The 56,299-nt window shown below is 67.3% G+C and carries 55 protein-coding genes and 1 tRNA gene (1 of these 56 cut by a window edge); 31 read left to right on the forward strand and 25 right to left on the reverse strand.

Going from position 1 to position 56,299, the window contains the following annotated elements:
- From VFG33_RS16225 to VFG33_RS16235, 3 genes are all read left to right on the forward strand, one after another.
- The coding region (locus VFG33_RS16225; protein ID WP_325053699.1) for a discoidin domain-containing protein at positions 1–414 on the forward strand (414 nt) is incomplete at its 5' end.
- Between the two features lie 111 nt (positions 415–525).
- On the forward strand, positions 526–1,245 hold the full coding sequence (locus tag VFG33_RS16230; RefSeq protein WP_325053700.1) for an SDR family NAD(P)-dependent oxidoreductase: 720 nt from the start codon (positions 526–528) through the stop codon (positions 1,243–1,245).
- Entirely contained in the window at positions 1,242–2,309 is a 1,068-nt protein-coding gene (locus tag VFG33_RS16235; RefSeq protein WP_325053701.1) for an S-adenosylmethionine:tRNA ribosyltransferase-isomerase, read from the forward strand. The genes VFG33_RS16230 and VFG33_RS16235 overlap by 4 nt, the downstream gene beginning before the upstream one ends.
- Before the next feature lie 31 nt (positions 2,310–2,340).
- Here the strand turns inward: VFG33_RS16235 and VFG33_RS16240 are convergent, their stop codons facing one another.
- The 3 genes from VFG33_RS16240 to VFG33_RS16250 form a co-directional block, all read right to left on the reverse strand.
- Positions 2,341–2,601 (reverse strand): GlsB/YeaQ/YmgE family stress response membrane protein, encoded by a 261-nt coding sequence (locus tag VFG33_RS16240; RefSeq protein ID WP_325053702.1) that lies wholly within the window; start codon positions 2,599–2,601, stop codon positions 2,341–2,343.
- A gap of 325 nt (positions 2,602–2,926) precedes the next feature.
- Positions 2,927–3,847, reverse strand: coding sequence for an aldo/keto reductase (locus VFG33_RS16245; protein ID WP_325053703.1), 921 nt, complete (start codon positions 3,845–3,847; stop codon positions 2,927–2,929).
- The gene (locus VFG33_RS16250; RefSeq protein WP_325053704.1) at positions 3,847–4,434 is read right to left on the reverse strand and encodes a TetR/AcrR family transcriptional regulator; all 588 of its coding nucleotides are present in this window, start codon (positions 4,432–4,434) and stop codon (positions 3,847–3,849) included. The genes VFG33_RS16245 and VFG33_RS16250 overlap by 1 nt, the downstream gene beginning before the upstream one ends.
- 75 nt (positions 4,435–4,509) lie before the next feature.
- Between VFG33_RS16250 and VFG33_RS16255 the strand changes: the two genes are divergently transcribed.
- Positions 4,510–4,938, forward strand: coding sequence for a PPOX class F420-dependent oxidoreductase (locus VFG33_RS16255; protein WP_325053705.1), 429 nt, complete (start codon positions 4,510–4,512; stop codon positions 4,936–4,938).
- Here the strand turns inward: VFG33_RS16255 and VFG33_RS16260 are convergent.
- The 3 genes from VFG33_RS16260 to VFG33_RS16270 form a co-directional block, all read right to left on the reverse strand.
- Positions 4,935–5,717: a sugar phosphate isomerase/epimerase family protein gene (locus tag VFG33_RS16260; RefSeq protein WP_325053706.1), complete on the reverse strand. Its 783-nt coding sequence runs from the start codon at positions 5,715–5,717 to the stop codon at positions 4,935–4,937. The genes VFG33_RS16255 and VFG33_RS16260 overlap by 4 nt on opposite strands.
- Positions 5,718–5,729: 12 nt before the next feature.
- Positions 5,730–7,835, reverse strand: coding sequence for a DUF4328 domain-containing protein (locus tag VFG33_RS16265; RefSeq protein ID WP_325053707.1), 2,106 nt, complete (start codon positions 7,833–7,835; stop codon positions 5,730–5,732).
- 205 nt (positions 7,836–8,040) lie between these two features.
- A complete protein-coding gene (locus VFG33_RS16270; protein ID WP_325053708.1) occupies positions 8,041–8,949 on the reverse strand; it encodes a DUF4328 domain-containing protein in 909 nt (302 codons plus the stop codon).
- 227 nt (positions 8,950–9,176) lie between these two features.
- Between VFG33_RS16270 and VFG33_RS16275 the strand changes: the two genes are divergently transcribed.
- Positions 9,177–9,671: a methylated-DNA--[protein]-cysteine S-methyltransferase gene (locus VFG33_RS16275; protein ID WP_325053709.1), complete on the forward strand. Its 495-nt coding sequence runs from the start codon at positions 9,177–9,179 to the stop codon at positions 9,669–9,671.
- A gap of 218 nt (positions 9,672–9,889) precedes the next feature.
- Positions 9,890–10,303, forward strand: a complete 414-nt coding sequence (locus tag VFG33_RS16280; protein ID WP_325053710.1) for a hypothetical protein — start codon at positions 9,890–9,892, stop codon at positions 10,301–10,303.
- 74 nt (positions 10,304–10,377) lie between these two features.
- On the opposite strand, the gene VFG33_RS16285 is transcribed toward VFG33_RS16280, so the two are convergent.
- Entirely contained in the window at positions 10,378–11,184 is an 807-nt protein-coding gene (locus tag VFG33_RS16285) for a DUF5324 family protein (RefSeq protein ID WP_325053711.1), read from the reverse strand.
- 231 nt (positions 11,185–11,415) lie between these two features.
- Here VFG33_RS16285 and VFG33_RS16290 point away from each other — a divergent pair, with 231 nt between their 5' ends.
- Together VFG33_RS16290 and VFG33_RS16295 are read left to right on the forward strand one after the other, a co-directional pair.
- The gene (locus VFG33_RS16290; RefSeq protein ID WP_414672959.1) at positions 11,416–11,958 is read left to right on the forward strand and encodes a peptidylprolyl isomerase; all 543 of its coding nucleotides are present in this window, start codon (positions 11,416–11,418) and stop codon (positions 11,956–11,958) included.
- 103 nt (positions 11,959–12,061) lie between these two features.
- A complete protein-coding gene (locus VFG33_RS16295) occupies positions 12,062–12,802 on the forward strand; it encodes a rhomboid family intramembrane serine protease (protein WP_325053712.1) in 741 nt (246 codons plus the stop codon).
- 1 nt (position 12,803) lies between these two features.
- On the opposite strand, the gene VFG33_RS16300 is transcribed toward VFG33_RS16295, so the two are convergent.
- Entirely contained in the window at positions 12,804–13,400 is a 597-nt protein-coding gene (locus VFG33_RS16300) for a TetR/AcrR family transcriptional regulator (RefSeq protein WP_325053713.1), read from the reverse strand.
- Between the two features lie 108 nt (positions 13,401–13,508).
- Between VFG33_RS16300 and VFG33_RS16305 the strand changes: the two genes are divergently transcribed.
- A complete protein-coding gene (locus VFG33_RS16305) occupies positions 13,509–14,660 on the forward strand; it encodes an FAD-dependent oxidoreductase (RefSeq protein WP_325053714.1) in 1,152 nt (383 codons plus the stop codon).
- A 167-nt stretch (positions 14,661–14,827) separates the two neighbouring features.
- A complete protein-coding gene (locus VFG33_RS16310; protein WP_325053715.1) occupies positions 14,828–16,465 on the forward strand; it encodes a M14 family metallopeptidase in 1,638 nt (545 codons plus the stop codon).
- Here VFG33_RS16310 and VFG33_RS16315 read toward each other — a convergent pair.
- The gene (locus VFG33_RS16315) at positions 16,462–17,463 is read right to left on the reverse strand and encodes a LacI family DNA-binding transcriptional regulator (RefSeq protein WP_325053716.1); all 1,002 of its coding nucleotides are present in this window, start codon (positions 17,461–17,463) and stop codon (positions 16,462–16,464) included. The genes VFG33_RS16310 and VFG33_RS16315 overlap by 4 nt on opposite strands.
- Positions 17,464–17,632: 169 nt before the next feature.
- Here VFG33_RS16315 and arfA point away from each other — a divergent pair, with 169 nt between their 5' ends.
- The 6 genes from arfA to VFG33_RS16345 all read left to right on the forward strand — a co-directional run bounded on the left by arfA (position 17,633) and on the right by VFG33_RS16345 (position 25,509).
- Positions 17,633–19,141: an arabinosylfuranosidase ArfA gene (gene arfA / locus VFG33_RS16320; RefSeq protein ID WP_414672960.1), complete on the forward strand. Its 1,509-nt coding sequence runs from the start codon at positions 17,633–17,635 to the stop codon at positions 19,139–19,141.
- Positions 19,138–20,466 (forward strand): ABC transporter substrate-binding protein, encoded by a 1,329-nt coding sequence (locus VFG33_RS16325; protein WP_325053718.1) that lies wholly within the window; start codon positions 19,138–19,140, stop codon positions 20,464–20,466. The genes arfA and VFG33_RS16325 overlap by 4 nt, the downstream gene beginning before the upstream one ends.
- A gap of 2 nt (positions 20,467–20,468) precedes the next feature.
- Positions 20,469–21,437 carry a carbohydrate ABC transporter permease gene (locus VFG33_RS16330; RefSeq protein WP_325053719.1) on the forward strand — a complete coding sequence of 323 codons (969 nt, stop codon included), beginning with the start codon at positions 20,469–20,471 and terminating at the stop codon, positions 21,435–21,437.
- On the forward strand, positions 21,434–22,261 hold the full coding sequence (locus tag VFG33_RS16335; protein ID WP_325053720.1) for a carbohydrate ABC transporter permease: 828 nt from the start codon (positions 21,434–21,436) through the stop codon (positions 22,259–22,261). The genes VFG33_RS16330 and VFG33_RS16335 overlap by 4 nt, the downstream gene beginning before the upstream one ends.
- Before the next feature lie 27 nt (positions 22,262–22,288).
- Positions 22,289–24,520, forward strand: coding sequence for a family 43 glycosylhydrolase (locus VFG33_RS16340; protein WP_325053721.1), 2,232 nt, complete (start codon positions 22,289–22,291; stop codon positions 24,518–24,520).
- 86 nt (positions 24,521–24,606) lie between these two features.
- Positions 24,607–25,509: a glycoside hydrolase family 43 protein gene (locus tag VFG33_RS16345; RefSeq protein ID WP_325053722.1), complete on the forward strand. Its 903-nt coding sequence runs from the start codon at positions 24,607–24,609 to the stop codon at positions 25,507–25,509.
- A gap of 90 nt (positions 25,510–25,599) precedes the next feature.
- Here VFG33_RS16345 and pdxR read toward each other — a convergent pair whose 3' ends face one another.
- A complete protein-coding gene (pdxR, locus tag VFG33_RS16350) occupies positions 25,600–26,973 on the reverse strand; it encodes a MocR-like pyridoxine biosynthesis transcription factor PdxR (protein WP_325053723.1) in 1,374 nt (457 codons plus the stop codon).
- A gap of 80 nt (positions 26,974–27,053) precedes the next feature.
- Between pdxR and VFG33_RS16355 the strand changes: the two genes are divergently transcribed.
- The gene (locus tag VFG33_RS16355; protein ID WP_325053724.1) at positions 27,054–27,740 is read left to right on the forward strand and encodes a pyridoxamine 5'-phosphate oxidase family protein; all 687 of its coding nucleotides are present in this window, start codon (positions 27,054–27,056) and stop codon (positions 27,738–27,740) included.
- Between the two features lie 36 nt (positions 27,741–27,776).
- Here VFG33_RS16355 and VFG33_RS16360 read toward each other — a convergent pair whose 3' ends face one another.
- The 3 genes from VFG33_RS16360 to VFG33_RS16370 form a co-directional block, all read right to left on the reverse strand.
- Complete coding sequence (locus VFG33_RS16360; protein WP_325053725.1) at positions 27,777–28,568, reverse strand: ABC transporter permease; 792 nt, start codon at positions 28,566–28,568, stop codon at positions 27,777–27,779.
- On the reverse strand, positions 28,565–29,533 hold the full coding sequence (locus tag VFG33_RS16365; protein WP_325053726.1) for an efflux ABC transporter ATPase subunit, DrrA-related: 969 nt from the start codon (positions 29,531–29,533) through the stop codon (positions 28,565–28,567). The genes VFG33_RS16360 and VFG33_RS16365 overlap by 4 nt, the downstream gene beginning before the upstream one ends.
- Positions 29,534–29,686: 153 nt before the next feature.
- Positions 29,687–30,220, reverse strand: coding sequence for an EXLDI protein (locus VFG33_RS16370; protein WP_325053727.1), 534 nt, complete (start codon positions 30,218–30,220; stop codon positions 29,687–29,689).
- A gap of 95 nt (positions 30,221–30,315) precedes the next feature.
- On the opposite strand from VFG33_RS16370, the gene VFG33_RS16375 reads away from it, so the two are divergent.
- Entirely contained in the window at positions 30,316–30,666 is a 351-nt protein-coding gene (locus VFG33_RS16375) for a hypothetical protein (protein ID WP_325053728.1), read from the forward strand.
- Here VFG33_RS16375 and VFG33_RS16380 read toward each other — a convergent pair.
- Positions 30,663–31,271 (reverse strand): hypothetical protein, encoded by a 609-nt coding sequence (locus VFG33_RS16380; RefSeq protein WP_325053729.1) that lies wholly within the window; start codon positions 31,269–31,271, stop codon positions 30,663–30,665. The two genes, VFG33_RS16375 and VFG33_RS16380, sit on opposite strands and share 4 nt — an antisense overlap.
- Before the next feature lie 262 nt (positions 31,272–31,533).
- Positions 31,534–31,794 carry a cell division protein CrgA gene (locus VFG33_RS16385; protein WP_325053730.1) on the reverse strand — a complete coding sequence of 87 codons (261 nt, stop codon included), beginning with the start codon at positions 31,792–31,794 and terminating at the stop codon, positions 31,534–31,536.
- Positions 31,795–32,062: 268 nt separating this feature from the next.
- On the opposite strand from VFG33_RS16385, the gene VFG33_RS16390 reads away from it, so the two are divergent.
- On the forward strand, positions 32,063–32,689 hold the full coding sequence (locus VFG33_RS16390; protein WP_325053731.1) for a DUF881 domain-containing protein: 627 nt from the start codon (positions 32,063–32,065) through the stop codon (positions 32,687–32,689).
- A 28-nt stretch (positions 32,690–32,717) separates the two neighbouring features.
- Entirely contained in the window at positions 32,718–33,335 is a 618-nt protein-coding gene (locus VFG33_RS16395) for an aminodeoxychorismate/anthranilate synthase component II (protein WP_325053732.1), read from the forward strand.
- Between the two features lie 74 nt (positions 33,336–33,409).
- Here VFG33_RS16395 and pknB read toward each other — a convergent pair whose 3' ends face one another.
- From pknB to VFG33_RS16425, 6 genes are all read right to left on the reverse strand, one after another.
- Positions 33,410–35,275: a Stk1 family PASTA domain-containing Ser/Thr kinase gene (gene pknB / locus VFG33_RS16400; protein WP_325053733.1), complete on the reverse strand. Its 1,866-nt coding sequence runs from the start codon at positions 35,273–35,275 to the stop codon at positions 33,410–33,412.
- A 157-nt stretch (positions 35,276–35,432) separates the two neighbouring features.
- Positions 35,433–36,884: a peptidoglycan D,D-transpeptidase FtsI family protein gene (locus VFG33_RS16405; RefSeq protein WP_325053734.1), complete on the reverse strand. Its 1,452-nt coding sequence runs from the start codon at positions 36,882–36,884 to the stop codon at positions 35,433–35,435.
- Positions 36,881–38,281: an FtsW/RodA/SpoVE family cell cycle protein gene (locus VFG33_RS16410; RefSeq protein ID WP_325053735.1), complete on the reverse strand. Its 1,401-nt coding sequence runs from the start codon at positions 38,279–38,281 to the stop codon at positions 36,881–36,883. Before VFG33_RS16410 ends, VFG33_RS16405 begins: the two co-directional genes overlap by 4 nt.
- The gene (locus VFG33_RS16415; protein WP_325053736.1) at positions 38,278–39,651 is read right to left on the reverse strand and encodes a PP2C family protein-serine/threonine phosphatase; all 1,374 of its coding nucleotides are present in this window, start codon (positions 39,649–39,651) and stop codon (positions 38,278–38,280) included. The genes VFG33_RS16410 and VFG33_RS16415 overlap by 4 nt, the downstream gene beginning before the upstream one ends.
- Before the next feature lie 10 nt (positions 39,652–39,661).
- On the reverse strand, positions 39,662–40,147 hold the full coding sequence (locus VFG33_RS16420; protein WP_325053737.1) for an FHA domain-containing protein FhaB/FipA: 486 nt from the start codon (positions 40,145–40,147) through the stop codon (positions 39,662–39,664).
- 10 nt (positions 40,148–40,157) lie between these two features.
- Positions 40,158–40,973 (reverse strand): FHA domain-containing protein, encoded by an 816-nt coding sequence (locus VFG33_RS16425; RefSeq protein ID WP_325053738.1) that lies wholly within the window; start codon positions 40,971–40,973, stop codon positions 40,158–40,160.
- 235 nt (positions 40,974–41,208) lie between these two features.
- Here VFG33_RS16425 and VFG33_RS16430 point away from each other — a divergent pair.
- The 3 genes from VFG33_RS16430 (at position 41,209) to VFG33_RS16440 (ending at position 43,395) form a co-directional block, all read left to right on the forward strand.
- Positions 41,209–41,292, forward strand: a tRNA-Leu gene (locus VFG33_RS16430).
- Positions 41,293–41,504: 212 nt separating this feature from the next.
- Positions 41,505–42,500 (forward strand): Abi family protein, encoded by a 996-nt coding sequence (locus VFG33_RS16435; protein WP_325053739.1) that lies wholly within the window; start codon positions 41,505–41,507, stop codon positions 42,498–42,500.
- A gap of 70 nt (positions 42,501–42,570) precedes the next feature.
- A complete protein-coding gene (locus VFG33_RS16440) occupies positions 42,571–43,395 on the forward strand; it encodes a carbon-nitrogen hydrolase family protein (protein WP_325053740.1) in 825 nt (274 codons plus the stop codon).
- Between the two features lie 2 nt (positions 43,396–43,397).
- Here VFG33_RS16440 and VFG33_RS16445 read toward each other — a convergent pair whose 3' ends face one another.
- Both VFG33_RS16445 and VFG33_RS16450 read right to left on the reverse strand, forming a co-directional pair.
- Positions 43,398–44,012 (reverse strand): GNAT family N-acetyltransferase, encoded by a 615-nt coding sequence (locus VFG33_RS16445; RefSeq protein WP_325053741.1) that lies wholly within the window; start codon positions 44,010–44,012, stop codon positions 43,398–43,400.
- 87 nt (positions 44,013–44,099) lie between these two features.
- The gene (locus tag VFG33_RS16450) at positions 44,100–44,279 is read right to left on the reverse strand and encodes a hypothetical protein (RefSeq protein WP_325053742.1); all 180 of its coding nucleotides are present in this window, start codon (positions 44,277–44,279) and stop codon (positions 44,100–44,102) included.
- Positions 44,280–44,541: 262 nt separating this feature from the next.
- Between VFG33_RS16450 and VFG33_RS16455 the strand changes: the two genes are divergently transcribed.
- Positions 44,542–45,516 carry a helix-turn-helix domain-containing protein gene (locus VFG33_RS16455; protein ID WP_325053743.1) on the forward strand — a complete coding sequence of 325 codons (975 nt, stop codon included), beginning with the start codon at positions 44,542–44,544 and terminating at the stop codon, positions 45,514–45,516.
- A gap of 40 nt (positions 45,517–45,556) precedes the next feature.
- Here VFG33_RS16455 and VFG33_RS16460 read toward each other — a convergent pair whose 3' ends face one another.
- Positions 45,557–49,234, reverse strand: a complete 3,678-nt coding sequence (locus VFG33_RS16460) for a S8 family serine peptidase (RefSeq protein WP_325053744.1) — start codon at positions 49,232–49,234, stop codon at positions 45,557–45,559.
- A 202-nt stretch (positions 49,235–49,436) separates the two neighbouring features.
- Here VFG33_RS16460 and VFG33_RS16465 point away from each other — a divergent pair, with 202 nt between their 5' ends.
- The 4 genes from VFG33_RS16465 to VFG33_RS16480 all read left to right on the forward strand — a co-directional run bounded on the left by VFG33_RS16465 (position 49,437) and on the right by VFG33_RS16480 (position 53,576).
- On the forward strand, positions 49,437–50,222 hold the full coding sequence (locus VFG33_RS16465; protein WP_325053745.1) for a PrsW family glutamic-type intramembrane protease: 786 nt from the start codon (positions 49,437–49,439) through the stop codon (positions 50,220–50,222).
- A gap of 285 nt (positions 50,223–50,507) precedes the next feature.
- Entirely contained in the window at positions 50,508–51,770 is a 1,263-nt protein-coding gene (locus VFG33_RS16470) for an extracellular solute-binding protein (RefSeq protein WP_325053746.1), read from the forward strand.
- 4 nt (positions 51,771–51,774) lie between these two features.
- Entirely contained in the window at positions 51,775–52,746 is a 972-nt protein-coding gene (locus VFG33_RS16475; protein ID WP_325053747.1) for a carbohydrate ABC transporter permease, read from the forward strand.
- Complete coding sequence (locus VFG33_RS16480) at positions 52,743–53,576, forward strand: carbohydrate ABC transporter permease (protein WP_325053748.1); 834 nt, start codon at positions 52,743–52,745, stop codon at positions 53,574–53,576. The genes VFG33_RS16475 and VFG33_RS16480 overlap by 4 nt, the downstream gene beginning before the upstream one ends.
- Before the next feature lie 11 nt (positions 53,577–53,587).
- On the opposite strand, the gene VFG33_RS16485 is transcribed toward VFG33_RS16480, so the two are convergent.
- Positions 53,588–54,292 carry a GntR family transcriptional regulator gene (locus tag VFG33_RS16485; protein WP_325053749.1) on the reverse strand — a complete coding sequence of 235 codons (705 nt, stop codon included), beginning with the start codon at positions 54,290–54,292 and terminating at the stop codon, positions 53,588–53,590.
- Between the two features lie 165 nt (positions 54,293–54,457).
- Here VFG33_RS16485 and VFG33_RS16490 point away from each other — a divergent pair, with 165 nt between their 5' ends.
- From VFG33_RS16490 to VFG33_RS16500, 3 genes are all read left to right on the forward strand, one after another.
- Entirely contained in the window at positions 54,458–55,390 is a 933-nt protein-coding gene (locus VFG33_RS16490) for a glycoside hydrolase family 16 protein (protein ID WP_325053750.1), read from the forward strand.
- 387 nt (positions 55,391–55,777) lie between these two features.
- A complete protein-coding gene (locus tag VFG33_RS16495) occupies positions 55,778–56,278 on the forward strand; it encodes a SigE family RNA polymerase sigma factor (RefSeq protein ID WP_325053751.1) in 501 nt (166 codons plus the stop codon).
- Positions 56,275–56,299: the start of a hypothetical protein gene (locus VFG33_RS16500; protein ID WP_325053752.1), read on the forward strand. It continues 662 nt past the right edge of the window; the window shows 25 of its 687 coding nt (coding positions 1–25); the start codon lies at positions 56,275–56,277; its stop codon lies beyond the right edge, outside the window. The genes VFG33_RS16495 and VFG33_RS16500 overlap by 4 nt, the downstream gene beginning before the upstream one ends.

The following is a 56,299-nucleotide window of genomic DNA, read 5'->3' on the forward strand; positions in this document are numbered from 1 at the left end:
CTTGCGGCGGGCCGGTCGGTCACGGCGACCAGCTCTGTGCAGACCTACGTGGCCGGCAACACCGTGGACGGAAACGCCAACAGCTATTGGGAAAGCACGAACAACTCGTGGCCTCAGTCGCTCACGGTCGACCTCGGGAGCAACCAGAGCGTCAAGCGTCTGGTGCTGAAGCTTCCACCGAACTCTGCCTGGGGCGCCCGGACCCAGACCATCGCAGTACTGGGCAGCACCAACGGGTCGTCGTACAGCCAGCTGGCCGCGGCCGCGGGTCGCAGCTTCGATGCGGCATCGGGGAACACGGCCACGATCACGCTGCCGTCCGCTGTGAGCACGCGGTACGTCCGTCTGACCTTCACCGGCAACACCGGTTGGCCGGCGGGCCAGTTGTCGGAGTACGAGGTCTACAGCTCCTGATGCACTGACCGGAGCGGCCGGCCACTGCCCTGGCCGGCCGTTCCTCGCTCAGCAGAATCCCGCGACCGGGGGGTTGACCTCAAGCTCGCTTGAAGTATGAGAGTAGCGGGCATGACTCCTGACTCTCTGACCCGTCCTGTCGCCCTGATCACCGGTGCCTCCGCCGGACTCGGACTGGCGCTCGCGCATGGTCTGGCCGAGCGCGGCTGGGCACTGGTGATCAACGCTCGCGGCGCGGAAGCGCTGAAGAATGCGGCCGACGCACTCGCCGGCCAGACCGATGTCGTCCCGGTCGCGGGCGACATCACCGATCCCGAACACCGCGCCGACCTGGTCGACGCCGTCGGTGAACTCGGCCGGCTCGACCTGCTGGTGAACAACGCTAGCTACCTCGGCCCGAGCCCGCTGCAGCGACTAGGAGCGGCTGACCTGGAGGAGCTCCGTCGCGTCTACGAGGTGGATGTGATCGCTCCGATCGCGTTGACCCAGGCATTCCTCCCCGAACTGACAGCCGCTGCCGGAATTGTGCTCAACATCAGCTCGGACGCCGCGGTCGAGGCCTACGAAGGCTGGGGCGGCTACGGCTCGGCCAAGGCAGCGCTCGACCACGCGAGCGCAGTACTCGCGGCGGAACACCCCGAGCTGGCTGTATACGCCGTCGACCCCGGCGACCTGCGAACTGCGATGCACCAGGCGGCCTTCCCTGGCGAGGACATCTCGGACCGGCCGCAGCCCGCCGTCGTCGTACCGGCCTTCCTACGGTTGCTGGACAGCAGGCCTGCCAGTGGCCGGTACCGCGCGGCCGAGTTCGCCCAGGCGGTGGCTTCGTGAGAGTTCATCCACAGACCAGGTTCACCCTGCCCGACGAGCTGAACGCGGTCGAACCGCCGGAAGCTCGCGGGCTGGCCAGGGATCAGGTGAAGCTGTTGGTCGCGGAGGGGTCGGCCGTCACGCACACCCGGTTCGACCGGATCGGCGAACACCTCCGACCGGGCGATCTGCTCCTGGTGAACACCTCGGCCACCTTGCCGGCCGCGGTCGACGGCTCCTGGATCACGGGTTCCGGTGTAGCGCCAGGCGACTGGGGCGGTGGGGCGGGGAAGGTATTGGGCACAGTGCACTTCTCCACAGAGCTGGACGACGGCAACTGGGTGGTCGAGCTGCGGAGTAACGGTTCGCCCATGTTCGGTGGTGCTGTGGGCGATCAGGTGGAACTGCCAGAGGGCGTGCTGACCCTCGTTGCGCCGTACCAGCCCGGCCTGACCCGGCTGTGGATAGCGCAGCCGCCTACCCCGGATGTAGTCGGCTACCTACGCCGCAACGGGAGGCCAATCTCCTACAAGTACGTGGGTCAGCGTTGGCCGCTTGCGCTCTACCAGACGGTGTTCGCGAATCAGCCGGGGTCGGCTGAGATGCCTAGCGCAGGCAGGCCGTTCAGCTTCGAACTGGTGAGCCACCTTGCTGCCGCAGGCGTGCTGATCGCGCCGATCCTGCTGCACTGTGGCGTCTCCTCGTTGGAGACCCACGAACCACCTCTGCCCGAGCGATACGCAGTACAGGAGCACACTGCGCGGCTGGTGAACTGGGTGAAAGCCAATGGTGGAAGGGTCATCGCGGTCGGCACCACCGCAGTACGAGCCATCGAGACAGCTGCTCGGCCTGACGGATCCGTGGCTGCTTCGGCCGGTTGGACGGACCTAGTACTCGGCCCGGAGCGACCCGCCGCGGTAGTGGACGGCCTGATCACCGGCATGCATGCGCCCGACGCGTCACACCTTCTGCTGCTCGAGTCCGTTGTCGGGGGCAACGCTGTGCAACACGCGTACGACGCCGCCCTCGAACGCGGCTACCTCTGGCACGAGTTCGGCGACACCTGTCTGATGCTGCGGAGCTGAACGGGTCCCGGGGGACCCGTTCAGCTACTCGCTACTTGCTGATGCTGCGCTTGGCGGACAGCTGCTCGGCGGTGCCGACGAGCAGGACCGAGGCGATCACCGCGACGACGAAGCCGAGCACGTTGAGCTCGAAGATGCCGCCGGTGCCGAGCAGGTTCGCGACCAGGCCGCCGATGACCGAGCCGGCCAGACCGAGCAGCAGGGTGGCGATGATGCCGAGGTTCTGTTTACCCGGCTTGAAGAGTCGTGCCAGGGCTCCGATGATGAGTCCGGCGACGATGAATCCGATCATGAGGTCTCCACTTCCGAGGATGGCGGTGCGTCGGCCTCGTGGCGGTCGGAGGCCGTGACACCAGGATCCTCCACACCACCAACCGCCGCGAGGTCTGCCGGAGGTCCGACGGCCGCCGGACCGCTTTCGTTCCCCGGTCGCGCTCGTTTCTCCACCGCCCGCGGGCTCATCTGGCCCACCAACTTCTACTCATCACGACTGTCCTTACCTGCGAAGAGGTCCCCCGTCGGGACTTCATACGGTTAGACGAGTGAGTGGTGTCCGACGTCATGCGCCGTGCCCAGACCGAATCAGAATTGTGGCCTAGGCCGAATTGATTTCGATTTCAACGGCCGTCCACGAGATCGGGTGCGAACAGATCCGGCGGGATGAAATCACCGGGAAAGCCGAGCTGGAAAGCGGTGGCGGACTCCAGTCGCTGAACGGATTCCGCCGGCAGGACGAGGTCGATCGCCGCGAGATTGTCCGCGAGCTGCTCGGTCGAGCTCGCGCCGACGAGTGGGTGAATCGCTCGTGAATGCGCGCGGGTCCAGGCCAGCGCAACCTGGGCCGGCGTCCCCCCGAGCTCCTTGGCGACTTCCTGTACCGCGGCCAGTACCGGGTGATCATCAGAGTCAGGCCGAGCCAACTTCCCGTGGGCGAGTGGGGCCCACGCCGCCACCGTCATGCCGAATGCCTCGGCCATCGGCAGGAGTTCGCGCTCGATGTCGCGCTGGAGCAGGTTGTACGGCACTTGCAGTCCGGCGAACGGCGTCCAGTCGCGCCACTCGGCGAGGGTGTTCGCCCGCGACACGATCCACGCCGGCGCGTCGGAGATCCCGGCGTACAGGATCTTGCCGGCCCGTACTGCGTCGTCGAGGGCGCGCACGGTCTCCTCGATCGGGGTGTGCCGGTCCCAGCAGTGCACCCAGTAGACGTCGAGGTAGTCGGTCCCCAGCCGGCGGAGGCTGGACTCCAGGGCGAGCCTGAGGTTCTTCCGGTGGTTGCCGCCCGTGTTCAGGTCGGAACTGTCGCGGGGCAACGTGTACTTCGACGCGAGCACGAACCGGTCCCGGCGTCCCGCGAGCACCTCGCCGATGATGTCCTCGCTATCGCCGTACGCGTCGGCCGTGTCGATCATGTTGCCACCGGCTTCGGCGTACAGGTCGATGATCGGGCGGGCCTGCTCGACGGAACCGAACCGCATCGCGCCGAGGAACAACTCGGACACCCGCAACCCGGTCCGGCCGAACAACCGGTACCGCATCAGCGGCCGTATCCGTGCAGAAAGGCGCGCACGCCGCTGGTCACAGTCTCGGTCAGGTCTTCCACAGGTCCTCCTCGGTACGACGGGTTCGTGCCGCTGATGAGTAACGAGAAATGCAGCGCGGCCCGCAGTGGATCGTCCACCGTCAGCAGGCCATCGGTGGAGAACGCGGCCAGGCGATCCGCGAGCGCGCGGCGGACAGCGAGTGGTCCGGCCTGCTGCCACGCCTCGATCGCCTCCGCGGGGATGTGCCCGGCTTCGGCGTTGACCTGCCGGACCAGCGCCGAGTGCTCGGCGTAATCCGGCATCGGTGCGCGCCAGGCGATCCCGAACTCGATCAGGTCCGCTTCGAGGTCGGTGATCTTGCGCAGATGCCGGTCGACGATCTCGAGCTGGGCGGCGGCGACCCGGGTGGCGCTTTCCTGGATCACCGCGCCGAACAGGCCGGCCTTGTCCTGGAAGTGGTTGTAGATCGTGCGCGTGGAGACAGCGGCTTCGGCGGCGATCACGTCGATGCTCGCCCGGGCGTACCCGTCGCGCGCGAAGACCGTCAACGCGCCCCGCAGGATCGCACTCCGCTTGTCCACTCACCCTCCTTGCGGTACAACGGTCGTTGTACCAATTTACAACGACCGTTGTACCTTACTCGCTGAGGAGTCCCGATGTCCTTCACCGCCGAAGAGCTCGCCTACCTGGAATCGCAACCCCTGGGCCGGATCGCCACGGTCGGTCCCGACGGTCAGCCGGACGTCGTACCGGTCGGCTTCGAGTACGACGGAACGTACTTCTACATCGGTGGCGGCATCCATCCGGCGCGGACCCGCAAGGTGCTGAACGTGGGGGCCGGTCACCAGGAGATCGCGCTGGTGATCGACGACCTGGTCTCCATGGATCCGTGGTCCCCTCGGTTCCTGAGGGTCTACGGGACTGCTGAGGTGATCGACCGTTCTGGGCAGTTCGGTCCCGGCACCTATCTGCGGATCACGCCGACCATCAGTTGGAGCTGGCATCTGGCCGGCGAACCGACCGACCACGATGAGGAAGACTTTGCTCCCCATCGCACCATTCACTCCACCACCCAGGCCGCTTAGACGCCGATCCAGGTGCGGGTGGCGGGGAGGGCTTCGGCGAGGGGTGGGAGGTGGGGGTGCCACTTCAGTTCCCACTCGAGGGAGAGCCAGTAGTCGGTGCCTTGGATCGCCTGCAGGAGTTGGGCGATCGGGTAGTCGCCGGTGCCGATCGCGACCGGCTTGTAGTTCTGGGTGGAGTCGCTGTCCTTGATCTGGAGGAAATCGATCCAGGGTTTGAGGAGTTCGAGGGACTCGGCCGGGGTTTCGCCGTGGCTCCAGGTATGGGCGCTGTCCCAGATCACCTTGGCGTTGTGGTCGAGGATGTCCCGGTCCAGGAAACGGCAGAACGCGGCCATCCGGGCACCGGCGGAATGTGAGTCGTGGGTCTCCAGCAGGATGTGCACGTCCTTGGGGGCCCGGGTGATCCGGTCCATCGCCCGGAACTCCCCGGCTGTCGGCGAGTTCGCGGTACCGGCGTTGTCAGTACTGGAATCGTCTCGCATGAAGACGCGGACGCCGCGGGCTCCGAGGTCGGCGGCGAGGTCGAGGTGCTGGTCGAGTGGTTGCTCCTCGACACCGCAGAGCTGGACGTAGCTGTTGATCGCGAGGATCTCGAGACCGGCGTCGTCGATGCGGTTCTTCAGTTCACGTCGCTGCGTGGTGCTGAGGCCGATATGGGTGAACTCGTCATCCGCCGTGCGCAGTTCGAGGCCCGAGATGTCGTTGCTCCGGGCGAGCTCGAGCACAGCCTCGAGTGGGGCGCCGGAGCAGCCCAGGGTGGAGAAGGCGAGGTTGGTCAAAGCGTTGGCGGGTCAGACCCAGCGACGGCGCGGGTGGGTGCGCGGGGCAGTGGTGGTCGTCTCCGGCTCGGGCTCGGGCTGCGCGGGGGCCGGCGGCTCGGCGGGCTCGTACGAGTACGGCGACTGGTACTCGGTGACAGGCGGCGTAACCGGCTCGGTGTAGCTGCTGCTGTAGTCCGTCGGGGCGCTGTAGTCGCTGGTGTACGGCTCGGGCGTGTAGTTCGGGCTGTACGACGTCGCCTCGTAGCTCTCGCTGCTGTAGTCCGTCGGAGCGCTGTACGAGCTCGGCTGGTACGACGACGAGTCGTAGGAGGAGCTGTACGACTCGTAGGTCGGCTCCGGGGTGTAGGACGACCCGTACGAGTCAGCGCTGTACGTCGTCGGCTCCGACGAGTACGACGAGCTGTAGTCCGAGGTGTACGAGGTCTCGTAGTTCGGGGACGCCGCCGGGGCCTCGTACGCGGCGTACGTCGGCTCGGGTGCGTAGGTGGGCTCCGGCGCGTAGGTGGGCTCCGCGCTGTACTCCGGGGTGTGAGCCGGCTCCGGCCTGTAAGCGGGCTCCGGGGTGTACGAAGGCTCCGGGGTGTACGAAGGCTCCGGCCCGTACGACGGAACGGGCGGCAGCGGCTTCGACGGAGTCAGGTAGTCGGCCGGGTCGGACACCGGCGCCGACTCGTAGTAGCTCGAGGCCGACTCTGCCTCGGCCTGGATCGTCGACGGGCTGTCGACCGCAACCCGAGCGGCCCGGCGACCGGCGCGCGCAACGGGTGCGGGCTCCGGCTCGGGTGCGGGGATCGGCTCCGACGACGTCAGGTAGTCCGAGGAGGTGTCATATGAGGACGCCTCGGAGTAGGTCGAGGTCCAGGACGTACTGGGCTCCGGCTCGGCCGGCTGGTAGGACGACGGCTCGTAGGCGGCCGGCTGGTACGAGTACGGGTCCGGCTGGACCACCGACAGCGACGGCGGTGCGACGGTCTCGGCCTGCCAGCTCGGCAGCGGCGCGGACAGCAGGTCGTCGGCGGCCGGGGTGAACGGGCTCGACGGCGTCGACCAGGTCGGCGTCTCCAGGCCGGAGGCCGTCTGCTGGTACGACGGCGTGGCCTCCTCGACCGGGCCGGGCTCGTCCCGCCAGGTCTCGGCCGGGTTGAACTGTTGCGTCTCGGGTCCGCTGTCCTGCCAGGTCTCCACGACCTCGGCGAACGGGCTCCACTGCGGCGCCTCCTCGGTGCCACCGCCGGCCATCGCCGGCTGAAGCTCCAGCCGCCGGGCCGGAGCCGCGATCGGCTCGGCGATCGCGACCTGCTCGGAGGTATCCTCCTCGGCGTACGTGGGAACCCTGGTGACCTCGTAGGTCGGGACCGCGGTGAGCTTCGGCTCGCGCTGGTCCCACCACGGGATCCACTCGCGCTCGGTCTGCATCGCGTTGATCCGGCGGATCACCAGCGTCGCGCCGACCGCGGCGGCGGCGGTCAGGATCAGCGACGCGGTACCGGCCAGGGCGATCCCGCGCAGCGAGCCGACGGTCGCCTCCATCCACATCAGGAAGCGGCGGATCACCACGTCGAACACGAGTGCGCCGACCCAGGCGCACCACCACACCTTGATGAGGAGGGGCTTCCTGAGCCGGCGCAGGTCGTCGATGTAGACCGGCGTCTTCGGATCGCTGGCGAGCCAGACGTCGTCCACGATCTGCTTGGGATACCAGAGGTTCGGGCCTGGGCAGAACCAGCTGGCCAGCACCCAGCCGTGACTTCGGCGGTGGTCGGCCTGGCAGAACACCTCGGAGTTGACCCGGGACCGCCAGAGCCAGATCACGAAGACCACGGCGGCGGCGACGGAGATGATGACGTTCGGGATCGCGGTGACCTTGGCGATCGCGTCGGCGCGGTTCAGGTCCGCGTCGTCGACGTTGAGGCCGCCGCCGAGGTACTGGTTCACGACGCCGTACGTGTTCCAGTCCGACCAGGTCGAGATGAGATGCGTGAGCGTGGAGGCACCGAGCAGACCGATGGCGATCTTGCCGACGGTACCGACTTGCTGAAACTCCTCAGCCGCATGCGGCTGCCAAGTGTCGTTGTCTTCTACTGCAGACAGGACGGCTGGTTGCGGGTGGCTCACGTCTTGCGTCCCTCGCGTTGCTGGAACTCCGTCTGTTCGGCGTTTCGGTCGAATCCTGCCCCCGCGTGACCGAGCCACATTGATACCACGAAGTAAGTACCCGTGTGGAGTCAGTCCCAGCACGGAGGGTATCGACTTAACGCGTTCTTTTCTTACGCCCATCACCACTTGTAACGAGGCAGTCGACGGTCCGTGACGGTTTGGTTTACGGGGCAAGTGGTTTGTACGGCGGGTTCGAGTCGCCGGTGGCCCACCAGGGAACCCATTGCCGCTGGGCCTGGAGCTCGTTCACCCGCTGGATCAGGAGCACCGCGAGGACGGCCGCGGCCGTCGTACTGGCTGCCGAGATGCTGGACATCACCGCGTTCTGGCGGAGCTCGCCGATCTCCGGCGCACCGTCCAGGACGCTGCGCTGGGCGACGTTGTCGAGCACCAGGCCGACGGTCCAGGTGAGCCACCAGGCCCAGACCAGCCGAGTGCCGGGAATGCTCCGCAGGGTGGCGGTCTGCGGCGGCGTCCGGGGGTCGCTGGCCGCGACGATGTCGTCGACCACCCACTTCGGGTACCAGAGGTTCACCACCGGGCAGATCCAGCTGCCGAGCACCCAGCCGCGGGTGAACCGGTGCTCGCCGCGGCAGAACATCTCCGCGTTCCACCGGACCCGCCAGAGCCAGACGACGAACACCGCCGCGGCTGCGAACAGCGCGAGCGCCGCGACCATGCCGAGCGAACCCGAGATCAGATCGGCCTGGTCGAGCTTGTCAGGGTCGTTGTCGTAGAGCCGGAGCGTCCGGTACGAGTTCCAGTCCGACCAGGCGGTCGCCCAGCTCAGCACCGTGACCGCACCGATCAGGATGGATGCCGCCAGCCCCATCCCCCGCTCGGAGCTGAACCACCGATCCGTCGGCGGCTCAGGCGGCCGGCTCGGCATCCGGTGCGCGCCGCCGGGCGTCCGCTTCAGCCCGTTGCCTCCGGCATCTGCCGCGGATGGCCCTGGTACTTCGTTCACCGGCGGCCCGGTCACCCGCGAGGTCCGGTCGCTCGCCGGTGGATCGGCGGCGTGCGGCTCGTACGACGGGAACCGCAGCGGAGGGGGTTCGGCAGGACCGGTCACGGACACCCCCTCGTCGCCGGGCCCGGTGCCAGGGTTGAGCGACCGGACTGCACAAAGAGCCAGAGATAGCACAACACGGTGTGATCGGGCGAGAACATTGTGTTGCCACCGTTGCCGAGTGTCGACGACCGACGCCGGTGGTCAGGTCATATTCTGCCGCTTCCGTACCCCCGTGGCCGTGCCCGGGTGGCCCTGAAACTGTCGGTGCCGAGGGCGAGAATGAGCAGATGCGCTGGTCTGTGATCGATTCGCCCATCGGTGACCTGTCCCTGGCTGTGGACGACGACGGTCTTTGTTGCGTGCGGTTCGGGGCCGTCGACCTCGACCCACCGGTCGAGCCGGACGCGGTGCCGCCCGGCGGACTGCTGGCCGCGGCGCAGGAGCAGTTGAAGGCGTACTTCGCCGGTGAGCTGACCGAGTTCGACCTGCCGCTGTCGGTCCGCGGCGGGTCCGAGTTCGAGCGCGCGGTGTGGGGCCAGTTGCAGCGGATCCCGTACGGGGAGATGCAGACCTATGGCGACGTGGCGAAGGCGGTCGGCGACCCAGGGGCCGCCCGGGCGGTCGGGGTGGCGTGTAACCACAATCCGATCCCGGTGATCGTGCCCTGCCACCGGGTGGTCGGGGCCGGCGGCAAGATGGTCGGTTTCGGCGGCGGCATCCCCCGCAAACGCCATCTCCTCGAGTTGGAGGCGCGGGTCTCGTTCGAGACCCTCTGGGGCTGACGGCAAGCCCTTTCACGGGCCGAAAGGGCAGTACTTCGGGCTTGCCGACCCCGGTCGGCGGGCATGCGCCGGGCAGGCGCTAATGTCGCCGTGAGCAATCGCATTGACACACTTCAAACGCTCGTTCCACCACGGTCGCTCTGGTGATCCCCCCGCGCCGGCCAAGCGGCCAGCAGTTCCGCCTGTCACCGCCCGCCCCCTGCCCGGAGACGAAACAGATGACCCAGTCCTCGTCCGGTTCGCCCAATCCCGACCTGAGTGAACTGATGGACAAGAGCGCGGAGGAATGGTCCGCGCCGGAGATCCAGAGTGCGGCCCGATCGGCGATGCGACTGCACGCCCCCGACCGTGAGCCGCTGACCTGGATCAAGCGGTTCGGTGTGCTCCCCTGGCTGCACCGCAACGATGCCGTCTGCCGGCACTGTGGCGGGACCTATCCCTGCATCACCCACCGGTACGCGACCCAGTTGCTGTCGGCGGGCCGCGTCACCATCACCCGCCCCGACCGCACCTCGGCCGACGACGACAACGCTGACGCCAAGGACCTGGGGCCGGACGAGAACCTCTGGGCCGACGAGAACAGCGACCTGGACCCAAGGTCCGACCCGCCCCCCAGCGAACTGACCCGCTGACCTACCCCGGTATGACGAAGGCCGCGGACCCTGGCAGGGTTCGCGGCCTTCGCCGTTGCGGTGTTCGGGTTGGTTCAGGAATCGGTCGGCTTGGTGCTGTTCGGGCCGGCCGGCTTGCGGGTACTGGTGGCCGCCTTCTTCGCGGTCCCGTTGGACGACGTCTTCGCCGTCTTCGCGTCGACAGCCTCGTCCTCCGGCTTGGCGTCGGTCTTGCCGTTCACCGACGTCGTGTCCTTGGCCTCGGTGGTCGCCGAACCCGCGGCCGCGGTGCCGGCCGGCTTGTCGGCGGCCGGGCGCGACGTAGTACCGGAGGGTGCGGAACTGTAGTCGCGGCCGCTGGTCGGGGTCGACTGCCACGCGGGCTCCGGTGGGGTGAGCAGCTTCCGCACGGCGGCGGCGGCGAGTGCGCCGAAGCCGAGGAACAGCACCACCTTGCGCAGCTTGTGGCTCTTCTTCGGGGCGTCGACCTCACCCTTGAGCGCGGCCTTGGTGGCCTTGCCCCGGCGCGAGGTCTCCTCGACCACCGGCTCTGCGGCGGCCGCGAGGGTCGCCAGGGCGGCGGTCACCTTCGGCAGCACGTCGTCGTTGAACCGCTCGCGCGCCTTCTCAGCGGCGTGCTCGGTGGCCGGGCCGACCTTGCTCAGGGCGTCGTCGATCACCGGACCGGCCTTCACCGCAGCCGCGTGGGCCATGGTCGCACCGCGCTCGACGGCCTTCTCTGCATACGGCGACACCTTCTCCCGTGCGGTGCCCATGGCCGGTGCGAGGTGGTCCCGGACCTGACCGGCGACCGGCCCGACCTTCTGCGATGCCGATTCGGCGTACGGCCGGACCCGATCCTTCGCGGTCTCGACCCGGCCCTTGGACTTCCTTAAAACCACGGTTCCTCCTCGGTGGCGCCCGCGACCCGCGGGCTTCCATTGGCCCATCGGCGGTATGGACGAGCTGGTACGGCTCTGGACAAATCCGGCTTCGTCTGCATCGTACGACGTACCCAGCCGATAAACGGCGCGGGCCGAGCAGGACCGCCTCCCCGGCGCCTCGATTGGGCCGTCTTGGTCCCCCGTGACAGGATCGAAGCCGTAAGCCGTAACCGATGAGGAGTGAACCCCGTGGCCGAAGAACTGTTCGCAACACTGCAGACGACGAAGGGCGACGTCGTCATCAGGCTTTTCCCCGACCACGCGCCGAAGACGGTGACCAACTTCGTCGGCCTGGCCGAGGGAACGAAGGAGTGGACCGACCCGAAGACGGGCGAGCCCAGCACCGCGCGCTTCTACGACGGCCTCGGCTTCCACCGGGTGATCGACGGCTTCATGATCCAGGGCGGCTGCCCGCTCGGAACCGGCACCGGCTCGCCGGGCTACAGCTTCGACGACGAGATCCACCCGGAGCTCCAGTTCGACCGCCCGTACCTGCTGGCGATGGCGAACGCGGGCATCCAGTTCGGCAAGGGCACCAACGGGTCGCAGTTCTTCGTCACCGTGGTCCCGACGCCGCACCTGAACCGCAAGCACACCATCTTCGGTGAGGTCGCCGACGACGAGTCGAAGAAGGTCGTGGACGCGATCGCGACCGCGAAGACCGCGTCGGGCGACCGGCCGATCGACCCGATCGTGATCAACGCCGTCAAGATCGAGCGCAAGAGCAGCTGATCCACCGTGGGGGCCGGCCGTACCGCACCTGCGGCCGGCCGGCCTTCACGACTCCACTGACAGTTCCCCCATCCTGAAACCCCTGACTGTGAAGGACCACGGCGTGACCGAGACCGTCTGCTACCGGCATCCGGACCGGCCCGCGGGCGTCCGTTGCCAACGGTGCGACCGGCCGATCTGCCCGTCCTGCATGAACGACGCGGCCGTCGGCTTCCAGTGCCCGTCCTGTTTCGCGGACGGGGCGAGGTCGGTGCCGCGCACCCGGACCTCGCTGGGCGGCATCGCCCGGGGCACCGCCCCGATCGTCACCTGGACCATGCTCGGTCTGAACATCCTGGTGTTCATCGCCGTGCGTACCGGCAGCAGCCGGGTCGTGAACGAACTGGTCCTGGTCCCGGCCCTGGTGGACACCGAGCCGTGGCGACTGCTCACGTCGGCCTTCACCCACGTCCAGATCTTCCACATCTTCTCGAACCTCTTCATGCTCTTCCAGGTCGGCCCGCCGTTGGAGCAGATGCTCGGCAGGCTGCGGTTCGCCTTGCTCTACCTGCTGTCCGCCCTCGGTGGCGGTGTCGCGGTCTGGTTGCTGGGCAACCAGTTCGGGGCCACCCTCGGCGCTTCCGGCGCGGTCCTGGGCCTGGTCGGCGCGCTGCTGGTGATCAGCAAGGCGCGAGGCCTGGATGTCACCTGGATCCTCGCCTACGTGGCGATCACCGCGGTGATCTCGTTCATCGTCCCGAACATCTCCTGGGAAGGCCACCTCGGCGGCTTCATCATCGGCGCGGCCGTCGCCTGGATCTTCCTCCAGGACTCCAAACGCCGCCGAGGCAGAGCCCGGACCTGACCTACGACCCAGGTGGCGCTGTCGGGCTGGGCGACGTCAGGTAGTGCTGCAGGGTGGGGCCTAGCCAGCTGACCACGGCGGCGTGGGGCATGTCCGCCACAGGTGCGAGAGCGAGCACATACCGGCAGAGGGCCAGGCCGAGGGTCTGGGTGGCGATCAGGCCGGCGCGGACGGCAGTGTCCGGGGAGTTGCCGGTGATCTTGGCGATCGCCGGGCCGAGTTGGCTCAGGAAGAGCTGACGCATCCGGTCGGCCGCCGCTTCGTTGGTGACGCTGGCCCGGAGTAAGGCCATCAGGGTGTCGTCGCCCTCCCAGCGGTTCAGGAAATGCTCGATCATCGCCGCGCCGATCCGGTCCCGCGGCAGGTCCGCCAGGTCGGGTAGCCGCAGGTCGAACTCGGCTGCCGCGGCGAACAACTTCTCCTTGTTGCCGAAGTACCGCATCACCATCGCCGGATCGATCGAGGCGTCCGCTGCGATCGCCCGGATCGTCGCCCGCTCGTACCCGTCGGCGGCGAACCGCTCCCGCGCTGCCGCGAGGATGCCGGCCCGGGTCGCATCAGACCGCCGGACCCCGCCCTCGGGCGCTGTTCCTGTCATGCCGCCAACAGTAGGTCAACAAGCGTTGACATGGGAAATGCGGCTCGCTACAGTCATGTCAACAAACGTTGGCCAACAGATGTTGACCAGCCGGACGAGGAGCTGACGATGACTGGGATTCCGGAGCGGACCGACGTACTGGTGGTAGGTGCTGGGCCGGTGGGGCTGGCGGTTGCCGTGTCGCTGGCTGGGCACGGGCACGACGTGACCGTGGTGGACAAGCAGGCCGCCGGGGCGAACACCTCGCGGGCCGCGGTGGTGCATGCGCGGACCCTGGAGTTGCTCGAGCGGATCGGCGTGGCCGACCGTCTCGCGGCGCTGGGGATCCAGGCTGAGCAGTTCACCATCCGCGACGGCGACCGCGAGCTGATCCCGGTCCGCTTCGACCGGTTGCCGACCAAGTACCCGTACACCCTGATGGTCCCGCAGAACGTCACCGAGCAGGTCCTGCTCGACCGCCTCGAGGAACTCGGCGGCAGCGTCCACCGCCCGTACGTCGCGACCGCGGTGACCCAGAGCGCGACTGGTGCCGAGGTCACCCTCGACAGCGGTGACGTGATCTCCGCCCGGTACGTCGTCGCGGCCGACGGCATGCACAGCACGATCCGCGACCTCGCGGGCCTCGGGTACTCAGGCGAGTCGCTGCAGTTGAACTTCTCCCTGGCCGACGTCCGGGTCGACCGCGGGCTGACCCAGGAAGAGGTGCAACTGTTCTTCTCGACGGCCGGCCTGCTCGTGGTCGCTCCGCTGCCGGATGGTTCGTACAGGCTGGTGGCCGAGGTCGACCAGGCGCCGGAGCAGCTCGATATCGCTTACGCGCAACGGCTTCTCGATGTCCGCGGGCCGCAGCGCACGACCGCTCGCGTGACCGAGGTGATCTGGGGATCCCGCTTCCGCATCCACGAGCGGGTGGCCGATCGGTACCGCAACGGAAAGGTGCTGCTGGCCGGCGATGCCGCCCACACCCACAGCCCCGCGGGTGGTCAGGGGATGAACCTGGGTCTTCGTGACGCGGTCGATCTCGGCGACGCGTTGTCGGTGGCGCTGAAGGAAGGTCGCGAGGACAAGCTCGACGAGTACGCCGTCGCCAGTCGCGCGGAGGCTCTGCAGGTCGTGGCGCTCGCCCACCGACTCACCAAGCTGGCAACCGTCCCCGCCGCCCTCCGGCCGGCCCGGAACGTCCTGATGCGCCTGGCCTCGTACCTGCCGGCCGTACGCCGCGGGCTCGCGGAACAACTCTCCGCCATCCATCCCCGCTGAGGAGCAAACTCTCCTCATCCACTGCCTGACCGCCTCGCTCGGATGTTTTATCGATCAGTTGAGACAACAGCTTCCTTGCGGCGAACCCGGCCCTTACCCTCCAGTTACAAAACGCACTCGCCTCACTACTGGAGGTTACTGTGTCCCATCCCGCCCGATGGAACCGCTTGATCCCCCTCGCGCTCGCGGCCGTACTGGCCGTCGGTGCCGGCAGCCAGGTCCAGGCCGCCGCGCCACCCGACCGCAAAGCGCAGGCCTACGAGTCGGCCGAACTGATCCAGCTGCTCCGGGTGAAGACACCGGCCAGTGTGGACAAGAAGCGCCTGCAGACCCTCGACCTCGACCTGGCCGAGTCGTCCGGCCGGGACTACGTCGACGTCGTTGCTTACGGCAACCAGGATCGCAGGCTGCTGCAGCTGGCCGGCTTCACCTGGTCCGTGCTGGAGGACGACCTGGTCGGCGCAGACCGCGAACGCGAGATAGCTGATGCCGCCTATGCGAAGGCAGCCGCCCAGAAGGCTGTGGCAGCCACGTTGCCCAGCGGACGCACGGCGTACCGGCAACTGGCCGACTACACGAATGACATGGCGGCGCTGGCGTCGCAGTACCCGACGAAGGTCAAGCAGTTCACGCTGCGGAACACCTCGCTGGAGAACCGCACGGTCCGCGGTATCGAGGTGAGCCGCGACGTGAATGCGAGCAGCGGGAAGCCCGTGTTCCTGATGATGGGGCTGCACCATGCGCGGGAATGGCCGTCGGGTGAGCTGACGATGGAGTTCGCCTACGACCTGCTGAAGAACGACGGGGTCGACCCGCGGATCACCAACATCCTGGACAAGTCGCGGGTGATCTTCGTCCCGGTGGTGAACCCCGACGGGTTCAACCTGAGCCGCACGCTGGGCTACGAGATGAAGCGGAAGAACTGCCGGATCACCAACGGCCAGCTTCCGACCGCCGGTCAGTGCGCGCAGTCGGCGAACCGGTCCCGCGGCGTCGACCCGAACCGGAACTACTCCGGCTTCTGGGGTGGTCCGGGCGCGTCCAGCAGCCTGACGTCCGAGACCTACCGCGGCCCGAGCGCGTTCAGCGAGCCGGAGACGAAGAACATCCAGGCACTCGTTTCGGCCCACCAGGTGACCACGCTGATCACCAACCACACCTATTCGAACCTCGTACTGCGTGAGCCGGGGTACGCCGGCGCCGGGAACACCCCGGACGAGGCGATCTACAAGGCTCTCGGTGATCAGATGGCCGCGCAGAACGGGTACTCCAGCCAGTTCGGCTACCAGCTCTACGACACCACAGGGACCACCGAGGACTGGTCGTACTACGCGACCGGCGGGCTCGGGTTCACCTTCGAACACGGCACCAGCAGCTTCCATCCGGCCTTCTCGACCGTGGTGAACTACTACTTCGGCTCAGGAAGCACGGCAGGCAAGGGCAACCGCGAGGCCTACCTGATCGCCGCGGAGAGCACGATCAACCCGGCCCGCCACTCGATCATCACCGGGTCCGGACCGGCAGGCGCCGTACTGCGCCTGAAGAAGTCGTTCAACACCAAGACCTGGAACGGCACCAACATCCCCGACGTGCTCGACACGACGATGGTGGTCCCGGCCGGCGGCAGCTACACGTACCACGCGAACCCGTCGACGCGACCGATCACCGTCCAGCAAGGCGGCACGGAGTCGTGGACGCTGACGTGTGAACGCCCAACCGGCCAGGTACTGGAGACCCGGCAAGTGACCGTGGCTCGCGGCGCCTCGGTCACCGCGAACCTGACCACTTGCGCGAGTGTGTTCTAGCCGCTGGTGGATTCTCTGATCTGCAAGGTGTAGGGAACGGTGAGGTCGCGGCGGTCGGCCTCACCGGTTCCCGCGATCCGCTCTAGCAAGACGCCGACTGCGTGCTCCGCCAGCCACTCCTTGTCGGGTGAGATCGTCGTCAAAGCCGGCGAGTGGAAGCGGCCGTCCTCGATGTCGTCGAAACCCACCACCGCAACGTCGCCCGGCACGGACAACCCGGCCTCGGCCAGGGTGCGGAGGGCGCCCAGGGCGAGTAGATCGTTGAAGCAGAAGACCGCATCCGGCGGCTCCGGGAGTTCGAGCAGTGAACGCATCGAAGCGGCACCGTCCTCGCGGTGATAACCCGTTCCGGCCAGCTCGAGAGCCGGATCGTGAGGCAGTCCGGCGGCTTTGAGAGCCTTGCGATATCCCTTGCGGCGAACGGTTCCCGTGCCCGCACCGCCACCGACGCCGATCGCCGCGATGCGCCGGCGGCCGATCGAGATCAGGTGGGTGGTCGCGTCGAACGAAGCCTGGACCGAATCCACGGCAACGTGGTCGAAGGTGCCGCCGGCGTGCCGTTCGCCCAGTAGCAAGAGCGGTTTCGCAGTGTCCGCCAACGCGATCTTGGCCGGCGTGGTGGTGATCGGGGAGAAGATGATCCCGTCGATCAGTTGCCCCCGCATCCCGTCGAGCACCAGTTTCTCGGCCGCGAGTTCACCTTCGGTCTGGTCGATCAGCACGGTGATCCCCCGCTTCTTCGCTGCCCGGGAGATCGCGGCACCCAGTTCGGCGAAGTACGGCGAAGCCATCTCGGGGATGGCCAGGGCGATGAAGTCGGAGCGGCCCTTGCGCAGGGAACGGGCGCTGAGGTTCGGCTTGTAGTCGAGCGCCGCGATCGCCGCCTCGACCTTGGACCGGGTCTGCGCGGTGATGTGCGGGTAGTCGTTGATGACGTTCGAGACCGTCTTCACCGAGACGCCGGCCCGAGCCGCCACGTCACTCAACCTTGTCGCCATCCAAGCTCCTTCCACCAAAGCTGTGCCGAGTGTGCCACGCCGTGGAACGGGTCACGGCCCGGTGACGAGAACCTCAGCAGCGGTGCCCAAGTCTTTACAGCGCATGTCAATCGTTGTAGAAATCCAGGTTAATCGATGTAAACCGTGCGGGAGGACTGATCCAGTGACAGTGGCACGCCTTGCCGTGGACCCGGCGTTCGTCGTCGGCCCGCTGGACCGGCGCTTGTTCGGCTCGTTCGTCGAGCACATGGGCCGCAGCGTCTACACCGGCATCTACGAACCGGATCACCCGGCCGCCGACGAGGACGGCTTCCGCACCGACGTCCTGGACCTGGTCCGCGAACTCGGCGTCACCGCGGTTCGCTATCCCGGCGGCAACTTCGTCTCCAACTACAACTGGGAGGACGGCGTCGGCCCCAAGGACCAGCGGCCGCGGCGGCTCGACCTGGCCTGGCGGGCGATCGAGTCGAACCAGGTCGGCACCGACGAGTTCGTCGACTGGGCCGGAAAAGCAGGGGTGGAGCCGATCTGGGCGGTCAACCTCGGTACCCGCGGCATCACCGAGGCCGTCGAACTGCTCCAGTACACGAACCTGCCGGCCGGCACCGAGTTGTCCGACCGCCGGGTGGCCAACGGTCACGAGAAACCGCACGACATCCGGATCTGGTGCCTGGGCAACGAACTGGACGGTCCCTGGCAGATCGGTCACAAGACCGCCGAGGAGTACGCCCGGCTGGCCGAGGAGACCGCCAACGCGATGCGGCGGGTCGATCCCGACCTGGAACTGGTCGTCTGCGGATCGAGCAACGCGTCCATGCCCACCTTCGGTGAGTGGGAGCGCGTGGTACTGGAGCGCACCTACGACCTGGTCGACCACATCTCCCTGCACGCGTACTACGAACCGGCCGGCGATGACCGGGCGAGCTTCCTGGCCGCCGCCGAGGGGATGGATCGCTTCATCGGCTCGGTGGTGGCGACCGCGGACCACGTGAAGGCGCTCAAGCGCAGCGACAAGGAGCTGACCCTGTCGTTCGACGAGTGGAACGTCTGGTACCAGGACCGCTTCCCCGGCGAGCTCGGGCTGAAGATCCGCGAGGCCACCGGCCTGATCGAGGACGTGTACGACGTCGACGACGCGGTCGTGGTGGGCAGCCTGCTGATCACCCTGCTCCGGCATGCCGACCGGGTGAAGATCGCTTGCCAGGCGCAACTGGTGAACGTGATCGCCCCGATCCTGACCGAGCCGGGCGGCCGCGCCTGGCGGCAGACGATCTTCCACCCCTTCGCGCTGACCGCGCGGCACGCGGGCAATCGCGTACTACGAACCGAGGTCGCCGGCCCGCAGGTGGACACCCAGGCCTTCGGTACCGTCTCTGCGCTCTGGACCACCGCGACCGCCAACGACGAGACCGGCGAGGTGGTCGTGTTCGCGGTGAACCGGAGCGAGACCGAGACGATCGGGCTGGAGGTTCCCCTGCACAGCTTCGGCGAGCTGGAACTGACGGAGCACCTGGCTCTGTACGACGACGACCGGGCCGCTGTGAACACCGCCGACGACCCCGATCGGGTGGTCCCGCGCGAACTGGATGGCACCACGGTCACCCATGGCATCTGCACGGCCACGTTGCCCCCTGCCTCGTGGCACATGATCAGGCTCTCCCCTGGAGGTACACGGTGAACACCATCAACCGGCGACTCGTGCTGGGTGGTATCGGAGCATTGGGCGCGGCAGGCATCCTGGCCGGTTGCGGCGAAGGGTCGTCCGGCAAGCCCGGCGCGGCCCCGGCCACCGGCGACGGCGGTGCGAAGGGCTACGACGGACCGAACGTCGAACTCGACTTCTGGAACGGCTTCACCGGCGGCGACGGCCCGTTCATGAAGCGGCTGGTCGACCAGTTCAACACCGAGCACCCGAACATCAAGGTCAAGATGACCGTGATGCAGTGGGCCGACTACTACACCAAGCTGCCGACCGCGGTCGGCAGTGGCCGTGGTCCCGCGGTCGCGATCATGCACGTGGACTCGCTCGCCACCAACGCGGCGCGCAACGTGATCGAGCCGCTGGACGACGTGGCGAAGGCACTCGAGCTCAAGCAGGAAGACTTCGCCGATGTCGTCTGGAAGGCCGGCGAGTACAACGGCAAGCGGTACGGCATCCCGCTGGACGTGCACCCGCTCGGGTTCTTCTACAACAAGAAGCTGATGACCCAGGCCGGTCTCGATCCGGCCAAGCCGCCAACCACCGCCGACGAGTACGCCGCGGCGCTGGACGCGTTGAAGGGTAAGGGAATCCAAGGCCACTGGGCCACGCCCTTCCAGTTCACCGGCGTGCTCAGTGTCCAGGCGCTGCTGTGGCAGTTCGGGGGCGAACTGTTCAACCCGGAGTCGTCGAAGGCGACCTGGCACGAGGAGCCTGGCGTCAAGGGGCTGAGTTGGTTCGTCGACCTGGTGAAGAACGGACACAGCCCGAAGAACGTCGCGCAGGACGCCGACAACATCGCGGTGATGAACGGCAAGAACGCCTTCGTCTGGAACGGCATCTGGAACATCAACACGTTCAAGGAGAAGAAGGGCCTGGAGTGGGGCGTGGCTCCGCTGCCGAACATCGGCGGGACCAAGGCCGCCTGGGCCGGGTCGCACCAGTTCTGCCTGCCGAAGCTGAAGACGCCGGACCAGAACAAGTCCACCGCCGCCCGGGTGTTCGTGAGCTACGTCAGCCAGAAGTCGCTCGAGTGGGCCAAGGGCGGCCAGGTGCCGGCCCGCAAGCAGGTCCGCGAGTCCGCCGAGTTCAAGGCGCTGCCGGAACAGGCCTCGCTGGCCACCCAGATCGACGACCTGCACTTCCCGCCACCCGTTCCCGGCATCGGTGACGCGCTGGCCGAGCTGAACAAGGCCGTCAACGAGGCCGTGCTGCTGAAGGCGGAGCCCGGCAAGGCGCTGGCGGACGCGTCGGCCCGGGCCGACAAGATTCTGGAGGCCAACCGCAAGAAGTACGGCGCATAAGGATGCCCACCGCTGCACCTCCTGCCACGCCGGTGGCCGATACCAGCGCAGGCGCCGTCCGCAAGCGCCGTACCCGCGCTTCGACGGGGGTGCGCGGGTACGGCCGGGCGACGCCGTACCTCTTCCTTGCTCCTTATCTACTGCTGTTTCTGCTGTTCGTGATCGGGCCGGCGATCTTCGGCTTCTGGATGAGCCTGCACGACTGGGATTTCCAGTTGCCGGGCAAGCCGTTCGTCGGACTGCAGAACTACAAGGACCTGTTCGACCCGCTGTCGGCGACCGCCGAGCCGTTCTGGCACGGCATGCGGGCGACCGGGATCTTCACGCTCGCGTCGGTGCCCTTCCTGGTCGGGTTGCCACTCGGTCTGGCCGTTCTGCTGAACCGTCACTTCCCGGGCCGGACCTTCTTCCGGGCCGTGTACTTCGCGCCCTTCGTGCTGGGCGTGGCGGTCGTCGGACTGATGTTCCGCTACATCCTGGACACCAGCTTCGGCATCCTGAACGCGTTCCTCGGGGTGTTCGGCATCGGCGAGATCGGCTGGACCACCGACCAGCCGTGGGCGTGGATCGCGCTGGTCGGGGTGACCGTGTGGTGGACCGCCGGCTTCAACTCGATCATCTACCTCGCCGGTCTGCAGGACATCCCGGCCGAGCAGTACGAGGCGGCCGAGTTGGACGGGGCGAACAAGTGGCAGCAGTTCCGCAACGTCACCCTGCCGGGCCTCCGGCCGGTGAGCGTGTTCATCGTGACCATCACCCTGCTGGCCAGCGCCAACATGTTCGGCCAGTCGACGCTGATCACCCAGGGCGGGCCGGGTGACGAGACCAGAACCGCGTTGATGGTGATGCTCGACACCGGCTTCAGCCAGTTCCGGATGGGCCAGGCGACCGCGATGAGCTACCTGCTGGCGCTGTGCCTGGCGGTCGTCTCGATCATCGCCTTCCTGCTGCTGAGGGAGCGCAAAGCATGAGGCGCCGGCCGTCCGTCGCGTTCTGGATCCTGGTGATCCTGCTGACCGTACTGGTGATCGCCCCGCTGCTGTGGATGGCGATCACCTCCTTCAAGTCGATCGGCGAGTCGCAGGCCTCGCCGCCGACCCTGGTACCGCAGGATCCGACCGGGCGCGCCTACGGGGAGATCCTCACCACGGGCGGTCAGAACCCGGTCCTGCGCTGGGCGCTGAACAGTTTCGCCGCGGCGGGCCTGCACGCGCTGGTGGTCGTGGTGGTGGCGTCGATGGCCGGCTACGCGCTGGCCCGGATGGAATTCGCGTTCAAGCGGACCATCTTCGGCGTCATCATGCTGACGCTGTTCGTGCCCGGCTTCGTCTTCCTGATGCCGAACTACCTGCTGATGGACAGGTTCGGCTGGCTCGACACCTTGTGGGCGCTGGTCGTTCCCGGCGCGGCGGGTGCCTTCGGCGTCTTCTTCATGCGGCAGTTCTTCCTGGCCATCCCGAAGGAACTCGAGGAGGTCGCGCAGATCGACGGCGCGAACGCCTGGATCATCTTCACCCGGATCATCCTGCCGAACGCCAAACCGGCACTCGCCACCCTGACCGTGCTCTCCTTCCTGTCGAACTGGAACGACTTCGTCTGGCCGCTCTACGTCCTGTTCAGCCCGGAGCGGCTCACCCTGCCGGCCGGTCTGAGTCTGCTGCAGGGCGCCTACACCACGGACTACCCGGTGATCATGGCCGGCGCGACCGTGGCCGCCGTCCCTGTCCTCATCCTTTACGTCTTCGTCCAGCGCTACGTGATCGAAGGTGTCGCTCGTAGCGGCATCAAAGGTTGATTCAGTTCTTCGAGAGGGGACCCGCCCGTGCCTCCTAGACAATTCCTCGCCGCAGCACTCGCTGTGGCCGCGGTGACAGCCGGTACTACGGCCGCCGTCGCTGCCCCGCCTGCTCCGGCAGCCACCACCACCAACGCCATCTCAGCATCCTTCGCCGACACTTTCGCCGACCCGTCCGTGATCCAGGGACGCGACGGCTACTGGTACGCCTACGCCACCTCCGATCCTTTGGTTGCCAATGGCCCCTTCGGCCTGATGCACATGGCCCGGACCAAGGACTTCGGCTCCTGGGAGTACCTCGGCACGGTCTTCAACGACGCCACCAAGCCCGCGTGGGCCGCACCGGGCTCGTTCTTCTGGGCACCGGACATCCGCTACTTCGACGGCCGCTACGTCATGTACTTCACCGTCACCGACACCCTCGCCAACCCCGGTGGGGATCCCGCGATCGGCGTCGCCACCGCCCCCACACCGACCGGCCCCTGGATCGCGACCGACGGCCCGGTGGTCGCACCGAAGCCAGACGGCAACGGCGGCTTCTTCGGCACCATCGACCCCGCCATGCTGACTGCGGCGGACGGCAAGCGCTACATGTACAGCGGCGGCTTCTACGGCGGCATCTCCGTCACCGAACTCTCCTCCGACGGTCTGCACGCAGTTGGTACTCCTACCCAGGTGACCGTCGGCGACCGCTACGAGGGCGCGTACGTCGTTTACCGCGACGGCTGGTACTACCTGATGGGCTCCTCGATGAACTGCTGTGCCGGGCCGACCACCGGGTACTCCGTCTTCGCGGGCCGGTCCAAGTCTCCCAAGGGCCCGTTCCTGGACGCCACCGGTGCGAGCCTGAACGAGTCGCGCGTCGGCGGCACCACCGTGATCACCCAGAACGGCAACAAGTGGATCGGTCCGGGCCACCACGCGTTCCTCACCGACGCGGCCGGCCAGGACCACATCGTCTACCACGCGATCGACCGCGGCACCCCGTGGTTGACCGACCCGTTCGGGATCAACCGCCGGCCGATGCTGATCGACCGGATCGACTGGATCGACGGCTGGCCCCGCACGCGGGCCGGGCTCGGGCCGTCGGAGACACCGCAGCCCGCGCCCACCACAGGATCGGCAGCGGGGATCAACTCGACGGACCCGGCCCCAGGCATCCACGGTGCGACCAGGCTGGCTGGTGACCAGCTTGGCGGTCCGAGTGCTGCTGTCCGCGGCGTCGCTGCGACCAAGCAGTCCGCACCCGGTGGCTCGCTCCGCGTGGACGCTGACGTGCGGCTCGGCAGTCAGTCCTTCACCACGGTGCTCGGCGGCGGATCGGTCGTCGCGACGGTCTCGGCGACGAAGGTCAGCCTTGTGGTCGGTGGCCGCGTTGCGACTGCGGTGCTGCCTGCGGACTTCGACCGCTCACAGTGGAACAGGCTCAGCGTCCAGGTGTCCGGGGATACCGTGACGGCCCGGGCGAACGATGTCGGGCTCGGTGACGTTTACGCCGAGGCGCGACTCGTAGTACCGGGGTTGAAGGTGCGGTCGGCTCCGGTGAGTTGGCTGGGCTCGGCGGAATTGGACAACTTGACCGTACGGGCCGTGGCAACACCGGTCCGCCGGTTGGCCGCAGTACCGGAGACAGGGAAGTTGCTGGCAGGCGACGAGTTCAACGGTGGTGGGCTCGAGCCCGGGTGGAACTGGGTACGGCCCGACGCCAAGGCAGTCGTTGCTGATGGCAAGTTGTCCTGGCCGCTGCAGAACACCGATCTGGTCGGCTCCGGCAACAACGCGGGGCTGCTCTTCCACGACACTCCTGCCGGGAACAGTTGGATCGCGGAGACGAAGTTGCACCTCGATCTGGGCGAGGGCGACATCCGCAACTACCAGCAGGCCGGGATGATCGCGTACCTGAACGACGACGACTTCGCCCGCCTCGGTGACGTGGCGATCTGGCGGACGAGGCAGACCGAGTTCGGTCGTGAACTGGTGGCGCGTTCAGACGGCGCGACCAGCTACGGCGGTGCTGCGATCGGTCGTCAGGCGTCGACCTTGTGGATGCGGCTTGCCTACAACCGCAATGCTGCCGGAGAGCACGTCTATCGGGCAGGGACGAGCACCGACGGAGTGAAGTGGACCTGGGGTGCTTCCTGGGTACTGCCGGCCGGGGCGACGCCCCAGCTCGGGCTGTACGCGCACGGCGACCAGACCGGCTCCAACCCGCCCCCGGTCGCAACGTTCGACTACCTGCGGTTCTACACGAGCAAGTGAGGGGTCTACTGGGGGCGCTGCTGTTATTGCTGGCTCTGATCGGCTGTGGCGGTGGCGACCCCAGTAGTCCTAGCGAAGGGGCAGCGATGGGCTTCACGAATCCGGTGTACGACAACAACTTTGCCGATCCGCACGTGATCGCGGTAGATGACGGGTACTACGCCTTCGCCACGAACGGGCCGCTCGGCAACATCCAGACGCTGAAGTCCGCTGACCTGGTGACGTGGGACCAGGTGGGCGATGCGTTGCCGGAGCTCCCCGCCTGGAGTTCGCCGGGGAAGGTGTGGGCGCCCGAAGTCGCAGTACAGGCTGCTGATCGCTACGTCATGTACTACACGACCGCGGATGACGAGTCGCAGCGGCAATGCATCGGCGTCGCGGTGGCGTCGAGGCCGGAAGGTCCCTTTGTCGACAAGTCGAGCAAACCGTTGATCTGTCAGGCGGACGAGGGTGGTTCGATCGACGCGAGCCCGTTCACCGACTCGACCGGACAACGCTGGCTCTACTGGAAGAACGACGGCAACGCGATCGGCGTCGACACCTGGATCTACGTCTCCAAGCTCTCGCCCGACGGCCTCACGCTGATCGGCGAGACCATCCGCCTGATCAAGCAGACGCTGCCGTGGGAGGGCAATCTCGTCGAGGCGCCGTACATGGTCGAACGCGAAGGCAAGTTCCACCTCTTCTACTCCGCCAACGCCTACGACAAAGAGACCTACGCCGTAGGCCACGCCCTCTGCGCAACACCCACGGGCCCCTGCACCAAATCAGGAGACCCCATCCTGACAACCTCCCCCGACGCCGCCGGCCCTGGCCACAACATGGTCCTCCAGAAAGACAACCGCTACTGGTTCATCTACCACGCCTGGGACCCAGCCCTAGTCGGCTCCGACCCACCCGGCCGCACCATGTGGCTCTCCGAACTCACCTGGACCGCCGACACTCCCACCGTCCAACCACCCCTCAAAACCAACCCAGCCTCGCCTTAACCACCATCGCTGTCGGGAACGACAGGAGGTAGTCGGCGGTTGAGCCGGGCGCCACGCTCAGGACGGTGGCGGTCGGGGGCAGTGCGGGCACTACCTCCTGTTGTTCCCGACAGCCCTGCTCAGGACGTCGACGAGGATCGCGAGGGCCGCGTGCAGGTCGGGGTCGGTGGGGGTGGCGTAGCCGATGACTAGGCCGGGTGGGCCGGGGGTTGATCGGCGGTAGTCGGAGAGAGGGGCTACTTGGACGCCGGCGGCGCGGGCTTGGGCGGCGACGGCTCGGTCGTTGGTGGTGGGCGGTAGGAGCAGGGTGATGTGGAGGCCGGCGTCCTGGCCGATGATGCGGCCGTACGGTGCCAGGACGGAGCACGTGTAGTTGCGGCGGTCGGCGTACAGGCGGCGGCCGCGGCGGACGACCTGGTCCAGGTAGCCGTCGCGCAGCATCGCGAGCAGGGCGGCCTGCATCGGCCAGCCCGGCCAGTCCCCCGACTGCGCCCGGTACGCCGCCAGCCGGTCCACCACAGCTGGTGAGGCGACGAGCCAGCCCAGTCGTAGAGCGGGGCTGAGCATCTTCGACAGGGTGCCGAGGTGGACCACCTGGTCGAGATCCAGTTGGGCCAGCGCGGGCAACGGCGCCACATCGTACCGGAACTCGCTGTCGTAGTCGTCCTCGATCAGGGTCGCGCCGGTCCGCCGCGCCCACCGGATCAGTTCGTTGCGTCGGGCAACTGGTAGCCGGCCGCCGAGCGGGTACTGGTGCGACGGCGTGACGTAGACCGCCGACAGGTCGTCCTGCAGCGCCGACACCTTCAGGCCGTCCGCGTCCACAGGGATGTCGACGACCTCGAGTCCGTGATCGCGAACGGCCCGGACGGCATTGAGATAGCCCGGATCCTCGATCGCGATCCGGGCGCCCGGCTGCTGCGTCACGCTGAGCAGGAGCCGCAACCCGTGCGTGGTGCCGTTCGTGATCAGCAGGTTCTCAGGCTCGCAAGCGATCCCGCGCACCCGTCCGACATGTTCTGCCAGCTCCGCCCGCAGCGCCGGCAACCCAGCCGGATTGTCGTAGCCACGCGGCGGCGCCTGCGTCGACACCTCGCGCCACGCTCGCCGCCAGCCCGCATCCGGCTCGGTCGCGATGTAGGGGATCCCCGGCCGGAGTGTCAGCAACGCCTCCGACTCTTCAGGAACGGGCTTGCGTCGCTGACGCACCGACGGCTGCAGCGGTACTACGTCCGCCACGTAGGTGCCCGATCCGGTCCGTCCCGCGATCCACCCCTCGGCGTGCAATTGGTCGTACGCCGCCTGGGCCACCGACCGCGACACCGCCAACTCCAGGGCCAGATCCCGGGTGGACGGCAACCGGTGCCCGGCCTGGAGCCGACCGTCCCGCACAGCCGCCCGGAACTGCTCCGCCAACTGCAGATGCAGCGGCACACCGGCGTCGCGGGTGAGCGTCAGGGGCAACGAGCTATCCAAAGTGGACTACCTGATTCGAAGGGGAATGGACCGTGCCAGCATGCCATTGACGCCTCACGCTGGTTCACATGACCATCACCGTCACGCCGCTGCAACCGACTCCCCGGACCTCGCTGCGTCGCTCCAAGGACCGCGCCGCGACCGACCGCGACGCCCTGTACGACGTACTCCGTGAGGGCATGTTCTGCCATCTCGGGTTGATCCTCGAAGGAGACCCGGTCGTCCTGCCCACGGCGTACGGGGTGGACCTCGGGAAGGGGCCGGACGGGACGCTCTACCTGCACGGCTCGGTGGCCGCGCGGAGTGTGGTGGCGGCGCCGGAGCAGACGATCTGCGTGACCGTGACTCATACGGACGGCTTGGTGCTGGCCCGCTCGGCGTTCCATCACTCGGTGAACTACCGGTCGGCGGTGATCTTCGGAACGCCGCGGCTGGTCGAGGATCCGGACGAGAAGCTGCATGGACTGACCACGATCGTCGACCACTTGGTGCCGGGCCGCTCCGCGGGTAGCCGCCCGCCGAACCGCAAGGAGCTGGCCAAGACGTCAGTCCTGGCTATGCCGTTGACCGAGGCCTCGGTGAAGACCCGCGGCGGCGGCGCGAACGACGAAGAGCAGGACCTCGACCTGCCCTACTGGACAGGCGTGATCCCGCTCCGCGTCGTCGCCGGCGAACCCGTCACCAACGACGATTGCGATCTACTGGTTCCGGCCCACGTGCGGACCAGGGCCAACCTCCTGGGCGCACCGTCATGAGCCCGGCCCTTTCCACTTGGTGAACGCGTTGAGCTGTCACGCCGCCGTGCCCTTGTTGTAGCTCTTCTGGGCCCAGAAGTAGCCGACCAGGGCGATGGCCAGGCACCAGGCGATGGCGAGCCAGCCGTTGCTGCTGTCCATCGGCATGCCCAGCAGCAGGTGGCGCAGGGCGTCGATGATGATCGTGAACGGCTGGTACTCGGCGAACCAGCGGATGCCGCTCGGCATCGACTCCAGCGGGATGAAGGTGTTGCTCAGGAAGGGCAGCAGCAGGCTGATCGGCAGGACGATGTTGCTCGCCCCCTCCGCGGTCTTACTGGTCAGGCCCAGGGCGATCGCGAACCAGGTCAGGGCGACGGTTAGCGCGACCAGCAACCCGGCCGCCAGCAGCCAGTCCCCGAACGACGCGTTCGGGCGGAACCCGATCGCGATGGCGAATCCGACCACCAGGGTCAGGCTGATGATCGTCAGAATCACATTGGCCAGCACGTGCCCGGTCAGGACGGCCGGCCGGAAGATCGCCATCGTCCGGAATCTGGCGACGATGCCCTCGGTCATGTCCATCGCGGCGCTGACCGCGGGGGACATCGTCCCGGACGCGATCGACATCAGCAGAATGCCCGGGGTGAGGAAGTCGATGTAGTCGAAGCCCCTCCCGCCGCCGAGACCGGCCGAGAAGGTGTCGCCGAAGATGAGGCCGAACAGCAGCATCATGATGACCGGCATCCCGAGGGCGCCGAGGGACAGGCCGGGGTACCGCAGGGCGTGCCGCAGGTTGCGGCGCAGCATCGTGGCGGTGTCGGCCATTGGGTAGGTCGCGGTGCTCATTTGCTCATCACTTTCTGGTCGGTGGTGTCGTTGGCGGTCGGCTGACCGGTGACGGCGAAGAACACGTCGTCCAGGTCGGGGGTGTGGACGGTCAGTTCGTCCACCTCGAGGGAGGCGTCGTTGATCCGGGACAGCAGGGCCTGCAGCGAGTGCACGCTGCCGTCGTTCGGCACCTGGAGGACCAGGGCGTCGTCGTCGCGGGAGGCGGTCGGCAGCACCTGGGTGGCCAGCGTGTACTCCTCCGGCGCGTTGAACCGGAGCCGGATATGCCCACCCGGTGCCAGCCGCTTCAGCTGTGCAGGGGTGCCTTGGGCAACGAACTTGCCGTGATCCAGTACTGCGATCTGGTCCGCGAGCTCATCCGCTTCGTCCAGGTACTGCGCGGTCAGCAGGACCGTGACTCCACCGGCGACGAGTTCACGGATGAGCTGCCACATGCTGTGCCGGCTCCGCGGGTCGAGCCCGGTCGTCGGCTCGTCCAGGAAGATGATCCGCGGGCTCCCGACCAGCGTCATCGCGAGGTCGAGCCGGCGCTTCATGCCGCCGGAGTACGTCATCGCGAGCTTCTTGCCGGCCTCGACCAGGTCGAACTGCTCCAGCAGTTCGGCTGCCCGGCGGCGTCCTTCGCGCCGGCCGAGATGAGCCAGATCGGCCATCATGATCAGGTTCTCCTCGCCGGTCAGCAGACCGTCGACCGCGGAGAACTGGCCGGTGACGCCGATCGCGGCGCGGACCGCTTCGGGGTCGCTGTGCAGGTCGTGCCCGGCGACCCGGATCTCGCCGGCGTCGGCGGTGATCAGGGTGGACAGGATGTGCACGGCCGTGGTCTTGCCGGCACCGTTCGGGCCGAGCAAGGCGAAGATGGTGCCTTCGGCAACGTTCAGGTCGATGCCGTCGAGCACGACCTTGTCACCGTAGGCCTTGTGGAGTCCGGTCACGTCGATCGCCGGGGTCGCACTGTTCATGGGGTCCTCGCTTGTTTTTGGGCAGGGTGAACCTGACCCAGGTGGCTGATGTGGTGTGGAGGAGGAGGTTTCAGGCGTGCTGAACCATCCGGCCGGCTCTATGCGTCGAACCGCCGTTGGTGGGGAAAGTTCAGTTGGGGGGTAGGTGGACCGTCAGATGTCGAGGTCCTCGACGGTGGGCTGGTCAGCCGCTTCCTCGACCATCGCGTAGAGGTCGTCCGGGATCAGCGCGCGCAGTTCCTCGACGGTCTCGACGACGTGCAGGGTGGCCTCGCCCTGCGCCATGCTCCAGGTCTGGTTGCTGCTGAAGCTGCCGATCCAGCTCCGCCAGCCGGTGTAGTTCTGCTCCTCACCGTCGACGGTGGTGACACTGCTGTACTGCTGGCGCCGGTCGGCGTGCAGGACGAACTTCCCGGTCCGGCTGCGGTACACCTTGAAGGCCTCGTAGCCGTCCTTGTTGGATCGGCCACCCTCGGCGAGCAGGACGCCGGAGAACCGCTGTTGGCGGCCTGTTCCGCGCCCGACCCGGACGGTGATCTCTTCGAAGCCCTCGAGCCGGCCTTCCTCCATCTCCACGTACCGCCGCAGCGCAAGGGAGATGGCTTGGGACAAGTTGCCGGCGAGTTCCTGGGCCCGCTTGTAGAGGGGCTGGTCGTCGTCGGAAACGTAGATCGTCTTGTTCGGCATGTCTCTCTCCTCCTACGTAGAACTATACGTATGGCCTACGTACATGTCTACATATATTCCTGACGAGTCCCAGGCGGCCTGACAGGATCGGTCGGGTGACGACTCCTGAGGCCCGCTATGACCAGCTGACCGACCGTGCCGAAGCCGTGTACTCCGAGGGCCGGCAACGCGAGGCTCTTGCCCTTTTCGAGCCGGTGGATCCACGGGCCGTCGATCCTGACCGAGGACGACGATCTTGCGACTCTTCAGCCGTTGCCCGGATTTCGGCGGGTGGTCGCCCTGTCCCGCGAGCCCGCGGCAGGCGTCGTAGTACTGGCTCCGGCGCTGCGGGAACCGCCGGCCCGCAGTCGTCCGCGTTCGGGCTCACCGTCGAACGGCTGCCCGGACTGGGGCATGAGTTCCCCGCGGACTTCGCGGCGCGACTGGCCGTCGTCCTTCGGGGCTAGCGGGGTGAGTAGAGCCAGGGGTGCTTGAGGTCGAAGAAGGCCGGCATGCCGGTGGACAACGAGTTCATTTCGTCCATCTGCGCCTTGAGCTCCGGCGGCGGCTCCTTCTTCTCGCCCTCCCGGGCCGCCTCCTCGGAGGTGAAGAACATCTCCATCGTGTACTCGCCGTCGCCGTACATGGCGGCGACACTGCCGACGAGGTCAGGCCGGAAGTCGGCCCACTTGTCGGAGTCCTCGCTCATCAGTTCCCGAGCACGGTCAGGATCGGAGCCCCGGCCCTGCATGACCTGGACGAATCCGGCCGAGTCCGGGTTGCCGACGAGATCCGTGACCACATCGTTGCTGTCGTGGAAGGTGGCACCGTCGGGGAACAGCGACGACAGGTCGCTCCACCACTTGTCCTGCTCGGGCTGGGCGCTGTTGCGCTGGGCGTCCTGCTCGGACTCGAAGCGTGCCAGTGCGATGAACTGCCCGTCGTCGGTGACTCCTGCCGTCGTGCCGAGCCAGCCGTTCGCAGTGGGCGCGAGCTCCTCAGCCCACCGGTCGAGCGCGGCGTGTGCCTGCTCGGCGTCTGTCACCTGCCCCTGAATTACCTGTACGAACATCGTGAGACCCTCCCCTGTGTCCCCAGGCCGCTGAACGCTGCCGACGTTACGCCGGGCGATCAGACCCGTCGACGGCTCAGGTCCCGCGCGACCGAGGATTCCTCCCCAGCTGTGGATAAAGGGGTGATCAAACCTTGATGATCCACAGATTTGGCCGATTTCTCCCCAGAACGGTGCGAAACCTTGGGAAAACCTGGGGAAAACCTCGCCAAAAGCTGTGCACAGCTGGGGATACCAGTGTGGATAACTCAGGAGCTAGAACTTAGATCCACTGCGTGGAGACGACGAAACCGACCGCGATCAGGCCCATGCCGATCAGCAGGTTCCAGTTGTTCAGGTCGCGCATCACCGGGATGTCCTCGCCGGCCACATAGAAGACGACCAGCCAGACCAGTCCGAGCAGCCAGCAGCCCAGCATCAGCGGCGCCACCCAGACGCGGCTGGAGGTGCGCGGCTTCTTCGGAGTCTTCTGCGGCTTCTCCGCGGTCGACTTCTTCTTGTTCCGACTGCTCGACTCGGGCACGGCTGGGCTCCTTGTAGCGGACACTAAGGTGAGTGGTGTCGCCTCGGTTCGCGAGGCTGTCACCAGCCACACCACTGGGTCTGGCCTCGGTTAGCGTAGTGCAGACGAGAGTATGGGGTTCACGGTGAGCAGGCTCAGGCGTATCTCGCTCTGGCGCGTGGGTGCGCCAGTCGCGCTGCTGTGCGCTGGTCTGCTGTTCGCGACGAGCGCCACCAACGCCCGTGGCACCGATCTCCGTCCTAGTCGCAACACTACGCTCGCTGGCCTGGTGGAGGAACAGAGTCGCCGCAGCGCCACCCTGACCCGCCAGCACGCCGCGCTGAGCCAGGACATCGAGCAGTTGCAGACCCAGCAGGGCTCGATCGAGCCGAAGCTGTCCAAGCAACTCAAGGACCTGTCCGAAGCGGTCGGTACGACGCCTGTCACCGGCCCGGGTCTGACCGTGACGCTGAAGGATGCGCCGCCCGAGGTGGTCAAGGACAACCCGGATGTCGACGCCGACTGGCTGGTGATCCACCAGCAGGACATCCAGGCCGTGGTGAACGCGCTCTGGGCCGGTGGTGCCGATGCGATCTCGATCCAGAACCACCGGGTGATCTCGACCACGGGGATCAAGTGCGTGGGCAACTCCGTGGTCCTGCACGGGGTCCCGTACCTACCGCCGTACCGGATCACCGCGATCGGCGACCGGCAGAAGTTGCAACAGGCGCTGGACGACTCGAAGTACATCGAGAACCTGCAGGACTATGTGGTGAAGTTCCAGCTGGGCTACGAGGTGAAGTCCCAGTCGTCGATCGCGATGCCGGCGTACGAGGGGTCGCTGGACCTGCAGAGCGCGACGGTGCCGGGCTTCGAGGCCACCCCCTCCGCGACCCCGAGCAACAGCGGTCGCTAAGTGGTCGGCACCTGTCAGAATGGTGCGCATGCCACGGATCCTCGTCGTCGACAACTACGACTCCTTCGTCTACAACCTGGTGCAGTACCTGCAGCAGTTGCAGGCCGACACCACCGTGCTGCGCAACGACGAGGTCAGTCCGGACCAGGTCTCGGAGTACGACGGAGTGCTGCTGTCGCCCGGCCCAGGTACGCCGGAGGAGGCCGGGGCGTGTGTGGACATCGTCAAGGAGACGGGCGGCGAGGTCCCGATCTTCGGCGTCTGCCTTGGCCTGCAGGCGATCGGCGTCGCGTACGGCGGTGTCGTCGGCCGGGCCGACGAACTCCTGCACGGCAAGACCAGTGAGGTCTTCCACGAAGGCGTGGGCGTGCTCGCCGGACTGCCTTCGCCGTTCACCGCGACCCGCTACCACTCGCTCGCGATCGCCGAGGACAGCGTGCCGGACGTCCTGCAGGTGACAGCGCGGACCGAGGCGGGCGTGATCATGGCCGCGCGGCACCGCGATCTGCCGGTCGAGGGAGTGCAGTTCCACCCCGAGTCCGTGCTCACCGAGGGCGGCCACCGGATGCTCGCCAACTGGCTCGAGATCTGCGGCGACCCGGACGCGGTCGCCCGCTCGGCGGGGATGGCTCCCGTAGTCAGCTGATCTGGACGCGCCAACTGATCCAACGCAAAGGCCGCGGGACCCTTGGAGATCCCGCGGCCTTTGGTGCGTCCTGGCTACTCGCCGTTGCCCTCGCCTGGGCCGCCGTTACCTTCGCCCGGGCCGCCGCCACCGCCGGGCAGCGTGATGGTGGGCGACGACGGGGTGTCGGTCGGAGACGGGGTGTCGCTCGGTGATGGCGTCTCCTCGGGCTGGATCGCGATCGTGATGATCACCTTGGTGCCCCTGTCGACCTTGGAATTCGGCGCGACGCTCTGCTTGACCACGGTGCCCGGGACAGCCCCTGACGCAGCCTGTTCATAGCCGACGGCCAGGCCGAGGGCCTTCAGCGCGGCCGTTGCGTCATCCTGGTTCTGCTTGATCAGGTCCGGCACCGTGACCTTCACAATGCCGGTGGAGATCGTCAGGGTGAACTCGGTCCCCGGGCCGTAGCTCTTGCCCGGATCCGGGCTGACGCTGAGCACGGTTCCGGCCGGCTCCTCGCTGTCCTGCTCCTTGGCGTTGGAGGCGACCTCGAAGTTCCCCGGGGGTGCCCCCAGCAGGGACCTGGCCTCGGACTCCGTCTTCCCGATCACGTCCGGGACCGGGAAGGTGTTCGGCCCGGCGGATACCACCAGATTGACCGTGGAGTCCTTGTCCACCATCGTGTTCGCCGTCGGATTCGAGCTGACGACCAGCCCCTTCTCCACCGTGGCACTGGCCGCCTGGGTGGAGGCCACCTTCAGCCCCAGGGCCGTCAATTGACCGGTCGCCACGTCAAGCGTCTTGCCCGACACAGCCGGGACAGCCACCTGCGTCGGCGTGTTGGCGGTGTCGTCGCCGCCCAGGTTGGTGATGATCGCGTAGGCGCCGACCGCGAGAGCCACGATCGCGAGACCGAGCAGGAAGTACGCCAGCCCGCGATTCCGCCGGGCCCGCGCCGCCTGCGCCTCGTCGTCGCCGTCGTCCGGCGGCAGAAGGTCGTTCGGCTGGGTCTGCCCGTACTGCGGACCGCCGGCCATCGCAGGAGCGACCGCGGTCGCCGGGATCGCCCGGGTCTCCGCGACCGCGGCCATCGGTGCGGTCACCTGCTGTCCGGCGAGCACCCGGTGGATGTCCTGCCGCATCTCGTTGGCGCTCTGGTACCGGTGCTCGCGGTTCTTCGTCAGCGCCTTCAGGACGACGGCGTCGACCTCCGGCGGGATGTCCGGGTCGAAGGCCGACGGCGGGGCCGGCTCCTCCCGGACGTGCTGGTAGGCCACCGACACCGGCGACTCACCCACGAACGGTGGCCGCCCGACGAGCAGTTCGTACAGGAGGCACCCGGTCGAGTACAGGTCGGACCGCGCGTCGACGGTCTCGCCCCGGGCCTGCTCCGGCGACAGGTACTGCGCGGTGCCGATCACCGCGGCCGTCTGGGTCATCGTGGACGAGGTGTCCGCGACGGCCCGGGCGATGCCGAAGTCCATCACCTTGACCTGGCCCTGCGGGGTCAGCATCACGTTGCCGGGCTTGATGTCGCGGTGCACGATGCCGGCCCGGTGGCTGTAGTCGAGCGCCTCGAGCACGCCGGAGGTGATCTCCAGGGCGCGCTCGGGCATGATCTTGCGGCCCTCGCGGATCAGGTCGCGCAGCGTCTTGCCGGCCACGTACTCCATCACGATGTACGGGATGGTGATGCCGGAGCCGTTCGGGTCCGGTTCCTCACCGGTGTCGTAGACCGACACGATGGTCGGGTGGTTCAGCGATGCCGCGGACTGTGCCTCGCGCCGGAATCTGGCCTGGAAGGTGGAGTCGCTGGCCAGATCGACCCGGAGCCGCTTGATCGCGACAGTGCGTCCGAGCCGGTTGTCGACGCCCTTGCGGACGTCGGCCATGCCTCCCCGGCCCAGGGGTTCGCCTTCTTCGTAGCGCCCGCCGACGAGACGTGCCTGCGATGTCATTACTCTGCCTTCCAACCTGCGCGGATCGGACCTGTCCGGAACACACTCAATTTGCCCAAGGTAGCCGCAGCCACACGTGAGCCCCCGTTGGCTAGACGCACTGTCAGTGAATCATTCCGCGAAGTCATCGACCCCGGTGGTGGGGCGGGGAACGGATTCATTGGCCCAGCACCGCCTGAATCACCTTTTTGGCGATCGGGGCGGCCAGCGTGCCGCCGGCGATGTCGGTGCGCGGGACGTTCGCGTCCTCGATCATCACCGCGACGGCGATCTGCGGGTCGTTGGCCGGCGCGAACGCGGTGAACCAGGCGAACGGCGGCCGATCCGGCGAGGTCTGCGCCGTACCGGTCTTGCCGGCCACCTGGACGCCGTCGATCCGGCCCGGCTTACCGGTGCCGTTGTTGACCACGTCGATCATCATCTGGGTCAGCTGACTCGCGACCTCGGGCGTGACCGCCTGGTGCAGCGACTCCGGCTTGGTCTCGGACACCGTCTTCAGGTCCGCCGTCTTCACGTTCTGGACCAGGTACGGCTTCATCACGTCGCCGCCGTTGGCGATCCCGGCCGCCACCATCGCCATCTGCAGCGGGGTGGACTGGACGTCGAACTGACCGATCGCGGACTGCGCGACCTGCGGGGCGTTCGGGTCGGCCGGGAACTGGCTGGCGACCGCGCCCAGTTCCGGCAGCAGCTTCTCCCCGAAGCCGAATTTCTCCGCCTGCTCGCGGAGCGCGTCCGCGCCCAGGTCGAGACCGACCGAACCGAACGCGGTGTTGCAGGAGAGCCGCAGCGCGACCGTGAGTGTCGCGTTGTCGCTGCCGCCGCAGTTCTGGAGGTTCTCGTTCTTCAGCGGGGTGGTGGTCTGCGGCAGTTCCAGCTCGGCAGGAGAGCGGACCTTCGTTTCGGGGGTGTACCTACCGCTCGACAGTGCGGCGGCCGCCGTGACCAGCTTGAACGTCGAACCCGGCGGATACAGCTCCCGGATGGCCCGGTTGGACATCGGCTTGTTCGGGTCCTCGAGCAGCTTCTTCCAGGTCGTGCCGACCTTGTCCAGATCGTGGCTGGCCAGCTGGTTCGGGTCGTACGAGGGTGTCGAGACCATCGCTAGGACCTTGCCGGTCTTCGGCTCGATCGCGACGACCGCGCCCTTCTTGTTGCCCATTGCGCTGTATGCCGCGAGCTGGGCTTTCGCGTTCAGCGTCAGGGAGACGCTCGCACCCTGCTGGCGACGGTTGGTGATCACGTCGACCACCCGGCGGAACGCCAGCGAGGGGTCCGACCCGTTCAGCTCGGAGTTCTGGGTCAGCTCGAGGCCGGCCCGGCCGTACAGGTAGGAGTAGAAACCGGTGACGGGCGCGTACTGCGGGCCGACCCGGTAGGTCCGCTGGAATTCGAACTGGTCGTTCGACTCCTTGCTCTCCGCGATCGGCGTACTGCCGACCAGGATCGGGCCGCGGTCCACCGAGAACTGCGAGTCGCGGACCCGCCTGTTGTCGTTGCGGCCGTTGAGGTCGTCGGCCCGGAACGCCTGCAAGTAGGTCGAGTTCGCCATCAGCGCGAGCATCAGGACGATCGCGGCCACGGCCAGTCTTCGGATGGCTGAGTTCACTGCTTCTGCACCGCCAGGGCGATCGTGTCGTCGGAGACCGGCGCCGCAGGGGTCTGGGGCCGGCGGGCCTGGTCACTGATTCGGAGCAGCAGCGCGACGATGGCCCAGTTCGCCACCAGCGAGGTGCCGCCCAGCGCCATGAACGGTGTGGCCAGGCCGGTCAACGGGATCAGCCCGGTGACGCCGCCGACGATCACGAACACCTGCAGGGCGAACGACATCGCCAGACCGGTCGCGAGCAGCTTGCCGAAGATGTCCCGGCAGCCTAACGCGGTACGCAAACCGCGCTCGACGATCAGCGTGTAGACCAGGATGATCGCGATCATGCCGGTCAGCCCCAGCTCCTCGCCGAACGAGGAGATGATGAAGTCGCTCTGGGCATAGAACTGGAGCAGCTCCGGCCGGCCCTGGCCGAGTCCGCGGCCGAGCACCCCGCCCCATGCCTGCCCCATCAAGGCGTTCGATACCTGACCGCCGACCTCGTTGAACGGGTGCAGCCAATCCTCGACCCGCTTGTGCACGTGACCGAAGGTGGCGTACGCGAACCAGGCCCCGGCCGCGAACAGCAGTCCACCGATCAGGAGCCACCCGGCGCGTTCGGTCGCGACGTACAGGAGGAAGAGGAACAGGCCGAAGAACAACAGGGAGGAGCCGAGGTCCTTCTCGAAGACCAGCACCCCCAGGCTGACCGCCCAGGCGATCAGGATCGGGCCGAGGTCGCGGGCCCGGGGCAGGTCCAGGCCGAGGAACCGGTGCCCGGCCAGGGTCAGCACGTCCCGCTTCACCACCAGGTAGCCGGCGAAGAAGACCACCAGGCAGAGTTTCGCGAACTCGCCGGGCTGGAACGACATGCCGAGGAAGCGGACCCAGATCTGCGCGCCGTTGATGTTGACCCCGAGGCCGGGGACGAGCGGCAGGACGAGCAGCAGAAGACCGGCCAGGCCCGCTGTGTAGGTCAGCGCCTGGAGTCGCCGGTGGTCCCTGATCAGCAGGATGACGACCAGGAACAGGACGATGCCGACCGCGGTCCAGGTGATCTGCTGCGGAGCCGCCGGACCTCTCGGATCGCGGCCGGCCTCCTCAGCGGCCTTGGCGAGTCCGAGGTCGACCCGGTGGATCATGGCGACCCCGAGGCCGTTGAGGAGCACGGCGCAGGGCAGCAGCACCGGATCGGCGTACGGGGCCCGGTAGCGGAGGGCGAAGTGGGCGATCAGGGCGAGCAGGCCGATCCCGGCGGCGTAGTACCCGGTGCTGGCCGGGACCTTGTCCTGCACGGTGAGGCCGATGTTGACGTAGGCGGCGACGGAGACGCCGATAGCCACGATGAGGAGCCACAGCTCCACCCCGCGCCGGGTGCGCGGGATGATCTGGATGACGGAGGTGGACGCGATACTCATCGGACGCCGTCGCAGTCATCGGGGTTGTCCGATCCGTTCGACGGCGTCGATGCCGGTGTGGAGGGCGGAGTGCTCGCCGGCGGCTTGGCCGAGGTGGCCGGCGTACTGGGTCTCGGGGTGCTGGGCTTCGGCGGGGTGGGCTTGGGGGTCTGCTTGGCCGCGCACTCGTCGGCGGTCCGCTGCAGTTCGGTGATGATGCCCCGGGCCGCGGTCAGATCGTCCGCCTGGATGGTGCCTTCCACCTGCTCCCGGCTGTACGTCGGCAGCTTGTCCACCTGCAGTGACTGGACCTCGTAGATGTTGGACAGGTTGAGCCCGGGGATCTGCTCGTCCACACCCTTGAAGATGGCCACGTAGTCGCCGTCGGTGCCTATGTAGTACTGGTTCTGGGTCCAGCTGTAGGCGAACCAGCCACCACCCGCGATCAGTCCGAGCACGACGACCAGCACTGCGAGGCGCCGCAACCACAGGAACCGCTTCGGAGCCCGCGGCGCATACCGCAGTTCCTCCGGATCGAAGTCCCCCCCGCGGCCGTCGTTCTCCTCACCACTGCCCGGTACTGCGATCGTGTGCTCGGTCCGGCCGGTACCACCCTGCGCGAGCTCGGCGGCGGCCCCGACGAGTTGCGGGGTATCCCCACTGGCGGGTGCGGTCTCGATGACGTCCGCGACGACGCAGGTGACGTTGTCGTTCGACCCTGCCTCGAGCGCGTGGGTGATCAGCTCGACCACGACGGAGTCCGGCGTACCGTCCGACATCGAGGTGGCGATCACCGCGTCGCTGACGTAGTCGGGCAGACCGTCGCTGCACAGCATCAGGCGATCGCCGGCCTGCACGTCGAGGATCTGGAGGTCCGGGTCGGAGTCCGGACGGCCGTCGAGCACGCGGAGGATCAGGTTCCGGTGGGGGTGGGTGAAGGCCTCTTCCTTGGAGATGCGGCCTTCGTCGACCAGGGACTGGACGAACGTGTGGTCGTGGCTGAGCTGCTCCAGCCGCCCGTCGCGCATCCGGTAGGCCCGGGAGTCGCCGAGGTGCGCGAGCCCGAGTTGCTGACCGTCGAACAGCAGCGCGGTCACGGTCGACCCCATGCCCTCGCGCTCGGGGTCCTCCTCGACCAGTTCGGAGAGCCGCTCGTTCGCGCGGTGCACTGCTCCGGCGAGGGCCTCGATCATGTCTTCGCCGGTGATGCCCGGCTTGTCCAGCCGGCGGATCACCTGGACGGCCGCGGCACTGGCGACCTCACCGGCGGCGGCACCACCCATACCGTCGGCGAGCAGCAGCAGGTGTGGACCGGCGTACGCGGAGTCCTCGTTGTTGCGGCGGACCCGTCCGACGTCGGACAGTGCGGCGTAGTCGAGCGACAAGGTCATGGGCGGCGGCCTACTTCGCGATGTTCAGCGTCGTACGGCCGATCCGGATCGAACCGCCGATCTCGGCAGGCACCGGACGGGTCACCCGCTGACCGTCCAGGTAGGTCCCGTTGGTGGAGCCGAGGTCCTCGACCCACCACTCGCCCTCGGACTGGAACAACCGGGCGTGCCGGGTGGACGAGTAGTCGTCGTCCAGCCGGATCTGGCAGTCCGAACCACGGCCGATCACCACCGGCTCGTCGCCCAGGGTCGCGCCCACGCCGGCCTGCGGCCCGTCGGCGATCGTCACCGAACCCGGCTGGCCCTTCCGCTTCTTGGTGGGCTTGACCGGCTTCGGGGTGCGGCCGTTGTTCTGCGCTACGGGCGCGGCGACCGCGCGGCTGTCCACCTTGGCGCCGAACAGGTCCGACCTGATCACGGAGAGGACCGCCAGGACGAACATCCACAACAGGGCCAGGAACCCCAGTTTGATCAGGGTCAGTGTCAGTTCCGACATGGAAGGCCAGTCACCACCCGCTGCTCGGCGGCTGGGCGATCGGCTCGTCCGCTAGGCGCAGCGTCATGGTGGTGTTCCCGATCCTCACGGTCGATCCGTCGGTCAGTTCGGCCTCGGCCGCCCGGCGTCCGTTCACCAGGGTGCCGTTGGTGGAGCCTAGGTCGACCAGCACCACCCTGACACCACCGGGTCCCTCCGGCATCAACCGGATCTCCGCATGCCGCCGCGAGACGCCGGGATCGTTGATCTGGATATCAGCGTCGGTGCCGCGGCCGAGCACCACTCCGGGTGGGTTGATCGGGCGGCGGCGGCCGTTGACCTCGAGCATCACCTGCGGGTGGCCGCGGCGTACCGGCGCGGGTGCGGGCGGCGGTGGCACGGGCGCGCTCTGCAGCACGGTCTGGCCTTCGTCGGGGATGTAGGGCTGGGCGGGCTGGGGCTTGGGGCGCTGGGGCGTAGCGACCGTGGCGCTGACGACGCGGAACTTGCCGGTCGGCAGATCGTCCTGCTGGGTCAACTCGATCTCGATCGGTCCGGAGAAGGTGTAGCGCTGGATGTCTGCGTGGTCGCGCAGTTCGTTGGCGAGCTCGTGGTTCAGCGTCCGCCCGTAGGCGTTCAGCCGCTCGAAGTCGTCCGGGCCGAGCTCGATGGTGAAGTGGTTCGGCACCAGCCGGCGGTCCCTGGACAGGATCCGCGCGGTGTTGTCGATCTCACGCTTGAGGGCGGCGGCCAGCTCGATCGGCTCCACGTCACCTTTGAACGCGCGCGCGAAGACCCCGCTCACGATGCCCTCGAGGCGTCGTTCGAAGCGCTGCAGCGGTCGCACGCGTCCTCCTCCACGGTCGGTCGTCGGCTGGACCCAACGATCGTGCTTGCCGTACGGCGCCGGCAGACGGCGCGCCGTACGCCACGCCCACCGGTGTGCGGTGGGCACACTGGTACGACGATCGATCGTATCGGGAGGTTCGGCCGAACCCGCAATGTGAGAGTCTCCCGATCGGCATGCTAATCTTCTTCCTCGGTTGCAGATGAGCCTCCCAGGAGCCTCAGAACCAGCCAGCGCGCGGGTGGCGGAATAGGCAGACGCGCACGGTTCAGGTCCGTGTGCCCGAAAGGGCGTGGGGGTTCAACTCCCCCCTCGCGCACAGCGTCTCAAGCAGTCCCGGTCCAAGCGACCGGGACTTTTGCTTTTGCTGGGGTCTGCCCGGGTGGGACTGCACAGATCAGCCGGGCTCGGTTGTGCACACAGGGTCTCCCCCTGCCGACACTCTGCGCTATCGTTGTCCCATCAACACCGGTCCCGCTGCTAGTCACCACGACTGCAAGGGCCGGTTTTCTTTTCCCCGAGGAGTGCTTGATGGCCGGCACCTACATCAAGCCTCACCGCACCTACGAGGAACAGTTGAAGCTCCTCCAGGGTCGCGGGCTTGAAGTCTCCGACGAGGAAGCAGCTCTGCGCCTCCTGAGGACGGTCGGCTACTACAGGCTGTCTGCCTATGTCTATCCCTTCCGTGAAATGCTTCCCCGAGACCAGCGGACTCTGGCCAGCCCGACTCACTATCGCTCAGAGACGATCACACCAGGCACCGAATTCAGCGGTGTAGAAAGTCTGTGGCGGTTCGATCGGAAACTTCGCCTGCTCGTGCTCGACGCCGTCGAGACGGTTGAAATCGGCTTGAGGACCAAGATCTCCTACGTGCTGGGAGCCCGGGACAAGTTCGGCCATCTCAACATCGCGTCGTTGAATGAAAGCGTCTGTGTTCAGCCCCGGCGGCGTGATCGTCGGACCAGTGACACTCGCCATCAGGTCTGGCTGAGTGGCTACGAGCGATCCATCCGAGAGTCGGGCCAGGAGGACTTCCTCCGCCACAACCTCCACAAGTACGAGGAACTGCCTGTCTGGATCGCGGTCGAAGTTCTCACGTTCGGCGCACTGGTCCGCCTTTTCAACCTGATGCGGCAAGAAGATCAGACTTTGATTGCCCGGGAGTTGGGCGTCAAGGGTGGTCCTCTCCTCGGCGGTTGGCTCGAGGCGGTGAACTACCTGCGGAACGTGGCAGCACACCACGCTCGACTCTGGAACCGGTCGATGACTTACAAGATACGAAAGTTCAACCAGCATCAGGTTGGATCCGATCTGCTGCATCTGGCCAACCAGGTGCCCATCGACAAGGTGTACTCCAGCCTCGCGGTTTCCGCCTACCTGCTGCGGCAGATCGACCCAGGCAACAGTTGGCCGCGCACACTGATGACGCATGTGCGCAAGTTTCCTGCCGAGACCGGAATGTCACCGACGAACAGCATGGGCTTCCCGGTTGGCTGGGATGGACAGGCACTTTGGAACGCCCAGTAGCCGACCTGTGCCGCTGACCTTGGGTGTGGTCGGTCGTTGTTCTGTCTGTGGAGCCTGAGACGGTGGGGCGATGACGGGGATTCGGATCGGTATTGCTCAGCCGGCTATCAGTGATGATGCGCGGGTGAACGGGCCCAAGGTCCGTTCGCTGATGAAGAAGGCGGCGGCCGGGAAGGCGCGGCTGATCCAGTTCCCCGAGGGCATGTTGTCGGGGTATGCCAAGGAGCAGATCGCCGACTGGTCCCAGGTCGACTGGGCCGCGGTACGCGATGAACTCGAGCAGATCATGGCGTTGGCCGCGGAGCTCGAGCTGTGGGTCGTGCTCGGGTCCGCGCATCCCCTGACCCCGCCGAACCGTCCGCACAACAGCTTGTATGTGATCTCCGACCAGGGCCAGATCGTCGACCGCTACGACAAACGCTTCTGCTCGCACACCGAGATCACCCACTTCTACAGCCCCGGCTTCGAACCCGTCGTCTTCGACGTCGACGGCTACCGGTTCGGCTGCGTGATCTGCGTCGAGATCAACTTCCCGCACCTGTTCACGGAGTACGAACGCCTTGGCGTCGAGTGCCTGCTGCTGTCCGCCTATCCGGTCGACTCGATCTTCGAGCTCAAGGCTCGCGCGTACGCCGCGATCAACGCGTACTGGATCTCGATGTCACTCCCCGCCCAGACCGCCGACCTGATGCCGTCCGGCCTGATCACCCCACTCGGCACCTACGCCGCCCAAGCCGAGTCAGAGCTCACCATCGTCGACCTCGACCGCGACGCCTCCGACTTCCAGCCCGCCCTCACAGTCGCCCGCCCCTGGCGCACCACAGCCCTCAAAGGCGAGATCTACCGAGCCCGCGCCGTAACCGACCCCCGCTCCACCAACCACACCACTCCCTAGTACTACGAACCGTTCGTAGTACTGCGGCCGAGGTAGGTCACGACGTCTACGTCGGGGACTGGGATGTGGTGGAAGGACAGGCGGTCGTAGAAGGCGCGGGCTTTGGTGTTGGTGGTGAGCATGCAGAGGTGGATCGCCGGGATGCCTTGGGAGGCGAGGGTGGTGAGGAGGCGGCTCATCAGGGCGCGGCCGTGGCCGGAGCGCTGGTAGGGCGGGAGTAGGTCGATGTGGAGGTGCGCGGGGTAGGCCGCGACCTCGGGGATGACCAGGCGTTCCGGGTTGTGCAGCAGGGCGATCATCTGCTCGGTCGGGGTGGTCGGTGGAGTGGTCGGCGCCGGGTAGCGGTCGGCCAGGCTCGGGATCCACTCGGTGCGGAAGCGGCGTACGAACGAAGGTGTGTCGGCGCAGGCCAGTACGTAGCCGACGGCCTGGCCGCCGTCGTCGAGGACGAAGGCGAGTTCCGGTTCGAGGTCGACGTACGGGTAGGCGAAGATGCTCGGCATCAACTCCAGGTCTGGATAGATCGACCGGGAGTCGCCGCCGTTGTCGGCGGTGCGGACGCAGATGTCGCCGACCGCGTCCCGATCGGTCTTCCGGTACTGGCGAACCTCAGGCATGGACCCCTCCAACAGGCATGAGAGCGCTCCCACCTTAACCCGTCCCGCTCACCCTCAGAACGGCAAGAACCACGGGCGGTGAGTGGGTCACTGCCTGGCGCGGCGGGAGGCTCGGTGACGAGGGGGTTGCGGGGTTGCCGGCGTGGAGTGGCGCGGGTTGTTGTTGCGGTGCGGGGTGGTGGTGTTGCCGGCACCCAGGAAGAGCCAGATGGCGAGAAGGGCGGCGGCTGCCAGGCCGGCGAGGCCGGCGTAGTCGGTCCAGGTCATGACGGTCTCTCTCGATGGCGTGCAGGGGCGGGCGGGTGTTGCCTGGAGTGACGGGGTGGCGACAGGTTCGTGATGGCACGGCGGTGCCAGGTGTGAAGAGGTTGGATTGGCCCAGCTGTGCCAGGAACGCGAGGGCGGCTCGACCCGGCCGGGTCAGGGTGGCGAAGCAAGCGATTGACCCAGCTGTGCCGAATGCTGGACAAAAATGCTCGCCCCGCAGGGAAACGGCTGATTAGGTGGGGGGTTCGAGGAGGTGGGGGCGATGCACGACGGGCTGCTGGATGCGCGTGAGGAGCGGGCCTACCGGTTGCTGGTCGGACTGTCGGTCGCACGATCCGCCGAGTTGGCTGAGGTCGCGGAGTTGCCACAGCAGGAGGCGGACGAGGTCCTACAGCGCCTGCAGGCCATGGGGCTGGTCGCGGTCCAGCCCGGCGACGACCCGGTGTTCCGGCCGCTGCCACCCGACGTCGCCCTCGGTACGACGCTGCTCCGGCGGCAGGAGTCCCTCGAATCAGCCCGCAAGACCGTCGCCTCCCTGAGCGAGGAGTTCCGTGCCAGTGCGAACCGGCGGGACGCCCATCACCTGGTCGAGGTGATCGTCGGCGCTACCGCGCTGCGGGACCGGCTTCGCGATCTGCAGGAGTCCGCCAAGGAAGAGATCCTCTGGTTCTGCCGGGCCAACCCGCTGGCGATGCAGGGTGCCGAGAACACCGAGGAACACGGAGCACTCAGCCGCGGCGTACGGTATCGGGCCATCTATGAGCGGGCCCTGCTGGAGACGCCCGGTGAGCTCGACACCATCGCGGAAGGCATTAGCTGGGGCGAGGAGGCCCGGGCGCTTCCGTTGCTGCCGGTACGGCTTGCGATCGTGGACAGGTCCACCGCCGTCTGCCCGCTGGTCCGCGACAACGAACTCGGCCTTGGCGAACCCACGGCCGCAGTGATCGGCCGCGGCCAACTGCTGGATGCTCTGCTCGCGCTGTTCGAGAGCCACTGGGAAGAGGCGACTCCGGTACGGGTGCAGGGCGATACCCCAGCGGATCTGGAGGGTCTGGACGACTCCGAGCGCTTCCTGCTGTCGCTGCTGGTCGCCGGCGTGCCTGACAAGTCCATCGCCTCGCAGCTCGGCATCAGTCGCCGCACAGTCCAACGCCGGCTCGACCGGATGATGGCGCTGGCCGGCGTCGACACTCGTACCGGCCTCGCCTTCCAAGCCGCTCGCCGCGGCTGGCTCTGAAGGGCCCGGGCAGGCTGCCCCCTGCCCGGGCCCGCAGAACCTACTTGAGCCCGTAGGCCCGGATCACGGTCTGGCTGACCTTGTTACCGGCGTTGTCCCCGGCAACCACCCGCAGCGACACAGTCCCCTTGCCTGCAGGAACCACAGCCACGTAGTGCCCGAGAGCGCCGACAGCAACGATCCGCCGCCAACTCTTCCCCTCATCGAAGGACACCTCCGCCTGCAGCGAGGTAGACCGAGCCGCAGGCGCCCCAGCTTGCTGACGCACGTTGAACCCGATCAGGTGAGGTCGAGCCGCCACCTTCCCGTAGAGATCAACCGGTACGTCGTAGTCCACCTGCAGCAGCGGCAACGCCACAGCCTTGTCCTCGGCAACCTTCTTGGAGCGGAAGTCCCACACAGTGCGAGTACTGGTCCCCCAGTTCCACTCGCCCTCCTGGTCGACCCGAGAGGTAGCAAGCTCCAGCTGGTACTGCGCGTCGCCGCTGCTCGTGATCACGTCCTGCCAAGCGTCAGGTAGTTCCGCAACCACAGCACCACCACGTCGCAGTACTGCGGAAGTAGAGGTGGTCTCCCCGAGCGTGTAGTGCCCGGCCGCATCGACGAACGTCGGCACCCGCAGCGACAACCTGTCCCCGGTCCGGGTGGACACCAACCCCGGCGCAGCCGCCGGCCGGACTACCGGCTCGAACCAGCTCTCCGTAGACGACCCAGTCCGGTACGTGCGCGGCACAGCGGTCATGCCACCGCCCAGCGGGTTCATCTCGTCCCAGGTATAGAGGTGGTGCACCCGGTGCTGCCAGAGCGAGTCACCCGAGGTCACCCACTCCTCGCGGACCTGGGGCGTCTCGATCATCCGCTGCGAGTCGTTCCAGGCGTACTCCTGCCACGGCCGCCAGCCGAACCGCTGCTCCTTGGCCCAGTCGAAACCACCGTTGTCGAAGTAGCTCGTCGCCACCCGTGCGCTGTTCTGCGGGGTGACCTTGTAGGTGATCTTGGCCGGGATCTGGCCGGCCGAGACCTGCAGCACGTCGTACAGGTAGGGGCTCGTGGTGGTCAGGGTCAGATCGATGGTGGCCCGGCCGGCCTTGGCTCGGTTGAGCAGCTTCTGGCCGTCCTTGGTGGTGGTGACCATCGCGGGGATCGGTTCGCGCTCCCCGGTCGGGCGCCAGACGGTCCACGCGGACCAGTCCGGCGGGCGGACCAGGATGACCCCGGCGGCGCCGGCGTTCGCTGCCGCCGCGATCTGGTCCTGCTCACTGCCGTTGCCCCAGCCGTCCTCGCTGGAGTCCAGTACGGCGATGTTGCCCTTGACTCCGCGCAGGTCGGGACCGGCGGCGACGAGGGTGAATCGCTTCTTGCCCTCGAAGGAGGGCGACTGGTGCAGCAGGTTGATCTCCAGCGGCCCGGGGACTCCGGCGACCGAGGCCTGTACCAGGGGCGCAACCAACTGCCAGCGCGACGAGAACTCGAAACTGCCTTCGCGTACCGGCTTGGTCGGCGTGACCCGTACTTGCTGGACCGTGCTGAAGTGCATCACGCCGTGGCTGATCTTGCGGCCGTTGCCGTACTCGCGGTGCACGTAGTAGCTCAGCACCGTCTGCTGTTCGGACGGCTTGGGCGTCTCGATCGTGATCGGGACTGCCTTACGGGCGTCGATGACGAATTCGCGGTCCTGATCCACGACGATGTTCGGGTCGGTGAAGAGGCTGACCTTCTCGTCCTGCGGATCCGTGCTCTCGACGATCGAGTGCAGCAGGTAGGTGCCCTCCTCGACCTCGGCGCTGATGGTCCCGCCGGACGGGATCCAGGTGAGCAGGTCGGACCGGGCACTGTCGCCGTAGAGGGAGACGACAGGTACGCCGGTCGGTTGGCCCGCGAGGTCGACCGCCCGCAGCGTGACAGTGTGCTTGGGCCCCTGCCGCAACCCGCCGACGGCGGTATGGGTGACGACCCCGTTGGTGCCGGTGGCAACGATCCAGCCGCTGTGCAGACCGCGGTCGAGCTTCGCCGGGTCCAGCCCGACCGGTACGTCGACGCTGCCGCCGGCCGGCACGGTGACACTGCCGGGCAGGCTGAGCGCATCCGTCTCGGGCTTGTGCGTATCGAGGTTGTCCACATCCACCGCAAGAGTCAACGTGACAGCCGCGGACGTGTCGTTCTTGTAGGTGATGGTCCTGGTGGACGACTCGCCGCTGGTGATCAGACCGAAGTCGGCGACCCCGGTGGCGTAAACCTTCTGGGAGACGGCCCGGGCCACATCCACCCGGCCGGAGCCTTGGGCGTAGACGCTCAGGTCGGCGTTGGTCTTCGCCGTACTGACCAGCGCGTTCTTCAACCGGTCGGCCTTCCAGTCCGGGTGCGCTTGCGCCAACAGAACGGCAGCGCCACTCACATGCGGAGCCGCCATCGAGGTACCTGACGCTGCCGTGTAGAGGTTGTCCACTGGCTGGCCCATCGCAGTACCGGAGGCGCGGGCGGCGACGATGTCGACGCCGGGGGCGGTGATCTCCGGCTTCAACCCGCCGTCGCCGACGCGAGGGCCGCGGCTGGAGAACTCAGCGAGCGCGTCGTTGCGATCGACAGCTCCGACGGTCAGTGCGGATGCTGCCGCGCCGGGCGTGCCCACGCTCTCGTCCTGACCCTCATTGCCGGCCGAGACAACGAACAGCGTGCCGGTCTCGGCGGTGATCCCGTTGACCGCTTGGCTGAGCGGGTCGGTGCCGTCGGTGGCGCCTCCGCCGAGACTCATGTTCACGACCTTCGCGCCTTCGGCGGCGGCCCACTCCATCCCGGCGATGATCCAGGAGTCGTAGCCGATCCCGTCGTCGTTGAGCACCTTGCCGATCAGCAGATCCGCCTGGGGAGCGACTCCCTTGCGGGTGCCTCCCGCGCCGGCGCCGGTGCCGGCGATCGTGGCCGCGACGTGCGTGCCGTGGCCGAAGTGGTCCACCGGTCCGGTGGTGCTGTCGGAGAAGTCCTGTGCCTGCTGCACCTTGCCGGCGAGGTCCGGATGCCCCGCGTCGACACCGGTGTCCAGTACTGCGACCTCCACGCCCGCGCCTTCGTACCCGGCCTGCCACGCGGCCGGAGCCCCGATCTGCGGGACACTCTTGTCGAGCACCGGTCGGACCTTGCCGTCGAGCCAGATCTTGGCGACGCCCTGGTCCAGCGTCCGGGCGACCTGGGCCGGCTTGAGCGCCTCCCACAATCCGGGCAACTCCGCCTTGGAAGCAGTGACAGCAGCTCCGCCGATGGATTCCAGCGGCCGCGTAGTCGTAGTACCGGCGAGGGACTGGATGCGGGCGCCGCCGTTGTAGCGGACGATCAGCGGCAGGCTGGCGGAGGCGGCGTCACCGAAGCCGTCGGCGATCAACTCGTCCACGTCGAACAGGTTCGCGTCGAGCACGCCGGACGAGATGTAGGGGACGGCGTCACTCGGCAGGATCCGCAGTCCGCCGTCCACTTCGACCGTGTGGAACGTGACCCGTTCACGTCCGGGACCAGGCTGCACAGTGGCTGCCTTCTTCCCGGCGCCGGCGTCGGTCACCTCGACCACATCACCAGTGATCAGGGTGACCTTGGCGGACGTGGCCTGTACTGCGGACGTCGGCGCGCCGCTAGTTCCACGGGGAGCGGCGGTCGCGGGGATGGCCGCAGTACCGCCAAGGGCTAGGACAACCGCAAGGATCGCGGCACGTTTGAGCGGGGAAGTCATGGGCGGTCTCCTTCGAGAGGCAGGGGGCCGGGCACCTCTTCCGACCGAGTCTGCAGGTGCACCTCGCTCCCGCGCCCTGTCTGGCTCTGCCTGACATGCGACATGTCCCAACCACGCCACGCGCTACCCGGGTCCAGGAGTGGTGGCGGACACGCTCGCCGATTCAGCTGCGGGCGCGGCGGACAGGGTGCAGGATCGAGCTATGACGGCACAGCTTGTCCGCAGATGGGCCTGGATCGGGATGTTCGTGATCGGCGCCGGGCTCTATCTGGCCGTGCTCGCGGTCCTCACCGACACCGGCAACCCCAACCTCTTCCCGACCCTGATCCTGTTGGGGGCCCTGGTGGTCCCGCTGACCTTCGTCACCTTCGCGGCCGGCCGGTCGGGCGCCTGGCTGATCGACGGCCCGACGCTCGGCGGCTCGCTGGTCTTCGGCGGCGTGGTCGGCGTGGTGGTGGCCGGTCTGCTCGAGTACGACGCGATGCGGCGGCTGGGCGCCCTGCCGATGGTCGGGGTCGGATTGATCGAGGAAGCCGCCAAGCTGGTGGTCCCGGTCGTGCTGGTGCTGTTCTTCCGGCACCGGTACCGCTCGATCGCGGGCGGCATCGTGATCGGGGTCGCGGTCGGGACGGGATTCGCCGTCCTCGAGACGATGGGCTACGCGTTCGTCGCCCTGCTCGAGTCCGGTGGGAACGTCGGCGCGGCCGAGCAGACCCTTTTCATCCGCGGTCTGCTGTCCCCGGCCGGTCACGCCGCCTGGACCGGGCTGAGCTGTTGGGGCCTGTGGCGCTACGCGGTCGCGCCCAGTGGCAAGCACTTCCTCGGCTTCCTCGGCATGTACGCGCTGGCTGTCGCCCTGCACACCACCTGGGACGGGGTCGGTGGCCGGCTCACCTACGCGATCGTCGGCGTGATCTCCATCGGTCTGCTGCTCGTCGGTCTCCGCCGGGCCCAGCGCCTGGACACTCCGGCACTGGCCGCCGCCTGACCAACAGCCCAGCAACCGCTTGTCCGCAGGCGGACTGGTCCGGTGAACGACTTACCACCGCCTGAACTGGTATGTTGCGCTATCCGCAACGTTCGGTGCGCTAGATGCTAGAGGATCCCACGTTTCCGGAAGATTTCCGGCCTGGCCGCGCTCTCACCATTTAGTAACGGATCCTACTGAACTATTGACTGGTCAGCGGAAACTGGGCAATTCTGTGCGCCACTGAACGACAGGTTCATACCAGTCAGCCGGAGCCGGTCCGGCTATTTCGCCAGAGGTGATCCGATGAAGTTCCGTTCCCTTGCCGTCGCCGCCACCGCGGCCCTCTCTCTCACCGCGCTAGCCGCGTGTGGTTCCTCGGGTGGTGACGATGACGCCGCCGCAGGCCCGACGACCATCGACGTGTGGCTGATGAAGGGAAGCGTCTCGGACGACTTCCTCAAGCGCTTCACCGACGATTTCGCCGCCAAGCACACCGACATCAAGGCCAATGTCCAGATCCAGGAATGGAACGGGATCGGCCCGAAGATCATCGGCGCGCTGGCCAGCAAGGACGCCCCGGATGTGATCGAGGTGGGCAACACCCAGGTCGCGCAGTACTCCGCCTCCGGCGGCGTGAAGGACCTGACCGACAAGAAGGCCGACCTCAAGGGCGACGACTGGATCGAGGGTCTGGCGGGTCCGGGCAACTACGAGGGCAAGCAGTACGGCATCCCGTACTACGCGGCCAACCGGGTCGTGCTCTACCGCAAGGACCTGTTCACCGCCGCCGGTATCACCGCCCCGCCGAAGACGCGGGAGGAGTGGCTGGCCGCGACCGCCAAGGTGAACACCGGCGGCAACCAGGGCATCTACCTGCCCGGCCAGAACTTCTACGTGCTGTCCGGCTTCATCTGGGACGAGGGCGGCGACCTCGCGGTCAAGGAAGGCGACTCCTGGAAGGGCGGGCTGGCTACCCCCGAGGCGCTGAAGGGGATGGACTTCTACAAGCAGATCCAGGCGCTCGGCAAGGGCCCGAAGGACTCCGACGAGGCGAAGCCGACCCAGACCGACGTGTTCGCCCAGGGCAAGATCGCGCAGATGATCGCGGTGCCGGGTGCGGCCGAGCTGATCGCGGCGGCGAACCCGGCGCTGAAGGACAAGATCGGCTACTTCCCGATCCCGGGCAAGACCGCCGACAAGCCGGGTGCCGTCTTCACCGGTGGCTCGGACCTGATCATCCCGGAGGCCTCGGCCAACCAGGACGCGGCGTACACCTTCATCAAGGAGCTGGCCGGTGAGCAGTGGCAGACCGACCTGGCCAAGACGATGAAGTACGTGCCGAACCGGACCAGCCTGGCCGCGTCGGTCGGCGCGGACGAGGGCGTGGCGGCGATGGCGGCCGGTGCGGCCAACGGGAAGGCCACCCCGAACTCCCCGAACTGGGCCGCGGTCGAGGCGAAGAACCCGATCAAGGAGTACCAGACCAAGGTGCTGACCGGCGGTGACCCGGCCGCCGCGGCCAAGGCCGCCGACGAGATCATCACCCAGGCCCTGAACACCAAGTAGAACTATGGCTGTGGCTCAAGCTGAAACGACCACAGCAGCCCCCGCCACCGAGCCCGGTTCGCCGGGCTCGGTCCGGCGGGGGCGACCCCTGTGGGCGCGTGTCCTCCCCTACCTCCTGGTCGCGCCGACCGTCATCGGTACGGCGTACCTGCTGGCATATCCGCTGGTCCGCAACCTGCTGATCTCGTTCCAGAAGTTCGGCATCGCGCAGCTCATCCGCGGTGGGGCCGAGTTCGTCGGGATCGACAACTACCGGCAGATCCTGTCCGACCAGAAGTTCTGGGGCGTGGTCGCCCGGACCTTCGTGTTCACCGCGATCAACGTGGGGCTGATCATGGTGCTCGCGACGCTGGTCGCGCTGCTGATCGGTGCCCTGGGCAAGTGGATGCGGTTCGCCGTGATGGGCGGCCTGGTGGTCGCCTGGGCGATCCCGGTGATCGCCGCGACAACGGTGTTCCAGTGGCTGTTCCAGTCCCAGTTGGGCGTCGTCAACTGGGTGCTGGTCGCGATCGGGTTTGATCAGTTCGACGGCAAGGCGTGGTTCGCGGACGGCAACTCGACGTTCGCGATCATCGTGATGCTGATCGTCTGGCAGTCGGTGCCGTTCGCGGCCCTGACCCTGTACGCCGCGATGACGACGGTGCCCAAGGAACTGCACGAGTCGGCCCAGATCGACGGCGCCGGCTCGGTGAAGACCTTCGTACTGATCACCTTCCCGATCCTGCGGCCGATGTTCGGGCTGATCCTGTGCCTGGAGGTGATCTGGGTGTTCAAGAGCTTCGTCCAGATCTGGGCGATCAGCCAGGGCGGCCCGGGTGACGCCACCTTGACCCTGCCCGTGTACGCGTACCAGATCGCCACCGTGCTGAACCGGTACGACCTGGGCGCGGCGATCTCGATGGTCACGGTGCTGATCCTGGCCGTGGTGCTGCTGGCCTACTTCCGGCAGATGTTCAAGGAGGAGGGCGAACTGTGAGAACCCGCCTCAGTCGCAAGATCACGCTGAACGTCCTGGCCCTCGGCGTCTTCGCCCTCTCGGTCTTCCCCGTCTACTGGATGGTGCTGACCGCGTTCAAGCCGACCAAGAACATCCAGGCCGAGACGCCGTCGTTCTTCCCGACGCACGTCACGTTCACCCACTTCGGGACGGCGGTGCACGCGGACGGCTTCTGGACCTTCTGGCGCAACAGCGCGTTCGTCGCGATCAGCGCCGTACTGCTGTCGCTGGTGGTCGCCTGCCTGGCGGCGTACGCCGTCGGCCGGATGAAGTGGAAGGGCCGGCAGGCGTTCATCCTGATGGTGTTCATCGCCCAGATGACGCCGTGGGAAGCGCTGCTGATCCCGATGTACGTGATCGCCCGCGACACGGACATGCTGGACAAGCTGCCGATCCTGACGCTGATCTACTTCATGATGACGCTGCCGTTCACGATCGTGACGCTGCGCGGCTTCCTCAAGGGCATCCCGGTCGAGCTCGAGGAAGCGGCTCAGGTAGACGGCTGCAACCAGTTCCAGGCGTTCCGGCGGATCGTCTTCCCGCTGCTCGCGCCCGGCTTGCTGTCAACGTCGCTGTTCGGCTTCATCACCGCGTGGAACGAGTTCGCCTTCGCCAACCTGCTGATCATCAAGAACCAGGACCAGCGCACGCTGCCGGTCTGGCTCTCCTCGTTCAGCAACACCTTCGGCACGGACTGGGGCGCCACGATGGCCGCCGCCACGCTGTTCATGCTGCCGGTGCTGCTGATCTTCCTGGTGCTGCAGGGCCGCGTCACCACCGGCGTCGCCGCCGGCGCGGTGAAGGGCTAGTCAGGGAACGGCTAGTCAGGGAACGTCAACCGCGTCGTGATCCGGTAGCGGTCTCCTCGATAGATGGAGCGGGTGTACTCGATCACGGCGCGGTCCGCGTTCCGGGTGGTGCGCTCGAACAACAACGCCGGCGAGTGCAGCGGTACGCCGAGCCACGCGGCCTCCTGCGCATCCGTCACAGTCGGCTCGGTCGTCTGTACCGCCTCCCGCGCCGCGACCTTGTACCTCGACCGGAGCAGGTCGTACAGGGATCCCACCTCGAAGTCGCGCCCGGTGATCCCCGGCACGAAAGCGGCCGGGATCCGGATCCGCTCGATGCACATCGGCAAGCCGTCGACCAGGCGCAGCCGGACCACCGAGACGAGCTGATCGCCCGGGGAGATCTCCAGCCGCTGGCCGAGTCTGGCGCCCGCCTGCTCGAGGTCGAAGCTGATCAGCTTGCTCTGCCAAGGAGTCCCCTCGGCCGGTGGCACCTGGAAATCCCCACTCGCGGTGGGTTCGAGCTCCTGGTGGATCTTCCGTGCACTGGTGAACGTGCCGCGCCCGTGCTCGCGCACCACCAGGCCGTCGCGGGCCAGATCGTCGAGAGCCGCTCGCAGCGTGGGCCTGGAGACACCGAGGGACTCGCTCAGGCTGCGCTCCGAGGGCAGTGCCTCGCCCGGCCTGCGAATCTCGATGAGTTCGAGCAGGCGGTCCCGCGCCTCGGTCCGTCGCATGACGACACTCTAGCAACCAGTCTGCGATGCCAGATTTACCAATGGTTGATCCAATGAGAGCGATACCACGGTGTAGTTGGGCATTGACTTGACCACTTGGATAGACCATTTTGCTGTGAGTGACCCAGTGGTTGCGCCCTCTCCGCCCCCGAAAGGTGTTTCACCATGGTTCGTTCACGCAAGCTCCCGATCGCCCTGTTGGCTGCCACTCTCGCCGTGACCGCCGCCGGCCCGGCGGCCGCACGTCCTGCCCCGGCCGGGCCATCGAAGGCAGCCGCCTGCGGCGCGCTCTTCGACGACTTCGACTACAGCTCCCGAACCGACCCGAACTTCACCGGCCACGACTGGAGTGTCCGGACCTCCCCGGGTGGTCCCGGCGTCGGCGGTGCCACCTGGGCCGCGAGCAACATCAGCTTCCCGGTCGTCGACGGGCAGAAGTCTCTCCAGTTGCGGGCGTCCACGGACGGTACGGCCGGCGGGACCACGCACGCGCAGGTGCAGCAGAACCGCGAGCGCTTCTTCGCCGGTACCTACGCCACCCGATTCAAGTTCAGCGACACCCCGGTAAGCGGGGGCGACGGCAACTTGGTCAACCAGACCTTCTACGCGATCTCGCCGCTCGACGGGGACTGGGATCCGACGTACAGCGAGCTCGACTTCTCGGAGTACCTGCCGAACGGTGGCTGGGGTGAGACCGGGCCGACCAACTTCGTCACCAGTTGGAACACCTACCAGGTCGAGCCGTTCGACGGCTGGCGCAAGACCGATGCGATGCGTCGCAGCTTCGACGGCTGGCACACGTTGGTGACCACCGTCGCCGAAGGGCACGTGAAGTACTACATCGACGGCGAACTGGTCGGCGATCACACTGTCGACGACCAAGGGCACGACGTCTACCCCCGGCGGCCGATGACGCTCAACTACAACCAGTGGTTCATCGACCTGAGCGGTCACCCCGGTGGCACCAGCGTCTGGGCCCAGTCCGCGGACTGGGTGTACTACGCCAAGGACGAGGTGCTGACGCCGGCAGCGGCGACCGCGCGGGTGAACGACTACCGGACGGCAGGGACCACTCATGCCGACACGATTAGCTGCTGATACAGCGACCCGTCAGTACGGTGAGATGACCTCCGCGATCCATGGACTTTCCGTCCTGGACTGAGTACGGTCCGTAACGGCGTCCGCACCACGCCAGACCTTTGGAGAGGACTTTTCGTCCTCTCCCACCGGTCGGTGAGGTGCTGCCCGCCAGTAGCACCTCACTGGTGGATGGGCGAGCAGCTCGCGGCAGCAGCCGAGGACTGATGGGGGCCCGGACACCTAGGTGGGGCGACGAGCGCGGTCATCCGACTATCGCGCTCGCCGCCCCACCGACTCAACCTCCCCGCCCTGAAAGTCCGCTGAAAACTCCGCGGCCGTGCCCCCAACGCATCGAGCGAGCTGTTCGTCTAGCTTGCTGACAGGGAAAACCGAGGGACGGTGCCGGTGGCTGACTGGGAAAGCACGTTCAACGAGCTGGTGGCGGTACGCGGCGGAGCGCTTCGGAGCTACGCCTACCTGCTGACCGGGGACACGGCCGCGGCCGGCGACCTGGTTCAGGAGGCGCTGCTACGGGTGTTCGGCCGGTTGCGGCTGGGGGCCGACGTCCAGCAGCTCGACGGCTACGTGCGACGCGTGATTCTCAATCTGTACGTCGACGACCGGCGGCGCGCCAAGTTGTGGAACGACACCCGCCACCTGCTGGTGGAACCCGACGTGCACGGCGACGACGACCACGTCGTCACCGCGAACGCGGTCCGGCAGGCACTGTCCGACCTGTCACCCAAACAGCGCGCCTGCGTCGTGCTGCGGTACTACGAGGACCTGTCCGTCCTCGAGATCGCGGACCAGCTCGGGTGCGCCGAGGGCACGGTGAAACGCCATCTTGCCGATGCGAGAACCAGGTTGGCCGCGCAGCTCGGCGTGACAGAGGAGAGTGTGCAATGACATCGAAGGACCTCAAGGACC

This window comes from Kribbella sp. (assembly GCF_035687465.1).
Lineage (GTDB): Bacteria > Actinomycetota > Actinomycetes > Propionibacteriales > Kribbellaceae > Kribbella.

Excerpts from the sequence above, each read along its gene's own strand:
- VFG33_RS16230 (WP_325053700.1), top strand. The coding sequence starts at position 526 with ATGACTCCTGACTCTCTGACCCGTCCTGTCGCCCTGATCACCGGTGCC.
- VFG33_RS16240 (WP_325053702.1), bottom strand. The coding sequence starts at position 2,601 with ATGATCGGATTCATCGTCGCCGGACTCATCATCGGAGCCCTGGCACGA.
- VFG33_RS16245 (WP_325053703.1), bottom strand. The coding sequence starts at position 3,847 with ATGCGGTACCGGTTGTTCGGCCGGACCGGGTTGCGGGTGTCCGAGTTG.
- VFG33_RS16255 (WP_325053705.1), top strand. The coding sequence starts at position 4,510 with ATGTCCTTCACCGCCGAAGAGCTCGCCTACCTGGAATCGCAACCCCTG.
- VFG33_RS16275 (WP_325053709.1), top strand. The coding sequence starts at position 9,177 with ATGCGCTGGTCTGTGATCGATTCGCCCATCGGTGACCTGTCCCTGGCT.
- VFG33_RS16280 (WP_325053710.1), top strand. The coding sequence starts at position 9,890 with ATGACCCAGTCCTCGTCCGGTTCGCCCAATCCCGACCTGAGTGAACTG.
- VFG33_RS16300 (WP_325053713.1), bottom strand. The coding sequence starts at position 13,400 with ATGACAGGAACAGCGCCCGAGGGCGGGGTCCGGCGGTCTGATGCGACC.
- VFG33_RS16305 (WP_325053714.1), top strand. The coding sequence starts at position 13,509 with ATGACTGGGATTCCGGAGCGGACCGACGTACTGGTGGTAGGTGCTGGG.
- VFG33_RS16315 (WP_325053716.1), bottom strand. The coding sequence starts at position 17,463 with ATGGCGACAAGGTTGAGTGACGTGGCGGCTCGGGCCGGCGTCTCGGTG.
- VFG33_RS16330 (WP_325053719.1), top strand. The coding sequence starts at position 20,469 with ATGCCCACCGCTGCACCTCCTGCCACGCCGGTGGCCGATACCAGCGCA.
- VFG33_RS16335 (WP_325053720.1), top strand. The coding sequence starts at position 21,434 with ATGAGGCGCCGGCCGTCCGTCGCGTTCTGGATCCTGGTGATCCTGCTG.
- VFG33_RS16345 (WP_325053722.1), top strand. The coding sequence starts at position 24,607 with ATGGGCTTCACGAATCCGGTGTACGACAACAACTTTGCCGATCCGCAC.
- VFG33_RS16355 (WP_325053724.1), top strand. The coding sequence starts at position 27,054 with ATGACCATCACCGTCACGCCGCTGCAACCGACTCCCCGGACCTCGCTG.
- VFG33_RS16360 (WP_325053725.1), bottom strand. The coding sequence starts at position 28,568 with ATGAGCACCGCGACCTACCCAATGGCCGACACCGCCACGATGCTGCGC.
- VFG33_RS16365 (WP_325053726.1), bottom strand. The coding sequence starts at position 29,533 with ATGAACAGTGCGACCCCGGCGATCGACGTGACCGGACTCCACAAGGCC.
- VFG33_RS16370 (WP_325053727.1), bottom strand. The coding sequence starts at position 30,220 with ATGCCGAACAAGACGATCTACGTTTCCGACGACGACCAGCCCCTCTAC.
- VFG33_RS16380 (WP_325053729.1), bottom strand. The coding sequence starts at position 31,271 with ATGTTCGTACAGGTAATTCAGGGGCAGGTGACAGACGCCGAGCAGGCA.
- VFG33_RS16395 (WP_325053732.1), top strand. The coding sequence starts at position 32,718 with ATGCCACGGATCCTCGTCGTCGACAACTACGACTCCTTCGTCTACAAC.
- pknB (WP_325053733.1), bottom strand. The coding sequence starts at position 35,275 with ATGACATCGCAGGCACGTCTCGTCGGCGGGCGCTACGAAGAAGGCGAA.
- VFG33_RS16410 (WP_325053735.1), bottom strand. The coding sequence starts at position 38,281 with ATGAGTATCGCGTCCACCTCCGTCATCCAGATCATCCCGCGCACCCGG.
- VFG33_RS16415 (WP_325053736.1), bottom strand. The coding sequence starts at position 39,651 with ATGACCTTGTCGCTCGACTACGCCGCACTGTCCGACGTCGGACGGGTC.
- VFG33_RS16420 (WP_325053737.1), bottom strand. The coding sequence starts at position 40,147 with ATGTCGGAACTGACACTGACCCTGATCAAACTGGGGTTCCTGGCCCTG.
- VFG33_RS16435 (WP_325053739.1), top strand. The coding sequence starts at position 41,505 with ATGGCCGGCACCTACATCAAGCCTCACCGCACCTACGAGGAACAGTTG.
- VFG33_RS16440 (WP_325053740.1), top strand. The coding sequence starts at position 42,571 with ATGACGGGGATTCGGATCGGTATTGCTCAGCCGGCTATCAGTGATGAT.
- VFG33_RS16445 (WP_325053741.1), bottom strand. The coding sequence starts at position 44,012 with ATGCCTGAGGTTCGCCAGTACCGGAAGACCGATCGGGACGCGGTCGGC.
- VFG33_RS16450 (WP_325053742.1), bottom strand. The coding sequence starts at position 44,279 with ATGACCTGGACCGACTACGCCGGCCTCGCCGGCCTGGCAGCCGCCGCC.
- VFG33_RS16455 (WP_325053743.1), top strand. The coding sequence starts at position 44,542 with ATGCACGACGGGCTGCTGGATGCGCGTGAGGAGCGGGCCTACCGGTTG.
- VFG33_RS16460 (WP_325053744.1), bottom strand. The coding sequence starts at position 49,234 with ATGACTTCCCCGCTCAAACGTGCCGCGATCCTTGCGGTTGTCCTAGCC.
- VFG33_RS16465 (WP_325053745.1), top strand. The coding sequence starts at position 49,437 with ATGACGGCACAGCTTGTCCGCAGATGGGCCTGGATCGGGATGTTCGTG.
- VFG33_RS16470 (WP_325053746.1), top strand. The coding sequence starts at position 50,508 with ATGAAGTTCCGTTCCCTTGCCGTCGCCGCCACCGCGGCCCTCTCTCTC.
- VFG33_RS16475 (WP_325053747.1), top strand. The coding sequence starts at position 51,775 with ATGGCTGTGGCTCAAGCTGAAACGACCACAGCAGCCCCCGCCACCGAG.
- VFG33_RS16485 (WP_325053749.1), bottom strand. The coding sequence starts at position 54,292 with ATGCGACGGACCGAGGCGCGGGACCGCCTGCTCGAACTCATCGAGATT.
- VFG33_RS16490 (WP_325053750.1), top strand. The coding sequence starts at position 54,458 with ATGGTTCGTTCACGCAAGCTCCCGATCGCCCTGTTGGCTGCCACTCTC.